The sequence below is a fragment of the Kitasatospora sp. NPDC048298 genome (assembly GCF_043201465.1).
GTDB lineage: Bacteria > Actinomycetota > Actinomycetes > Streptomycetales > Streptomycetaceae > Kitasatospora.
Genome location: NZ_JBICYZ010000020.1, coordinates 56760 through 112345, shown reverse-complemented (window position 1 = coordinate 112345; position 55586 = coordinate 56760). Strand labels below are relative to the sequence as shown.

Below are 55586 nucleotides of genomic sequence, written 5' to 3'. Positions count from 1 at the left end.
CCGACGACGTCGATGGTGTTGCCGCACAGGTTCACCGGGAGGTGCACCGGGACCTGGACCTGGTTGCCAGAGACGACACCGGGGGAACCGGCGGCGACACCCTGCGCGCCGGAGCTGGCCATCGCGGTACCGGCGCCGGTGGCCACGATGCCCACCACGGCCGCGCCGACGGCGGCGGTCTTCTTGATGCTCATACGAGCCTCCTGACTGTTCGACAGATATGCACGGGGAGTGCGACATCAAGAACGAGACCCCACCAGACCGGTTGCGACGGGCCCCGCACTGTCACCCATCCGGCGCAATCGGGTCGCCTGCAGCGGCATTCGGGTGATGGGCGGATCGGACCGTTTCCCCTCGGGCGGCGTCTCGTTCTCCCTCACGGAACCCGGTCTCCACGGCCCCCACGCGGCGGGCCTCCCAAACCCGGCGTCCGGCAACCCGTGCCGGAACGCCCGACCGGAATTCCACCTGGTCGCGCCTTTATCCGAGCTTTTCCCGGCCGTGCGGGAATCGTTTCGGGAGGCAATGCGACCGCGCAGCCGCGGCCGCGCCCCAGCCATGGGCGAAACACGGCGGCGTGCGCCGACCGAGTGACAATCACGGCAATCCCTGAAGCCTTCGGGTGAGTATTCGTGCTCGCCCGGCTCCCGACATTCCCCTTCCGTCGGGCAGAAATCGGAGGAATGACATGCGTAACCTCAAGAAGGCCGCGGCCCTGTCGCTGGCCGTCGGCGGCCTGGTGCTCGGTGGCGCCGGTGGCGCGGTCGCCAGCTCGGGCGCCGAGGGCGTCGCCGCCGGCTCCCCGGGTGTGCTCTCGGGCAACCAGATCCAGGTGCCGATCCACCTGCCGATCAACCTGTGCGGCAACAGCATCGACATCATCGCCCTGCTGAACCCGGCCTTCGGCGCCGAGTGCGCCAACATCGGCTGAACCCGCGGTCGCCGCACCGGCGACAGCTGATTCACCCGAGCCCGTGCCGCGCCCCGCAGCGCCGGGGCGCGGCACGCTCAACCCGTGTGTGATCGAGGAGATCAACCCCCATGCAGAACATGAAGAAGGCCGCCGTCCTCTCCGCCGCCGCCGCCGGCCTGGTGCTGGGCGTGGCCGGATCCGCCGCCGCCAACTCGTCCGCCGAGGGCGTCGCCGCCGGCTCCCCCGGTGTCGTCTCCGGCAACCAGATCCAGGTGCCGCTCGACGTCCCGATCAACCTGTGCGGCAACACCATCGACATCGTCGGCCTGCTGAACCCGGCGTTCGGCGGCAAGTGCGCCAACGTGGAGCTGCCGCCGCACGCCGACGACGACTGCTGATCCCCGATCGGCACGCGTTCCGGCCGTCCTGCCCCCCGACCAGCCGGCCGGGGGGCAGTTCGGCATCCCCGGACAGCCGTCCGGGCTCCCCGATCCACCGAAGGGTGATCACGATGGTTTCGAAGAAGAGCGCGGCCGTCCTGACCGTCGCCGCGGGCGCCGCGGTGCTGTTCGGCGCCGGTTCGGCGCAGGCCGCCACCGCGCCGGGCGAGGCGGCCCCCGGCTCGGCCACGCTGGCCAAGACCGACGTCGGCCAGGCCCTGAACGGAACGACCACCGGCCTCGGCTACGGCATCGCGCCGATCAAGAGTCTGCGGCTGGACCCGTGGGCGAACTCCGCGGCCGACTTCCTCAACAACGGCGCGGCCCTCCAGCCGGACCAGGGCCTGCCCTCGGTCGGCACCGGGACGCTGACCGGCCCGCTGAGCGCCGGCGGCGGCGTCAAGGACCTCCCGCTGGTCGGCGGGCTGACCGGCCTCCTCCCCGGCTGAGCCCCCTCCCGGGCGTACGAGAAGCCCGGCATCCCGCCGCGCGGTCGGGGTGCCGGGCTCCCGTACGCCCGCGGGCTAGGACCGGGTGAGGTCGGTCAGGCCGGTCTGCTCCACCACGCCGCCGGTCATCACGGTGGTGGTCCCGGCCAGGGCGCCCGCCGCGTCGGTGAGGGAGAGCCGGCTGTCCTCGCCGCCCAGGCTGGCCTTGGCCCCGGGGACCACCTGCACCGCGCCGGCGATCAGGCGGGGGTCGATCTCGTCCACCTTCAGCCGGCCGTCGGCGAGCTGTCCGGCGCCGTCCTGGGCGAGGGCGAGCGGCTGGCCGAGGGTGAGCCCGGGGGTCTTGGCGTGCAGCGGCGCGGCCGGGGCGTCCAGCAGCACCTTGCCGAGGTCGGCGCTCTGGTCGACCAGCGGGAGCGGCAGCTCGGCGTCGGCGCTCGGGCCGACCTTGCCGGTGCCCAGCTGGGGGACGATCTGCTCCGGGAGCAGTTGGCCGCCGGTGCTGGTGGTCGGGCCCGGCACCGGCGGCATCAGCAGCGAGGTCGGGATGCCGGCCGTGAGGTGACTGCCCAGCGGGGCGAGCGGGACGTCCGCCGGGACCTGCTGGGTGGCCAGCGCGTCCTCCAGCGCGCCGACCTGGTCGAGAGCGGCGGGGGCGGCGGAAGCCGCTCCCTGGGAGGCGAGCACACCGGCACCGACCGCCAGCAGCATCGCGCCGGCCCGCTTGGAGAACTTCATGCTTTTCACCGTTCTGCTGTCCGTACTGGAGATCACTGGAACGGCTGCGGGGGGCCGCAGCCGGAAAGCGATCTGCTCAACGAGTGAGCGGGAGCACGGATTGCACCGGTTAACCGGTTCGGGTTAATAATCCGACCGGATTCCCGTCGGCGCCGCGCCTCCGGGACTCTTTTCAAGAATCCCCGTAACCTTCCGTGCCGTCGTTCTTTGATCTGGACGTCAGTGACTGCAGACCGGGTCTGAGCGTTCTCAGCGTTGTACGCACGGAATCCAAAGAGCATTTTCAGAGAGGGATCTCGCCATGATCCAGAAGTCCTTCGCCGCCGCCGGCCTGGCCGTCGCCGCGCTGGCCGGTGCCGCCGCGCCCGCCTACGCCATCGGCGACGCGGACGGCGCCGCCGCCTCGATCGAGGGCAACGGCGGCACCAACTTCACCGGCACGGTCGGGAACAACAGCCCGAACTTCCACTTCCTGGACAACCCGAACATCTGCCTGCCGGAGATCCACAACATCGCCGTCGGCGTGCTCGGCGTGGCCGTCCCGGTCGAGGTCCCGGTCGCCAACACCGGTGGCAAGCAGTACTGCACCATCGGCCAGGGCACCCAGAGCCAGGGCGACGGCGGCGTGTCCCACCTGATCGGCTGACGGCTCCCCGCTCTGCTCTCCCTGTACCACCCCACGAATCGCTCCCCGATTCACCCCGAGAGGAAAACCGGAAATGATCAAGAAGACCCTCACCGCGGCCGGCCTGGCCGCCGCCGCGCTCGCGATGTCCGCGGGCTCGGCCTCCGCCATCGTCGACTCGGACGGCGCCGCCACCTCCGTCCAGGGCAACGGCGGCACCAACCACACCGGCACCACGGGCAACGGCAGCCCGAACAGCCACGTTCTGGACAACCCGAACATCTGCCTGCCGGAGATCCACAACATCGCCGTCGCCGTCGTCGGCGTCGCGGTCCCGGTCGAGGTGCCGATCCTGAACAGCACCCCGAAGCAGATCTGCGACGTGGGCCAGAACACCCAGTCCTCGGGCGACGCGGGTGTCTCGCACCTGATCGGCTGATCACGGGGCATGGCACGGACGGAGGGCCCGGGGAGGAACGTCTCCCCGGGCCCTCCGGGCTGTGCGGACGAAGTGTCCGGCCGGCCGCGGCAGCGCGGTCCGGACGGGTGAACGCGTCCCGGCCCGGCGCACGGGGCGCCGGGCCGGGACGCCGGATGTGATCACGTGTCAGAGCGCCCGCGGGGGCGCTCCGAGAGAGAGGGCAGTTCCATGAAGAGCAAGCTGGCCAAGGCCGCCCTGACCGCCGCCGCCGCTCTGGCGCTCGCGGGTGCCGCCACCCCGGCCTTCGCCCACGTCGGCCTGGCCGGTGGCGGCGAGTTCGTCGCCTCCGCCGACCAGCCGTTCGCGGCCGCCGAGGGCTTCGGTGTCGCCCACGCCGGCGACGTCGTGGCCGGCGGCTTCGGTGGTGGCGCGGCCACCGCCACCGACCTGATCGGCGGCGGCGCGGGCTTCGCCCACGCCGGCAACGTCGGCATCTAGCGGGAAACCCGGAAGGCCGGGCCTCCCCCACGGGGGCGGCCCGGCCTTCCGTCGTGCGGAGTCCGCTACTTCAGCATCGCGGCGGCTTCGAGGGCCCAGTAGGTGAGGATCTGCTCGGCGCCCGCGCGGCGGATCGAGGTGAGCGTCTCCATGATCATCCGCTCCCGGTCGATCCAGCCGTTCGCGGCGGCCGCCTCGACCATCGCGTACTCGCCGGACACCTGGTACGCGGAGACCGGCACCGGGGAGGCGTCGGCGATCTGGCGCACGATGTCCAGGTAGGACATGGCCGGCTTGACCATCACCATGTCCGCGCCCTCGGCGATGTCCTGCTCCAGCTCGCGCAGCGACTCGCGGGCGTTGGCCGGGTCCTGCTGGTAGGCCTTGCGGTCGCCCTTGAGCGAGGAGCCGACGGCCTCGCGGAACGGGCCGAAGAAGGCCGAGGCGTACTTGGCGGTGTAGGCGAGGATGCCCACGTCCTGGTGCCCGGCCTCGTCCAGCGCCCGCCGGATCACGCCGATCTGGCCGTCCATCATGCCGGACGGGCCGACCAGGTGGACGCCGGCGTCGGCCTGCACCCGGGCCATCTCGGCGTAGCGCTCCAGGGTGGCGTCGTTGTCGACGCTTCCGTCGGCGGCCAGCACGCCGCAGTGGCCGTGGTCGGTGTACTCGTCCAGGCAGAGGTCCGACATGATCACCAGGGAGTCGCCGACCTCGGAGACCACGTCCCGGATCGCCTGCTGGAGGATGCCGTCCGGGTTGGTGCCCTCGCTGCCGATCGCGTCCTGCACCTCGGGGACGCCGAACAGCATGAGGCCGCCCAGGCCCGCCTCGGCCGCGTCCACCGCGGCCTTGCGCAGGGTGTCGCGGGTGTGCTGGACCACGCCCGGCATCGAGGTCACCGGGACGGGCTCGCTGACGCCCTCGCGGACGAACAGCGGAAGGATCAGCTCCGCCGGGTGCAGCCGGGTCTCGGCCACCAGGCGGCGCATCGCCGGGCTCTGTCGCAGCCGGCGCGGACGTACGTACGGGAATTCAGCGGACACGGCTTCTCTCTCCGAACGGTTGTGCAGTACCGGGGGCGACGGTCGGCCGCCCCCGGCCGTGAGGGATGTCAGCGGGCCTTGCGGCGGGAGCCGGGACGGCGCTCGCTGGGCCGGTAGACCGGCTCACCGGCGGCCGTCGCGGTGTCGCGCCGCTTGGCCCCGAAGTCTGCCAGCGCCTGGGCCAGCGCGGCCGCCGACGGCGCCGGGGCCATCACGTCGACCCGCAGGCCGTGCTCCTCGGCGGTCTTGGCGGTGGCCGGGCCGATGCAGGCGATGACGGTGACGTTGTGCGGCTTGCCCGCGATGCCGACCAGGTTCCGGACGGTCGAGGACGAGGTGAACAGCACCGCGTCGAAGCCGCCGCCCTTGATCGCCTCGCGGGTCTCGGCCGGCGGCGGCGAGGCGCGCACCGTCCGGTACGCCGTCACGTCGTCGACCTCCCAGCCCAGCTCGACCAGGCCGGCCACCAGGGTCTCGGTGGCGATGTCGGCGCGCGGCAGCAGCACCCGGTCGATCGGGTCGAAGACCGGGTCGTACGGCGGCCAGTCCTCCAGCAGGCCGGCCGCGGACTGCTCGCCGGAGGGCACCAGGTCCGGCTTCACGCCGAAGTCCACCAGCGCCTGCGCGGTGGTCTCGCCGACCGCCGCGACCTTGATCCCGGCGAACGCGCGGGCGTCCAGGCCGTACTCCTCGAACTTCTCCCGGACGGCGCGCACCGCGTTCACCGAGGTGAAGGCGATCCACTCGTAGCGGCCGGTGACCAGGCCCTTGATGGCCCGCTCCATCTGCTGCGGGGTGCGCGGCGGCTCGACCGCGATGGTCGGCACCTCCTGCGGCACCGCGCCGTACGAGCGCAGCTGCTCCGACAGGCCGGTGGCCTGCTCCTTGGTGCGCGGCACGAGGACGTTCCAGCCGAACAGCGGCTTGGTCTCGAACCACGAGTGCGAGGCCCGGTGGGCGACCTGCTCGCCCACCACGGCTATCACCGAGGTGGCCGGGTCGACCGGGGCGGAGACCGGCGAGGGCAGCACCCGGGCGGCCTTCAGGTCGGCCGCGATGCCGGACAGCGTGGAGGTGAAGGTCCGCTGGCGGGTGGTGGTGCCGGAGAGCGTGGCGCTCAGCGCCGACTCCGGCTTGCGGCCGCCCGCGACCAGGGCCGCGGCGGTGGCGGGCAGCTGACCCAGGGTGGTGCGGACCACCAGGGTGGTCTCCGGCACCCCCAGGTCCACCGGGCCGCCGGCCAGCAGCGCGGCGCCGTCCACGAAGCGCACGTCGGTGCCGGAGCCGGCCCGCAGCGGGACGCCCGCGTACGCCGGGACGCCGACCGACTGGGCGACGCCCGGGATCACCTCGAACGGGATCCCGTCGCCCGCGCAGCTGAGCATCTCCTCGGCGGCGCAGCCGTCCAGGCCGGGGTCGCCGTCGACGGTGCGGACCACGTGCTTGCCGGAGCGGACGGCCTCGGCGACCAGCTTGGCCAGGTCGAAGTCGGCGCCCTCGGCGACCGGGGCGTGCACCAGCACGCCGGCCGGACAGTGGCTGCGTACGGCGGCGGCGGTCAGCGGGTCCGCGACCAGCACGTCGGCGGTGGACAGCACCTCGACCGCGCGCAGGGTCAGCAGGCCCGGGTCCCCGGGGCCCGCGCCCAGGAAGGTGCACCGTCCGGTGGCGGGCTGTCCCGCCGGGAACAGGGCGTCGGTGGCGGCGGTGGGGCTCATCGGGCTCGCTCCCCCATCAGGGCGGCCGCGCCCGCGGCGAGCAGCCGGTCAGCCAGCGCGCGGCCGAGGGCCGCCGCCTGCTGCTCGGCGTTCTCGTCGAGGACGATCGGACCGTTGGCGGACATCTTCAGCAGGGCGGTTCCGTCGGGGTCGCCGACCACGCCGTCCAGCCGCAGTTCGTTCTCCCGGCCCCAGGTGGCCAGCGCGGCCACCGGTGCCGAGCAGCCGGCCTCCAGGGTGGCCAGCAGGGCGCGCTCGGCGGCCACGGCGACCCGGGTGGGGGCGTGGTCCAGCGCCGCGAGCGCGGCGGTCAGCGCGGTGTCGGCGGCGGTGCACTCGATCGCGAGCGCGCCCTGGCCGGGAGCCGGGATCATCACCTCGGTGTCGAGGTGCTGGGATATCTCGGCGCTGCGGCCGAGCCGGTTCAGGCCGGCCGTGGCCAGCACCACCGCGTCCAGCTCGCCGTTGGTCACGAAGCCGATCCGGGTGTCCACGTTGCCGCGGATCGCGACGGTCTCCAGCTGGACGCCGCGGGCGGCGGCCCAGGCGTTCAGCTGCGCCATCCGGCGGGGCGAGCCGGTGCCGATCCGGGCCGGACGGCCGGCGCCGGCCAGCTTCTCCACCAGCTCGTCCAGGGCCAGGCCCTCGACCGCGACCAGGGCGTCCCGGACGTCCTCCCGCTCGGGGACGGCGGCCAGCGCCAGGCCCTCGGGGGCGGCGGTGGGCAGGTCCTTGAGCGAGTGCACGGCGAAGTCGATCCGGCCCTCCAGCAGCGCGTCGCGCAGCGCGGAGACGAACACCCCGGTGCCGCCGATCTGCGCCAGCGACTCCCGGGAGGTGTCGCCGTAGGTGGTGATCTCGACCAGCTCGACGGGGCGCCCGGTGACCCTGGTCACCTCGCGGGCCACCATGCCCGACTGCGCCATGGCGAGGGCGCTGCGCCGGGTGCCGAGCCGCAGGGCCGCGGTGGCCGAGGGCTGCTCCGTGATCGGTTGACCATTCATGAGGTGATCGTCCCGGTGGTACTCGTGGGATGGCTGACGGTTCATCTGGTGCCCCCGGCCGAGGGCTGGGGCGCGCCGCCGACGGGCGTGCCCGACACGGCGTGCACGGCCGCCGGGTCGAGGTCGAACAGTTCCCGCAGCGCCTCCGCGTAGGAGGCGCCGCCGGGCTCGGCGGCCAGCTGCTTCACCCGGACGGTCGGGGCGTGCAGCAGCTTGTCGACGACGCGGCGGACGGTCTGGGTGATCTCGGCGCGCGAGCGCTCGTCCAGGTCGGGCAGCCGGGAGTCCAGCCGGCCCAGCTCGGCGGCGACCACGTCGGAGGCCATCGAGCGCAGCGCGACCACGGTCGGTGCGATCCGGGCGGCCCGCTGGGCGGCGCCGAAGGCGGTCACCTCGTCGGAGACGATCCGGGTGACCTGGTCGACGTCGCCGGCGCCGGGGCTGGCGGCGTGCGCGTGGGAGAGGCTCTCCAGGTCGACCAGCAGGGCGCCGGGCAGCTCGTGCACGGTGTGGTCGACGTCGCGCGGCATGGCCAGGTCGAGCAGGGCGAGCGGCTCGGGCGACCGGCGGGAGGCGACCGCGGCGGCCACGTCCTCGGCCCTGATCACCACGCCGGCCGCGCCGGTGCAGGAGATCACCAGGTCCACGTCGGCGAGCGCCTCCGGCACCTTGGCGAGGTCCAGCACCCGGGCCACGTCCGGGCCGAGGATCTCGACCAGCCGCTCGGCGCGGGCCGGGGTCCGGTTGGCGATCAGCAGGTCGGTCACGCCGGAGCGGACCAGGGTGGCGGCGGCCAGCGAGCTCATCGAGCCGGCGCCGACCACCAGCGCGCGCTTGCCGGCGATCTCGCCCGCGCCCGCCGCGACCTGCTCCAGGCCGAAGGTGACCAGCGACTGGCCGGCCTTGTCGATGCCGGTCTCGCTGTGCGCCCGCTTGCCGACCCGCAGCGCCTGCTGGAACAGCTCGTTCAGGCCGCGCCCGGCGGTGTGCTCGTCCTGGGCCTTGGCCAGCGCGTCGCGCAGCTGGCCGAGGATCTGGCCCTCGCCGACCACCATCGAGTCCAGGCCGCAGGCCACCGAGAACAGGTGGTGGACGGCGCGGTCCTCGTAGTGGACGTACAGGTGGGAGGTCAGCTCCTCCAGGTCCACCCCGCTGTGGTGGGCCAGCAGCAGCGACAGCTCGGCGACGCCGGCGTGGAACTTGTCCACGTCCGCGTACAGCTCGATCCGGTTGCAGGTGTTCAGCAGCGCGGCCTCGCCCACCGTCGCGGTGGCGGCCGCGTCGTGCAGCAGCCGGGTCGGTACGTCACCCGTCAGCGCGGCGCGCTCCAGCACCCCGACCGGGGCCGTGCGATGGCTCAGCCCTACGACGAGAAGGCTCATGCCCGCCCCCCACAGCTCTCGGTGTTCATGCGGGCATCACCGCGGAGAGATCCCCGTCGCCGCCCTTGGCGGACTTTCCCTCGGCCTGCTCGGCCTGGTCCTTGGCCGTCGGCTCGACGGCGCCCCGGGCCTTGCCGCTGCCGCCGGCCGCGCGGCGCAGCTTGGCGGCGGCCGCCCGGACCGGACCGGGGGCGCGGTCCAGCACCGACTCGGCGCGGTCGTCCGGCTCCTCGCCGGCCTTGCGCTGCTCGTGGAAGGCGAGGATCTGGAGCTCGATGGAGAGGTCCACCTTGCGCACGTCCACGCCGTCCGGGACGGTCAGCACGGTCGGGGCGAAGTTCAGGATGCTGGTGACGCCGGCCTCCACCAGCCGGTCGCACACCTGCTGGGCGGCGCCGGGCGGGGTGGTGATCACGCCGATGGAGACGTGCTGGCTCTCGACGATCGACTCCAGCTCGTCCATGTGCCGCACCGGAAGTCCGGCCGCGGTGGAACCGACCACGTGGGGATCGGCGTCCAACAGGGCGGCCACCCGGAAACCGCGGGAGGCGAACCCGCCGTAGTTGGCGAGCGCGTGGCCGAGGTTCCCGATGCCGACGATGACGACCGGCCAGTCCTGGGTCAGGCCGAGTTCGCGGGAGATCTGGTAGACGAGGTACTCGACGTCGTAGCCGACGCCGCGGGTGCCGTAGGAGCCGAGGTAGGAGAAGTCCTTGCGCAGCTTGGCCGAGTTCACGCCGGCCGCGGCGGCCAGCTCCTCGGAGGAGACGGTCGGCACCGAGCGCTCGGAGAGCGCGGTGAGGGCCCGCAGATAGAGGGGCAGGCGGGCGACCGTCGCCTCCGGGATTCCCCGGGCACGCGAGGGTCGGCGCGCGGCGCCCTGGTCGGGCGTCTGCGAACTGCTCTGTGGTGATCGGCCGATTGCCACGGTGCTCCTGTGGGTGAAGCTGGGCTTTGACAGCCAGGCTATGCGTTTGTGAACGTGTGCACAAAGATGGTGTCCGTTTTGTCCCCGCACAGTGATGCGCATCACGCCATCGAACCCATAGCACCGGAGTGGGTCAGCAGCACCTCCGGGGCCTCGGAATCCGGCAGCCAGGGGCCGTACGGAGCCTCCCGGCGCAGCAGCGGGACAGCGGCCGCGGACGGGCGGGAGCGGGCCCGTCCCAGCCGGGGCCAGGGCACCCGGGCGGCCTCGCGCAGCGGGCCGGTCCAGTCGTCCGGCGGGCAGGACGGCGCGTCCAGGCAGTGCAGCAGCAACTCGGCGGTCACCCGGGCGTCGCCCAGCGCGGTGTGCGCCGGGTACCAGCCGAGGCCGGCCGCCTCCGCGCAGGCCGCCAGGCCGTGGCCGCGGGCCTGAGGCAGGTGGGCGCGGGCCAGCCGCATCGTGCACAGCAGCGGGACGGGCGGCAGCGGCACCCCGATCCGGGCGAACTCGCGATCGAGGAAGGCGTGGTCACAGCTGACGTGGTGGCCGACCAGCACCCGGCCGGCCAGCAGCTCCAGCAGCCGCGGGGCGATCTCGCGGAACCGCGGGGCGCCCTCGACGTCGCACTGCCTTATCCGGTGCACATGGGTCGGGCCGACCGGGCCCAGCGGATCCAGCAGGGTGGCGAACTCCCCCTCGGGGCGCAGCCGCTCGTCGAGCAGCACCACCGCGACCTCGACCACCCGGTGCCGCCACGGGCTGCGGCCGGTCGCCTCCACGTCCACCACGGCGAAGCCCCGGGGACTCCCGGACGGGACTCCGGGCGTGCCTGGGACAGGGCCGGGAAGCATGGCGCACTCCTCGTGTGCTCAGCCCCCCACGGGCGCAAACGCGTTCGATCGTAAGCCGACCGACCCGCCCCGCCCCAGGCCGCAGCGGCGTGTCATCGGCAACGATTCGGCGAACCGACCCCGCCGTCCGGCGGGGGTCGGTGTACGGACGAACGCCGGGTCAGAAGCCGCTCAGCCACCCAGCGCGGTGCGCAGCCGGCGCTCGTCGACCCGCCAGAAGTCGTGCTGGCGGCCGTCGATCAGGGTGACCGGAATCTGCTCCCAGTAGCGGCGGTACAGCTCCTCGTCCTGGGTGATGTCCCGCTCCTCGAAGGACGCGCCCAGCTCCCCCGTCACCCGGAGGATCACCTCGCGCGCCTCGTCGCACAGGTGGCAGCCGGGCTTGCCGACCAGGGTCACGGTCCGGTCCGCGGGCCGGGGGCTCTTACGTCGCAGCAGTGGGCTCACCGTCCCATTCTCCGCCATCGCCCCCACCCGCCCCGGGGGCCGGCACCCGGTGGAGCTGTTCACCTCGCGGGCACGGCTCCGTCACGGTCGCCAGGCGGCCGGCTGGCTATCCTCGATGACATGGCCGTGCTCAGAAGGCTCACCCAGGCAAGGCGTTCCAGCAGCGAGCGGAGCGCCCTGGCCGGCGAAGCCGCGGCCGAGGCGGCCGAGGCCGCGCTGCGGGCCGAGCCCGGGCCGGCACCCGCCCCGGGGCCGGAGGGCGACGCCGGAACGGCCGGCGCCGGGACGGAAGACACCGGGACGGAAGGCGCCGGGACGGAAGCGCCGGCCGCGGGCAAGTCCGGCAAGGCCCCCAAGGCCCCGGCCGGGAACCACACCCCGGACCAGGACGACCCCCGCGCCGCCGCCTTCTTCGACTGCGACAACACCATCCTGCGCGGCGCCGCGATCTTCTACCTCGGCGTCGGCCTCTACCGCCGCGGCTTCCTCACCCACCGCGACATCGCCCGCTTCGCCTGGCAGCAGGCCTGGTTCCGGCTGCACGGCGCCGAGGACCCGGAGCACATCTCGGACGCCAAGCAGTCCGCCCTCGGCATCGTGGCCGGCAAGCCCACCGCCGACCTGGAGGCGATCTGCGAGGAGATCTTCGAGGACGTCGTGGCGGACAAGATCTGGCCGGGCACCCGCGCCCTGGTCCAGATGCACCTGGACGCCGGCCAGCGGGTCTGGCTGGTCACCGCCGCCCCGCTGGAGGTGGCCCGGATCATCGCCCGGCGGCTCGGCATGACCGGCGCGCTGGGCACCGTCGCCGAGGCCACGGACGGCCACTACACCGGCCGGCTGGTCGGCGACCTGCTGCACGGTCCGGCCAAGGCCGCCGCCGTCCGCGCGCTGGCCCGGCGCGAGCGCCTCGACCTCGACCGCTGCGCCGCCTACAGCGACTCGGCCAACGACATCCCGATGCTCTCGCTGGTCGGCCACCCGTACGTGGTGAACCCGGACGGCGCGCTGCGGCGCCACGCCCGCGCCCAGGGGTGGCGGGTGCGGGACTTCCGGACCGGGCGCAAGGCGGCCCGGGTGGGGCTGCCGGCGGCGGCCGCGCTCGGGGTGCTGGCCGGCGCGGCGGCCGCCGGGGTGGCGCTGAACCGACGGCGACGGCGCGGCTGAGACCGCCCGGGAGGCCGCCCGGGGGCCGTCCGAAGGCCGCCCAGGAGCTGTCCGGGCGGCCTCGCCCTGACGAGTGAGCGGGCGTCAACAGGGCCTCTGACCTGGCCCCTCTTACGGGCGAACTCCCCCGCACCGCACGGCAGTCCGGGCCGCCTGCACGAACCTGTCGCCGGGTGACCGGTTCTGATCGTTCGCCAGTCCGGGAAAGTCGGGGATTGCCGAGCCCCAAGGCTGGGAAACCGCCCCCCAGGCCGCCGAATTGGTCACCCTGGGCGCCCGTTCGATCACGTTGAGCCGGATGAACGATGACAGCTCCGGTCGGTATCAGCCGAATATGCACAACAAATGGATCCCAAACGACCACTTCGACCACACGGTGTAGCTGTCATTGCACAAAGCGTTATTCTCTCCTGGATGCACGCCACCACGCGTCCCGCTCGAACGGACGCCGCGGGGGTGCTCTCCGCGCAGGCGGAGGTGATCCGTCCACAGTTCTGCCTCTGGGAGTCCCGTGTACCCACCCGTCCGGAACGACGCGCCTGCACCCTCCCGCCCGTCGTCCGCGCCCCTGCGCCCCCGCACCGGCCTGCGCGGCCGGCCGACCGTCGAGCGGCAGATCTCCACCGGCCTGGACCTGTTGCGCACCCTGCTCCGCACCCAGCTCCCCACCTCGCCCCAACTGGCGCTCGCCGGAGGATCGTTCGGCCAGCCCGCGGCATCCGGCCCGGCGCTGCGCACCACCGCCGCCGGCTCGGCCGGCACCGGCTCACGCGGCCGCACCGGCAGCGCGGGCACCGGCCGGGGCCGCACCCGGACCGCGCCCAGCCCCGGCTACGAGACCGAGCACAACCCGATCATGGAGCTGGTCGAGCGGGCCCAGGCCGGCGAGAGCGAGGCCTTCGGCCGGCTCTACGACCACTACGCGGACACCGTCTACCGGTACATCTACTACCGGGTCGGCAGCCGGGCCACCGCCGAGGACCTCACCAGCGAGACCTTCCTGCGCGCCCTACGCCGGATCGGCACCTTCACCTGGCAGGGCCGGGACTTCGGCGCCTGGTTGGTCACCATCGCCCGCAACCTGGTCGCCGACCACTTCAAGTCCAGCCGCTTCCGGCTGGAGGTCACCACCGGCGAGATGCTCGACTCCAACGAGTGCGAGCGCAGCCCGGAGGAGTCGGTGCTGGAGTCGCTCTCCAACGCCGCCCTGCTGGACGCGGTGCGCCGGCTCAACCCGCAGCAGCAGGAGTGCGTCACCCTGCGCTTCCTGCAGGGGCTCTCGGTGGCCGAGACGGCCCGGATCATGGGCAAGAACGAGGGTGCCATCAAGACCCTCCAGTACCGCGCCGTCCGCACCCTGGCCCGGTTGCTCCCGCCCGACGCGCGATGAGCCGCGCCGAGGACGGCACCGGCGCCATACGCCCTACCGGGCCGTCATCGTTCGCGCCCGGCCGACACGTCAGGGTGAACGGTCGGTCCGATGATCAGCCGTGCGTAACCGACCGCCCGCACCGCTCGTTTTCCAGCGTGCAAGCCCCCACCAGGCGGACGGTCAAGTCGAATTGCGGCCTATCACCCGATGGAGTGGCTTTGGCCAGCCGGGGCAACCGTCCGGCAGGCCGGGGTGTCGACAACGACGAAGGGAGGTGTGGCCCGTGACGGCAAACGTGCTTGAGCACCGGCGGGCGAAGGCCTTCGCCGAGGCGCTGGAGGCCCACCAGGCGGAGCAACGCGCTGCGGCCAACACCGAATCGGACAGCGCCGCTGTCACCGGCGCCGGTCCGGTCGCGATGGCCGAACTGGTCGGTCTGACCGATGCGCTGGGGGCGCTGCCCGGGCCGGTGCTGGACCGGGAGGTCCGCACGGTCCAACGCGCCCAGCTGATGGCCGCGTTCGAGCAGGCCTTCGCCGGCGGGGCGGGCACCGCGGTGCCCCGCCAGCGCCGCCACCGGGCGATCCGGACGGCGCCGCGCGGCCGCTGGAGCCGCCGGTTCGCGATCGGCGGGCTGGTCGCCGGGCTCGCCGTCGGCAGCCTGGCCGGCGCCGCCGCGGCCAGCTCCAACGCCCTCCCCGGGGACACGCTGTACGGCCTCAAACGCGGGCTGGAAGGGCTCCGGCTCGACCTCGCGGGCTCCGACTCCGAACGCGGCGAACTGCTGCTCGACAACGCGGCCACCCGGCTCGGCGAGGCCAAGACGCTGGTCGGCCGCACCGGCCCGGCCGGCGCCCTCAGCCCGGCCACCGTCGAACAGGTCCGCCGCGCCCTGGACGACATGCACGCCGACGCCCTCAAGGGCCGCGAGCTGCTGCGCTCGGTCTACCGCAGCAACGGCTCCCTCGACCCGATGCGGGCCCTGGCCGGCTTCGCCCACGACGAGGACGGCCGGTGGAGCGAGCTGCAGGGCAAGCTGCCCGTCCAGCTCACCCGGCAGGCCGACCTGGTGAACCGGCTCTTCGACGACATAAGCGAGGACGTCGCGCCCCTGCGCCTGGTCCTGCCCCCCGCCCAGGGCGGCGGCGCGACCGGCACCGGAGCGGGCGACGGCTCGGCCCACTCGACCGGTGGCTCCCCGGCCGGCTCCCCGGCGGCCGGCTCCGGCACCGACCAGGCCCCGGGCTCCGGCGCCGCCGGCAACCGCCCCGGCGCCACCGAGCACCCCCCGGCCTACCCCGGCTCCGGAGCCTCCGGCAACGGCGGCAAGGGCGGCGTCCTGCCGGACACCCTGCCCAGCAGTGCCCCGGACGCCGTCAACGGCCTGGTCGGCGGCCTCACCAACGGCCTCACCGGCACCAGGCCCTCACCGAGCGCCGACGCGGCCCCGCCGCAGGCGCCGCAGCAGGCCACGCCCAGCGCCCCGAACGCGGCCCAGCCGCAGGGCGTCGAGGTGCCGCCGCTGCTCCCCGACCTGCTGCCCGGTCTGCGGATCCTGGGCGGCTGACAGCAGGGCGGTGGGGGCCCGGCGGAGTGCGATATCCGCCGGGCCCTCGCCGTGTCCGGGCGACGCCGCTCGGCGGGGTCCGTCAGAAGAACACCGAGCGCCGCTGCACCAGCAGCTGGTAGAGGCTGTGCTGGATGGTCTCGCGCACCTCGTCGGCCAGGTCGAAGACCAGCATCGGGTCGTCCGCCGCCTCCGCCGGGTAGGCGTCGGTGGCGATCGGCTCGCCGAAGCGGATCGTCCACTTGGCCGGCAGCGGCAGCATCCCGAGCGGGCCCAGCCAGGGGAAGGTCGGGGTGATCGGCACGTACGGCAGGCCCAGCAGCCGGGCCAGCGTCTTCACGTTGCCGATCATCGGGTAGGTCTCCTCGGCCCCGACGATCGAGCAGGGCACGATCGGCACCCGCGCCCGCAGCGCGGAGGCGACGAAACCGCCGCGGCCGAACCTCTGGAGCTTGTAGCGCTCGGAGAACGGCTTGCCGATCCCCTTGAAGCCCTCCGGCCAGACCCCGACCACCTCGCCGCGCTCCAGCAGGGCCTGGGCGTCCTCGTTGCAGGCCAGCGTGTGGCCGGCCTTGCGGGCCAGCTCGTTGATGCCGGGCAGTACGAAGACCAGGTCGGCGGCGAGCATCCGCAGGTGCCGCCGGGCGGGGTGGTGGTCGTGGATGACCACCTGGGTCATCAGGGCGTCCAGCGGGATCGTCCCGGAGTGGTTGGCGACGACCAGCGCACCGCCCTCGGCCGGGATGTTCTCCACGCCCTGGACGTCGATCCGGAAGTACTTCTCGGCCAGCGGGCGCAGCAGCGAGAGCAGCACCTCCTCGGTGAGCTCCCGGTCGAAGCCGAACTCGTCCACCTCGTAGTCGCCGGTCACCCGGCGGCGCAGGAAGGCCAGCCCCTCGGCGGCGCGGCCCTCCCAGCCCTTGCCGAACAGCCGGGTGGCGGCCTGGCCGAGCGGCCCGGACAGCGCCCCGCCGACGGCCTCGGCGAGCCGGTCGGCCGGTTTCGGCCCCTCGGGTGAGGTCCAGCTGGGGGCGGACTCGATCGGGATGACCCTGGCCTCGCCCGGCGCGTTCTCGGCTGCGGCACTCATCGCGGGTTCAGCTCCTCGGTCGGCGGGGGCGGTTCTGCAGGGCGTCCGGTCCGGTGGCGGGCCCAGCGGCGCGCTCCGGGCCGAGCAGGGCGGTCAGCCGGTCGGCGACGGCGGCCAGCCGCTCGGGCGGCAGCAGGCCCGGGCCGCGGGCGGCGGCGAAGTCGGCGAAGGCCTCCGGCGTGCTGAACGCCGGACGGTAGCCGAAGGTGTCGCGCAGCCGCGCGGTGTCCACCACCCGGCCGTGGGTGAGCAGCCGCAGCTGCTCGGGCGAGACGTCCACCAGCCGGCTCTGCCGGGCGAGCACGGCCATCCAGCTGACGGCGGGCAGCAGCAGCGGCAGGGTGGGCCGGCCGAGCCGGCGGGCGCACTGGGAGAGCAGCAGGACGCCCTCCCCCGCCACGTTGAAGGTCCCGGTGTTGACGGTGCCCGGCGCGGGCTCGTCGGCGGCCCGGCAGAGCACCGCGACGGCGTCGTCCTCGTGGACGAACTGCAGCCGCGGGTCGTAGCCGAGGACGGTCGGCAGCACGGGCAGGGCGAAGTACTCGCTGAGCGGGGTGTCCGCGTCGGGGCCGACGATGTTGGCGAAGCGCAGCACCGTCACCGCGACGTCCGGGCGGCGGCGGGCGAAGCCGCGCACATAGCCCTCGACCTCCGACGCGTCCTTGGCGAAGCCGCCGCCGGGCGGGTCCTTGGGCTGCATCCGCTCGCTGAACACCGCCGGGTCGCGGGGCGCGGAGCCGTAGACCCCGGTGGTGGACTTCACCACCAGCCGGCGCACCCCGGGGGCCTTCTGGCAGGCGCCGAGCAGCTGCATGGTGCCGATCACGTTGGACTCCTTCACCGCGGAGCGGTTGGTGGAGCCCAGGCCGGTGGCGCTGACGCTGAGGTGCACCACGGTGTCCACCCGGTGCTCGGCGAGCACCCGGGAGAGCGCCGGACGGCGCAGGTCGAGCTGGTGGAAGCGGTACGGGGCGGCCGGACCGACCGGCTCCCCGGGCGGCAGCCGGGGCGGCTGCACGTCCACGCCGACCACCAGGTCGACGCCAGGACGGCGGCGGACCTCGGCAACGAAGCGGGCACCGAGATGGCGTGCCACGCCGGTGACGAGCACGACCACGCCCACGGTGCTGCCCCCATTTCCCGGCCCCGGCGGCCTGCGTGCACCGTACCGCGCCGCCCCACCGGGCCGTGAAACGACACCGCCCGCCCAGGCCGTGACGGCCTGGGCGGGCGGTGGAAGCGCTGGGCGCGCCAGGCGCGGCCGGGGGCGCTTACTTCTTGTTGCGACGCTGAACGCGAGTCCTCTTCAGAAGCTTGCGGTGCTTCTTCTTGGCCATACGCTTGCGACGCTTCTTGATGACAGAGCCCACGGAACAACCCTCGCTCACTGAGACTCTCGCCCGTGAGAGACGGAGTCCATACGACTGACGTGAGGGCCTAGCCTACCTTCCGGTTGCCCGGGGCTGTAAATCGCGCCCCCGGCAGCCGGAGAACTCAGGGGAAATCCCCGGCGAACGGGTGCGGGGCCCACCGGTGTGGACCCCGCTCCCGCGCGCCCGCGCTACGCGCTCTCGAGCCGCACGTAGGACTCCTTGAGGTACTCGTGCACCGCCTGCTGGGGCACCCGGAAGGACCGTCCGACCCGGATGGCCGGCAGCTCTCCGCTGTGCACCAGCCGGTACACCGTCATCTTGGACACCCGCATGACCGCGGCGACCTCCGCCACGGTCAGGAAGACGACTTCCTGAAGGGGGCGCTCGACGGAACTCATGACCATCACCCGACCCTTACCCGTGTGCAAGGCACCGGCTTCCCCTCCGGTGACTCCACCGGCACACGTGTATCCCCAGAGTAGTTATGGGTGGTACCAGTGGGAAGAGGGGAAGTGCAGTCCTCGTACGGTGAGAGATAGGACTGTTGCAGTACGTAGCCGACCGGCGGATGGCACCGCTCGGCGTACGCACGGCCCCGCCGGGACGCGGCCCGGGCGCGGCCGGGAAGGCGGATTCAGGCCAGCAGTCCGTGCAGCGGGAACACCGCTCGCCGGGTGGCGAGGATGGCCTGATCGAGCCGGTCGGCCGGATCGTAACCCGCGTCGAAGTCGCGCCAGACCGGGCGGGCGCCGTCGGTCATCCGCAGCGGGGCCGGGCGGCGGGTGCGGCGGTAGACCTCGGCGCGCCAGGACTCCGGGGTCTCGGTGGCCGGGTCGACGGGCCGGGCGGCGGCGGTGGCGACCAGGTGGGTCCAGGTGCGCGGGACGACGTCCACCACCGCGTAGCCGCCCCCGCCGGTGGCCACCCAGCGGCCGCCGGCGTACTGGTGGGCGAGGTCGTGCAGCGTCTCGGCGATCAGCCGCTGTGCGTCCACGGTGACGGCGAGGTGGGCGAGCGGGTCCTCCAGATGGGTGTCGGCCCCGTGCTGGGTGACCAGGACCTGCGGCCGGAAGGCGTCGAGCAGTTCGGGCACCACCGCGTGGAAGGCGCGCAGCCAGCCGGCGTCGCCGGTGCCGGCTGGCAGCGGGAGGTTGGCGGCGGAGCCGGGGGCGTCCTCGCCGCCGGTCTCGATCGACCAGCCGGTCTGCGGGAAGAGCGTGGCGGGGTGTTCGTGCAGTGAGACGGTGAGCACCCGGGGGTCGTTCCAGAAGGCCGCCTGGACGCCGTCGCCGTGGTGCACGTCCACGTCCACGTAGGCGACCCGCTCGGCGCCGAGTTCCAGCAGCCGGGCGATGGCCAGCGCCGGGTCGTTGTAGACGCAGAAGCCGGAGGCCTTGCCGGGCATCGCGTGGTGCAGCCCGCCGGTGAAGTTGACGGCGTGCGGGGTCTCGCCGCGCCAGACCGCCTCGGCGGCGGCCACGGACTGGCCGGCGATCAGCGCGGAGGCCGAGTGGATCGCCGGGAAGGACCAGTTGTCGTCGGTGCCGAGTCCGTGCAGCGGGTCGGATCGTTCGGGGTGGGCGGCGGCGTTGCGGACCGCCTCGACGTACTCCCGGGTGTGCACCAGCCGGAGGGTGGACTCGCCGGCGGGCGGTGCGGCCCGGACGGTCACCCCGGGCCCGCTGCTCAGCCCGAGGTCCTCGACCAGGCGCATGGTGAGGGCCAGCCGGGTCGGGTCCATCGGGTGGCCGGGGCCGAAGTCGTAGGCGGTGACGGCCTCGTCCCAGAAGAGGTGCAGGCCGCAGGGGGTGTCACGCTCGGCTTCGGGCATGGCCTCCACCGTAGCGGGTGGCGGTGGCCGGACCGCTGCCAGGGCACGCCGGGCCGGTGCCCGAGGGGCGGCCGGGCAGACGGGTGCGCGATGAAACTACGGAAGTTGTGGGGCAGCTGTGGAGGCGGGTGTTGAGGCGGTACAGACAAAAGCCTTGCGACTCCATATCCTCTCCGCCATGAAGCCATTCAGCGTGCAACGCCTTGGGGTAATTCTCGCTGCAATACTGGGATTTGGCGTCTTCTTTGCCGCCCAGCCGGCCTCCGCCGCGGTCAGCGGCGCCACCTTCGCGGTCGACAAGTCGGCGGCCAAGGCGGGAGACCAGCTGACCCTGACGCTGTCGCTCACCAACAGTGAGAACAGCCCCATCTACTTCGCCTACGAGGCCGTCCAGCCGACCTGGCCGGCCAACACACAGGCCGGAGCGTTCACCATCACCGGTTGCACCGGCGACACCTCCGACTGCGTGACCAACGGGAACAGCGCCAACTTCCACTTCAACGCGCCGATCGCGCCCGGGGCGACGAAGAGCGTCACACTCACCGTCAAGATCACCGACACCCCGGCGTGGGGCAGCGCCCCGTACACGCTGAACTGGGCGCCGTACGTCTACTACGAGTTCGGCCAGGTCGGCGGCACCACCACGGCCAAGGACCAGGGCTGGACCTTCGGGGTGCCCGAGCTCCAGACCGTGATCAGCTGACCCCACGTCCCGTCGACCGCCCCCGCCGTCACCCGACGGCGGGGGCCAGGGCGTGTCGGCGACAGTTGAAGACGGTGTGAAGGGGATGCGGACAAGCCCTTCACCGCTCCCTATCCTCTCCGCCATGAAGCCATTCAGCGTGCAACGCCTTGCGGTAATTCTCGCTGCGATACTGGGACTTGGCGTGATCTTCGCCGCCCAGCCGGCCTCCGCCACCTCCCAGATCGGCGGCACCGCGTTCTCCGTCGACAAGAAGACGGCGGCGCCGGGCGATCAGCTGACCTTGACCCTGTCGCTCACCAACACCGAGCCCAACGCCATCTCCTTCGCCTACGTGTACGTCCAGCCGACCTGGCCGACCAACCAGCGGACCGACGTGGTCACCCCCACCGGCTGCGGCGGCGAGAGCGTCGACTGCTCGTACGGCGGCTTCAACAGCGCCGCCGCCTTCCACCTCACGACGCCGATCCCGCCGGGCGCCACCCGCACCGTCACGGTCACCGCGCGGATCACCTCCACACCGGCCTGGACCGGGTCGTACACACTGAACTGGGCCCCGTACGTCTACGCCGAGTACGGCTCGACCGCCCCGGACTTCACCAAGGACGGCCTCTGGGCAGGGGGACTGCCCGAGCTCCAGACCGTGATCAGCTGACCGCACGTCCCGTCGACCACCCCCACCGTCACCCGACGGCGGGGGCCGGGGCCGGAACCGGCGCCGGGGCGAAGCGCTCGGCCAGCGGCAGGACGGCGAGCACCAGCAGCATCGGGGCGAGCAGCGCCCAGCGGTACGAGCTCGCGTCCGCGATCGCCCCGACCAGCGGCGAACCGAGCAGGAAACCCACGTAGTTGAAGAGGTTGAGCCGGGCCACCGCGGCGTCCGAGTCGGCCGGGAAGAGCCGGCCGCCGGCCGCGAACACCTGCGGGATGATCGCGCAGATGCCGAAGCCCAGCACGGTGAAGGCGGCGATGCCCGCCCAGGCGGCGGGCGCGACCGCGGCCAGCCCGAAGCCGAGGGCCGCCAGCGCGGCGCCGGCGCGGACCACCGGGACGGCGCCGAAACGCTGCACCGCGCGGTCGCCCAGGGCCCGGCCGAGCAGCATCGCGACCATGTAGCCCAGGTAGGAGAGCTTGGCGAGGTCCTCCCGGCTGCCCAGCCCGTCGGTCAGGTACTTGACGCTGTAGTTGGAGACCGAGGCGTCCGCGATGTACGCGAAGGCCATCGCCAGGCAGAGCGGCAGCAGCGGACGCCAGGGGACGGACCGGGCGGCGGCCTCGGCGGCCTCCCGGACGGCGTCGCCGAGTTCGGCCGGTCCCGCGAACCGCGTGCCGGTCAGCAGGGCGAGCGGGGCGATCACCGCGGCGGCCGTGCCGAACAGCACCGGCAGCCCCAGGTCGTAGTGCGAGCCGAGGCCCGCCAGGGCCGCGCCGATGATGCCGCCGAGGCTGAACGCGGCATGGAAGCCGATCATGATCGAGCGGCCGTAGCGGTGCTGGAGCCCCACCCCGAGCATGTTCATGCTGGCGTCCAGCGCACCCACCAGCAGCCCGAACGCGCCCAGCGCCAGCGCGAGTTGCCACAGCGTGCCGCCCAGCCCGGCGGCCGCCAGGCTGAGGCAGACGGCGGGCTGGACCACCCGCAGCACGGCCCGCGCGCCGGTGCGCTTCACCAGCTGCTCGGAGGCGATCGACCCGACTCCGGCGAGCACCGGCACCGCGGCCAGGAAGACCGGCAGCAGCCCGTCGCTCAGCCCGTACCGGTGCTGGATCTCCGGGATGCAGGTGACCAGCAGGGCGAAGACGGTGCCCTGGAGCAGGAAGCTGACGGCGAGTGCGGCCCGCCCGGCCCGCAGGCCGGGCGCCACGGCGGACGGGACGGGCCGTGCGGACGGTGCGGCACTCACGCGGACCTCCAGGCGGACTCCACACGGACCTCGCTGACGTCGCCGGCCCCACTACCGACCGGTAGGACGATGTTGGCGAGAGCGTAGGGGGTGCGCCGCGATTACGGGAGGGGTCGCGCAGCGGTCATTTTCCGCCCGAGGCCAGCTCCCGGGAGCGGTCCCTGGCCGCCTCCAGGGCGCCGAGCAGCGCGGCCCGCACCCCGTGGTTCTCCAGCTCGCGGATCGCCGCGATGGTGGTGCCGGCCGGCGAGGTGACCGCCTCGCGCAGCTTCACCGGGTGCTCGCCGGAGTCGCGCAGCATCACCGAGGCCCCGATCGCGGACTGCACGATCAGGTCGTGCGCCACCTGCCGGGGCAGGCCGAGCAGGATGCCGGCGTCGGTCATCGCCTCGACCAGGAAGTAGAAGTAGGCCGGACCGGAGCCGGACAGCGCGGTGGCCGCGTCCTGCTGGGCCTCGGGCAGCCGCAGCGCCTTGCCGACCGAGCTGAAGATCTCCTCGGCGCGCGCGAGGTGCTCCTCGCCCGCGTGCGAGCCGGCCGAGATGACGCTCATCCCCTCGTCCACCAGGACCGGGGTGTTGGGCATCACCCGGACCACCGGGGTGCCGGCCGCCAGCCGCTCCTCGAACCAGGCGGTGGGGACGCCGGCCGCGGCCGAGATCACCAGCCGGTCCGCGCCGACGTGCGGGGCCAGCTCGTCCAGCAGGCTGCCCATGTCCTGCGGCTTGACCGCGAGGATCAGGGTGTCGGCGAGCTTGGCGGCCTCGGCGTTGGAGACGGCCACCACGCCGTAGCGGGCGGCGAGTTCGACCGCGCGCTCGGGGCGGCGGGCGGTCACCAGGACGTCGGCCGGGTCCTTGCCGGCCCGCAGCAGACCGGAGAGCAGGGCCTCGCCGATCTTGCCGGTGCCCAGGAAGGCGATCTTCTGTCCGTGTGCTGCGCTGCTGCCCATGGTCCGCTCCTTGCCTCGGTGCTGCGGCCTTGCCTCGGTGCTGCGGCCATCCTCGCACCGCCCGGCGGCGCACGCGGGGACCGTCCGCTCCGTGGTCGCCACGGACCGCAACGGCCCTGCCCCTAGGGTGAAAACTCCGGGGTTTCCCCTATGGCCTCCGCGCTCCGGCAGGCGCACCGTGGAGCCATGGCACACGACGAAATGTCCCGACGTGAGAACCGGCAACTCGCCGTCGCCTCGGCGACCGTGGGACCGTGGCGGACCGCCGCGGGGGTCGGTGCGGTGGTGGGGGCGACGGCCCTGGGGATCGAGGCGATCTCCGGGAACTGGTCACTGAGCATGCTGGCCTCACCGGCCGGCTGGGGTCTGTTCTTCTTCTTCCTGGTCGGCACCGTCGGCGGCCGGCTGCGGCACGACACCACCGACCGGCGGCTGCGCCGCTGGGCGGACGAGCACCCGTGGCGGTCGGCGCTCCCGGCGGCCGGCGGACTGCTGGCGCTCAACACGCTCGCCCAGCTGTTCCTCGGCGACGAGGGGCTGTTCGGCGCCTTCTTCGTCTCGCTGCTGCCGGCCGGCCTGCTGCTGGCGATCGCCGGGGTGGTCGGCTCGGTCAAGCAGGCCCGCGGCAAGGGCTGAGCGGGACGGACCCGGGCAGCGGACCGGCCCCGAGCGGCGGCGCGGCCCCGAACGGCGGCGCGGTTCCGGACGAACCGGGGTGAACTGTCACCCGATCCGCACGAGTTCACCACGTGGTGTGCCCCCGATCGGCGCACCGTCACCCCCCGTCGTCATACTGGCGCGATGCCGATAGCCGAAGATCCGGAACCGCGCCCCTCCGGGGGCGACGAGCCGGGCGGGTCCGACCCGTCCGGGACGGGCAAGAAGGACCCGTTCGCCGACCTCGTCCTGGACGAGGAGTTCATCAGGGGCGCCGCCGTCCAGGAGCAGAGCGGACGCACCCGCATGCTGTCCGCCCGGTGGAAGCACACCCCGCCGGTCGACCCGGGCGGCCGCCGCTCGGTCAACGACGGCCCGCGGGCGTCCAAGCGCCGGTTCGGCCGCAAGCCGAAGTCCGCCGCGCCCGACCCGTGGGGCAACCCGCGCCCGCGCCGCCGGCTGGAGTGGCGCGCGCCGCTGTTCGTCGCGCTGGCCGTCGCCGTGGTGCTCGCGGCGCTGAACGTCGACGCGCTGCGCGACTGGTACTCGTTCCGCTGGGGTGCGGGCGCCTCGGCCCCGCACTCGCCGGTGCCCACCGTCGCCCCGGAGACCGCCAAGCCGACGACCGCGCCGCCGAAGGCCCCCGAGGAGCAGCCGACCGTGGACCACCCGTGGGCCGGCTCCCCGGCCGAGGGCTGGCCGAACGGCGCGGAGGCCTTCGTGCTCCCCGAGGCCAAGGCCACCGGCGTCTTCTCCGCCGACCAGGTCGCCGCCCAGCTGCAGCTGGTCAAGGACTACCTGACCGCCGCCGACCTGGACCCGAAGACGGTCGGGGGCGGCCGGCCGGACGCCGCGCTCGCGCTGCTGCTGCGGGAGGAGCGCGACGGAGCGGTGGCCGCTCTGGACAACCCGTCCGAGAAGAACGACCCGACCTCCTGGTTCAGCCGCTTCGACCCGCGCGACGCCATTCCGGTGGGCGACGTGGTCAAGGTGCAGGGCCGGATGACGTACGAGGGCGACGGCGACAAGGGCGTCCTCGTCCACACCGACTTCAGCTTCGTGTACGCGCTGCGCCCCGGTCCGGACGCCGCCAAGCGGGCCATGTCGCCCAAGCCGCCGACCGGCGCCCCGCAGCCGACGAAGCCGGCCGCGCCCCAGGACGGCGCGGCCAAGCCGGCGGGCCTGCTCACGCCGAGCGGCGACGTGTCCGGGGACACCTGGACCACCCGCACCATCGTGCGCCGGGTGGAGACGTTCCGTTTCTACGACCCGGGCCGCTACCCCGTCGATCCCAGGAAGATCGCCTTCGGCGGGAGCCAGACGGACCCCGCCAACTCGGCCTGTGGCGTCTACGACGGCTACTTCCACCCGCAGTTCGACCAGTTCGCCGAGCTGCAGTCGGACGCTCCGGGCTCCCGGCCGACCGGCCCCGAGATCGACCCGTACGACCGCAGCAAGGACATCCAGCCGACCGACGAGTGCGGATCCGTCAGCCGGACCTGACGATCAGCCCTTGCGCTTCCCGCCGGGTCGGCCACTGCGGCCGGCCCGGCGCTTCTCGTACTGCTCGACGGCCCGCCGGTGGGCGGCCCGCCGGACCGCCTCGCCCGGGGCCTCGACCAGGCTGCGGGCGAAGTAGGCGAGGAGCGAGCCGGCCCCGCCGATCATCCACACCGCGCCGAGCGACTTGTCCTCGGCCATCCAGCCGGTCAGCTTGTCCTTGCCCTCGGTGAGCACCTTCCAGGTGCGCCGCACGGCCATCATCGAACAGACCACGATGGCGGCGGTCAGCAGCCCGTTGAGGAAGCCGCCGTTGTCGGAGAGCGCGACGCCCTCGACGCCGAAGCGCAGCAGCAGCACCGCGGCGGCGGCCGCGGCCAGGGAACCGACCGACACGGCGACCCGGCGCAGCCAGTAGCCGTTGTCCCGGTTCAGCCAGGTGGTGCCGAACCAGCGGATGGGCTCCGGCTCGGGGGCGCCGGCGGGAGTGGGGGCGGGGGTGGGGGGCTGCTCGCTCACACCGTCGATTATCACCCGACCGCCGCACACGGCGGAGGAGCCGTCCCGGCCGGTGGGACGGCTCCTCCTCGTTGCGTGCTCCTCGTTCCGTACGAGGTGCCCCGTACGGGCCCGTACGGGCTCAGCCCAGCTTGGAGACGTCGCGGACGGCGCCCTTGTCGGCGGAGGTGGCCATCGCGGCGTAGGCGCGCAGGGCCTGGCTGACCTGGCGGTCGCGGTTCTTCGGCCGGTAGCCGCCCGCGGCCTCCAGGGCGCTGCGGCGCTCGGCCAGGACCTCGTCCGGGACCTCCAGGGAGATCCGGCGGCCCGGGATGTCGATGGCGATGGTGTCGCCGTCCTCGACCAGCGCGATGGTGCCGCCGGAGGCCGCCTCCGGGGAGGCGTGGCCGATGGACAGGCCCGAGGTGCCGCCGGAGAAGCGGCCGTCGGTGACCAGCGCGCAGGCCTTGCCCAGGCCCCGGCCCTTCAGGAAGGAGGTCGGGTAGAGCATCTCCTGCATGCCCGGCCCGCCCTTGGGGCCCTCGTAGCGGATGACGACGACGTCGCCCTCCTTGACCCGCTTGGCCAGGATCGCCTCGACCGCGTCCTCCTGGGACTCGACCACGACGGCCGGGCCACTGAAGGTCCAGATCGACTCGTCCACGCCGGCGGTCTTCACGATGCAGCCGTCCTCGGCGAGGTTGCCGTACAGCACGGCCAGGCCGCCCTCGACCGAGTAGGCGTGCTCGACGCTGCGGATGCAGCCCCCGGCGGCGTCGGTGTCCAGCGACTCCCAGCGCTCGGACTGCGAGAAGGCCTCGGCGGAGCGGACGCAGCCGGGGGCGGCGTGCCACAGCTCGACGGCCTCGGCGGAGGACGAACCGCCGCGCACGTCCCAGGTCTTGAGCCACTCGGCGAGCGAGTCGGCGTGCACGGTGTGGACGTCCTCGTTGAGCAGCCCGCCGCGGTACAGCTCGCCGAGGATGGCCGGGATGCCGCCGGCCCGGTGCACGTCCTCCATGTAGTACGAGCCGTTCGGCGCGACCTTGGACAGGCAGGGCACCTTGCGGGAGATGGCGTCGATCGCCCGCATGTCGAAGTCCAGCTCGGCCTCCTGGGCGGCGGCCAGCAGGTGCAGGATGGTGTTGGTCGAGCCGCCCATGGCGATGTCCAGGGCCATGGCGTTCTCGAAGGCGGCGCGGGTGGCGATCGCCCGGGGCAGGACGGAGGCGTCGTCCTGGCCGTAGTGACGGTTCGCGATCTCGACCACCGTCCGCCCGGCCCGCTCGTACAGGTCCTTGCGGGCGGTGTGGGTGGCGAGCACCGAGCCGTTGCCGGGCAGCGAGAGGCCGATCGCCTCGGTCAGGCAGTTCATCGAGTTGGCGGTGAACATGCCGGAGCACGAGCCGCAGGTCGGGCAGGCGTTCTCCTCGATGATCGCGATGTCCTCGTCGGAGACGTTCTCGTTGACCGCCTGGGAGATCGCGTCGACCAGGTCGAGCTTGCGCACGGTGCCGTCGACCAGGGTGGCCTTGCCGGCCTCCATCGGGCCGCCGGAGACGAACACGGTCGGGATGTTCAGGCGCAGCGCGGCCATCAGCATGCCCGGGGTGATCTTGTCGCAGTTGGAGATGCAGATCAGGGCGTCCGCGCAGTGCGCGTTGACCATGTACTCGACCGAGTCGGCGATCAGGTCGCGCGAGGGCAGCGAGTAGAGCATGCCGCCGTGGCCCATCGCGATGCCGTCGTCCACGGCGATGGTGTTGAACTCGCGCGGGATACCACCCGCCTGCTTGATCGCCTCGGAGACGATCCGGCCGACCGGCTGGAGGTGGGTGTGGCCGGGGACGAACTCGGTGAAGGAGTTGGCGACCGCGATGATCGGCTTGCCGAAGTCCTCGCGGGCTACGCCGGCCGCCCGGAGAAGCGCCCGGGCGCCTGCCATGTTGCGACCGTGGGTGACCGTACGGGACCTCAGCTCGGGCACTGTGCTCCACTCCTTCGGGGCTCTCGCGGGCACCCCGCTGCTGGGAGGGTTCGGGGGCCGCTGTGGGTACCGAGCCTACGCCCGCCGTCCGGCCGGCGGACGGTCCGTCCGCGATGCGGGCAGGCGGCGCGGGGCGGGCCGGACAGCGGGAGCGGGCGGGCGTCGGGGCGACGGCTCAGTGCCGCGCGACGGCCACGGTGAGGTCGAGGACGTACGGCTCGACCACCTGTCCGTCCGGGAACTCGGCCAGCAGCGCCGCGCGCTCGGCGGCGAGCAGCGGCTCGCGCCGCTCCGGGGCCAACGAGGCGAAGTAGGAGCGCGAGGTGAGGTTGTCGACCACCTGCTCGACGGACACCCGCCGCTGCCAGCGCAGCTGGGTGCGGCGGACCTCCAGCCCGGCGGCGGCGAAGGGGGCGGTCAGGTCGGCCACCCGGCCGTAGCCGTGGTAGCGGCCGGACAGCTCGGCGGACAGCCGCTCGTCCCGGGCGCGCACCCACGGGACGGTCTCGTCGAAGAGGTTCCACCAGGCGGCGAGGGCCCCGCCGGGCCGCAGCACCCGGACCGCCTCGGGGACGGACCGCCCGGGTTGCGTCCAGTGGAAGGCCTGGGCGTAGGTGATCAGGTCGGCGCAGTGGTCGTGGAAGGGCAGGTCGTCACCGCCGCCGCGAACCAGCGGGAGCTGCGGGGAGACGGCCTGGAACTGCGCGGCCATCCCGGCGGACGGCTCGACGGCGACGACGTCCGCGCCACGGGCGGCCAGCAGGCGGGTGGCGATGCCGGTGCCGGCGCCGACGTCCAGGACCCTGGCCCCCTTGAGCCCCCGGCCCCAGAACCGCTCCAGCTCGTCGAACAGTTCCTCCGGGTAGCCGGGGCGGCCGCGGTCGTACTCGGCGGCCACCGCGCCGAAGCTCCCGGCCAGCTCGCGGAAGTTGCGGAGTCCGCTGAACTCCTGACTCCCCTTGCTCTCTTGGCTGTTCGTCACTTCTCCCCCTCGGTAGGGCGGTTGGCGGTTCGCACCCGCTCCGGCCGGACGGCTCAGCGTACGTGCGACGGGGTGGCCAGGTGCAGGCGGGTGAAGGCGAGGGCCTCGGCCAGGTCGGCCTCGCGTTCGGCGGGGGAGGCCGAGCGGCGGGTGTTGACCTCCAGCACCACGTGGCCGTCGAAGCCGGTGCGGGCGAGGTGCTCCAGCAGCTCGGCGCAGGGCTGCTTGCCGCGGCCGGGGATCAGGTGCTCGTCCTTGCCGGAGCCACTGCCGTCGGCCAGGTGGACGTGGGCGAGCCGGTCGCCCATCCGCTCGACCATGGCGAAGGTGTCGATCCGGGAGGTGGCGGCGTGCGAGAGGTCGATCGTGAAGTGCCGGTACTCCTCGTCGGTGACGTCCCAGCCGGGGGCGTAGGCGAGCATCTCGCGGTCGCGGTAGCGCCACGGGTACATGTTCTCGACGGCGAAGCGGATGTCGGTCTCGCCCGCCATCCGGTTGATGCCCTCGACGAACTCCCGGGCGTACTGGCGCTGCCAGCGGAACGGCGGGTGGACGACCACGGCGCTCGCGCCGAGCTTCTCGGCGGCCGCCCGGGCCCGGACCAGCTTGGTCCACGGGTCGGTGCTCCACACCCGCTGGGTGATCAGCAGGCAGGGCGCGTGCACGGCCAGGATGGGCAGCCGGTGGGCGTCGGAGAGCCGGCGCAGGGCGTCGATGTCCTGGCTGACCGGGTCGTTCCAGACCATCACCTCGACCCCGTCGTAGCCGAGCTTGGCGGCCAGCTCGAAGGCGACGGCGGTGCTCGCCGGGTACACGGAGGCGGTGGACAGCACCACCTTGGTGTCGGGGATGTGCAGGGCCGGGTGCCGGGGCAGCACCAGCCGGTCGGTGGTGCGCAGCAGCGGCGGTCGGGCGGCGTCGCGCTTGGCGGCCTTGACCGAGCGGACGGACTGGACGGCGGCCTTGGCGGCGCCGGTGGCCCGGGCGGTGCGGGTCTTCTTCGGGGCGGACTGCTGCGCGGCGGGGGTCCCGGCGGTGGGCTGGTGCCCGGGGGCCCGCTTCGGCCTCTTCGCGGCCTTCGCCGTCTTGGCCGTCTTCGCCTTGGCTGCGGCGGTCGTGGCGGCGGTCGTCTTCGCCGCTGCGGTCCTCGCGGTGCGCTGGGCGGCCTTGACGGCCTTCGCGGCCTGCTTGGCGGCCTGGGCGGCGGTGGCGCCCGTGACCGCCTTGCCGAGCCGGCGGCGCGGACCGTCCGGCCGCGACTGCCCGTTCCCGGGAGTGCGGCCCTCCTGCGTTCCGTCCTCGCCCGCTGGTTGCACCACGGGAGACAGCGTAAGCGGAGCACGCTGCGAACGGGACGGGATGACCGGCGCAGTGACCATCGGCACGTTGCCCCGGGCCCGGTCGGTCGGCGGCCCTCCGGGGCGCTCCCGGCCCCGGGGCGGGGCGTACGGGGGCCGGGTGGCCGCCCGGCGCGGCCGGGGGCGCGGACTACGGGGCCGCGCGCCCGGCTTACGAGGTGAGCGCCGGGCGGCGGCGGTCGGCCGAGCCGTCCATCGCGTCCAGGCGGCGCAGGATGATGCCCTCGCGCAGCGCCCACGGGCAGACGTCCAGCTCCTCCAGCCCGAACAGGTCCATCGCGGCGTCGGCGACCAACGCGCCGGCCAGCAGCTGCTTGGCCCGGCCCTCGGAGACGCCGGGGATCCGGGCGCGCTCGGCGACGGTCATCGCGGACAGCCGGGGCAGCCAGGAGGCCAGCCCGCTGCGGGTGAGCCGGCGGTCGGCGTACGGCCCGGCGTCGGCGGGGGCGGCGCCGGTCATCCGGGCCAGCTGCTTGAAGGTCTTGGAGGTGGCGACGGCGTGCCGCGGCGGGCCGAGCCGGGTGATCTCGCCGACCACCGTGGCGAGCTCGGCCCGGATGTGGCGTCTCAGCTCGCGCAGCCCGTCCGGGTCGGCGACGTCCCCGGGCAGCCAGCGGGCGGTCAGCCGGCCGGCGCCCAGCGGCAGCGAGCAGGCGACGTCCGGCTGCTCGTCCAGGCCGCAGGCGATCTCCAGCGAGCCGCCGCCGATGTCCAGGTTGAGCAGCCGGCCCGAGGACCAGCCGAACCAGCGGCGGACGGCCAGGAAGGTGAGCCGGGCCTCGTCCTGACCGGAGAGCACGCGCAGCTCGACGCCGGTCTCGGCGGTCACCCGGCGCAACACCTCCTCACCGTTGGCGGCCTCGCGCACGGCGGAGGTGGCGAACGGGAGGATGTCGACGACGCCCTTGTCCTCGGCGACCCGCAGCGAGGAGGCGACGTGGCCCACCAGCCGCTCGATGCCGGCCTCGCTTATCGCGCCGTCCGCGTCCAGCAGCTCGGCCAGGCGCAGCTCGGCCTTGTGCGAGTACGCGGGCAACGGAGCAGCGCCCGGATGGGCGTCCACCACGAGGAAGTGGACCGTGTTGGAACCTACGTCGAGCACACCGAGTCGCATAACTCTCCACGCTACGCGATCCGGGAGCCGCCGAGCGGGGGTGTGACGGTATTCGCGCTGGTCCGGGACCGGTCGGCGGGCGGCGGAGCGGGGGTCCGGCGGCCCCGGGCGTCCCTCACCGCGGGCCGCCCCTCACAGCAGGCCGTCCCACAGCTGCTCCACGATGACGGCCCACCAGTTCTCCGGGTCCGCGAAGACCGTGCCGTCCACCGCCGCCAGCGCCCGCTGCAGGGCGTCCACCGCCCCGCCGGCGGCCACCGGGTCGAGTCCGCGCAGAGCGGGCCACCAGTCGGCGAACACCTCCAGGCAGCGGACGAAGGCGCGCAGGTCGGCGTTGCAGTGGCGGGCGGTCGCGTAGTCCGGTTCCACCGCCCGGACGGCTCCGGCCACCGGGTCGAGGGCCAGCAGCGCCCAGCCGTCCGTCCCCAGCAGCAGCTGCCCGGCGAGCGCCAGGCGCTCCCGCTCGGCCACCCTGGTGCCGCGGCCCAGCTCGGCCAGGTACCCGGCGAGCGGGGGCAGGACGCCGCCCTGGCGGGTGCCGTCGGTGATCGCGTCCGGCCCGGGGTGGTGCAGGGCGAAGAACCCCGGCACGGCCACCGGGACGCCCACCGTCAGCAGCAGCGCGGCCGCGTCCCCGGGCAGCTCGGCGCGGGCGACGTCGGCCGGCTCGAAGCGCTGGACGCCCGCCGGGCCGAACCGCTCCGCGAGCCGGGCGGCGAGCGCCGCGTCGGGCTCGTCGGGTGCGGGGCGCACCGCGCGGGGGAAGGGCACCCGGTTGCGGGCCGGACCGTCCGGCGACACGGGCAGCGCCCGTACGGCGGCGGCCCGGTGGTCGAAGCGCGGGCCGTACGGGAGCTCGAAGTCGATCCGGACGTGCGGCAGTTCGGCGGCCAGCGCGTACGACCAGTAGCCGCCGGGCAGGGCGCTCGGCCGCAGGTCGGTCCGGACGGCCAGCACGTCCCCGGCGGCGACGCCCTGCTCGCGCAGCCACCACCAGCCGCGCAGTGCCGGGTGCGGCAGACCCGCCGCGGAACGCAGCGCCAGCGACCGCTCCTCGCCGGTGCCGTCCCGGTAGGTCAGCTCGGCCCGGGCACCCCGGCCGGTCGCGGGCGGGAGGGTCGGGTCGTAGCCGCCCGCGCCGACGAAGTCCCGGTACAGCCCGACCACTTCGTCCACCGGCACCGAGGGCCACACCGTGAACCGTCCGCTCTCCCGGTCCACCACGGCGCAGGCCGCCCCCACCTCCTCGGGCGCCCGCCGCTCCCCCGTCCGCGGATCCACCACCACCCGGGCGGGCTCGGCCCACACCACCCAGCCGAGCTCGAACTCATGGGTGCACACCCGCCGCACCGCCCCGGCCCCCTGCGGCAGATCCCCGTTGATCCACCGGTGCCCCGCCTCCACCGCCTGCGCCCGCGCAATCACCCGACCACCCCGTCCGTCCACTCCCAGCCCCATCCCGACCTGACCCGCGACCCTACGCCCCCATCACCACCCCCTGCGCGAGAAGTCGGACGGGCCGACTTCCTGTGGGGGCCTCGTGGTTTCCGCCGGGGTGGGTGGCCCGGGGAGTCGGGGGGGGGCGGCTTCCGGTGAGGGCGGGTCAGGGGGTGGGGGTGAGGGGGCGGCCTTCGGGGGTGAGGGCGATGGCCCAGAGGCCGTGGGTGGCGGGGTGGAGGGGGGTGGGGGCCTGGCGGGCGAGTTGGTGGTCGAGGTAGGTGACGGTGTCCTGGTGGTTGACGGCGTTCCAGGCGTGCGGGCGGCCGTAGGCGTCGAGGGTGAGCAGTACGGCCTGGGAGCCGTGGCCGGCGCGGCGGAGGTCGTCGGCGAGGCGGTCGAAGGCCGGGCCGCCGTCGCCCAGGTCCCGGAAGGGGGCGCCGAGTTCGCGTTCCGCGCGGTCGCGGCCGCCGCGTTCGCCGGCGTCGCCCTCGGTGGGGATGCGCGGGGCCGCGCAGGTCGGGCGGCCGGTGTAGCACTCGACCGCCGAGAGGGCGATCTCCAGGCTGTTGTTGGCCCGGCCCGGTTCGCGGTGGCCGCCGTCGTTGACGACCTCCGCCCAGCCGCCGACCGCCGGGTCGGGGTGGCGGACGGGCAGGCCGTCCTCGTCCCGGGGCACGCGGCGTTCGACCTCGGCCTGGTGCTCCGGGTCGACCGGCCCGAGCCCGCCCGGCAGGCCGTACGGTCGGCTGTCGGTGATGCTGCGCGGCCGGACCGTCGGGTCCTCCGGCTGGGCTCCGTGCCGTGCCCGCAGGGCGAGTTGGAGGGCCATCGCGTGGGCGGTCGCGACCGGGACCGCGCCCCAGGCGAGGGTGGGGTCGGCGAGGCCCGCCGCGTTCTCCCGCCGCCGGGCCTCCCCCGGGTGCGGCTCGGGCCGGCCGATCACCGGGGTGGTCCCGACGATCGGGGGTGCGGCCGGAGGCGGCGGGGCGGCGTGGACCGGCGGTCCGACGACCGGGTTCGGCGCGGCGCCGGCCGGGGTCCTGGCCCCCGGAGCGCCGGGCTGCGGCCCGCCGACGGCCGTACCGCCACCCACCACACCACCGGGGCTGCCGGACGCGCCCGCCCCGACGCCGCTGCCGAACGGAGCCGCCACGTTCACGGGCCCGCCGCCGCTGCCCGCCAGCGGCCCGGGCCCGACGGTGCCGACCGGCCCGGGCGCCGGGTACCCGCCGTGCCCGCCATACCCGCCGCCGTACGCCGGGGCCGCGAACTGCCCGGGCACCGCGACCGGCCGGACCGTCGGCGGGGCCTCCGGCGCCGGGCCGTGCGAGGGACCGCCGACGGACGGCGCCGTGACGGGCGCGACCGGCGCACTCACCGAGTCCGTCCGTACGGTCACCGGCCCGCCGCCACCGCCACCGCCCCCGACCGCGCTGCCATGCGAGGAGGCCGCGGGCGCCTGGAGCGGGTAGTCCCCGTCCGACCAGCCCGCCGACCCGCCGCCCTGCCGAACCGGAGCGGCACCGGACGGCACCGACGGCGCCGAGTCACCGCCACCCCCGCCGCCACCGCCACCCGCCGCCCGGTGCTGCCCCGCCGAGCCCCAGAGGCCATCCCCGCCCCCGGCCGCCACCGCACCCGAGCCCGCACCCGCACCCGCCGAAGCGCCCGCCGCCACCGCCACATCCGGGCCGCCGACCACCGCCCCCGGGTCCGCCACCGCGACCGAGGCCACCTTCACGGCCCCCGGCACCTTCGGATCCGCCGGCCCGTCGGGCGTCCCACCCGCCGACGGCCTGTCGGCGCCGGGCTTGTCGTCACCCGGCCCGTCCGCCCCCGGCGTGAGCCCGGCGATCGGCACCCCGCGGACCGCCTTGCCGTCCTCGTCGGTGAGCACCGGCTGCCCGTGCTCGTCCAGCCGGACGGCCAGGTCCGCGACCCCGACCACCGGCTTCCCGTCCGGCCCCGGGACGACCAGCAGCCCGGCGGCGTCGGCCACCGGCGTGCCGTCGGCGCGCAGGATGACGGGCTGCCCGTCCGGGCCGAGGACCGGCTTGCCGTGCTCGTCCACCTTGACCGTCAGCCCGGGCACGCCGACCAGCGGCTTGCCGTCCTTCCCGGCGAGCAGGACCAGCCCGGAACCGTCCGCGCCGAGCACGCCGGGTTCGCCGAGGGCGGCGGGCAGTCCGGCGGCGAGCGGGTCGAACGCGCCGGCGCGGTACGAGGCGGCGGTGATCCCCGTGCCCTGCGCGGTGCCGAGCTTCAGCAGGGCGACGGCGGCGGGCTCCTTGAGCGCGCCGGACAGGCCGTCCTTCATGGCGCGGCCGAGTTCGGCGAGCAGCCCGCCGATCTTCAGCGCGGCGGCCTCGACGGCGACGGCCGCCACCCCCGCCGCGACCTGCTCGGCGGCGGCGTTCTTCAGCTTGGTGGCGAGGCCGCCGACGGCGGTCTCCAGTCCGCCGACCACCCCGCTCTTCGTCGGGTCGCCGTCGGCCGCCGCGGCTGCCCGGCCGGCCGCCTCCTTGGCCTTGGCCGCCTGCTCCTCGGCCTGCTTGAGCTCGGCGGCGAGCTGCCGCAGGGTCGCGATGATCTCGGCCTTGCAGGTGTCCACGGCCCGCGCGGCGGTGTCGAAGGCCCCGGCGACCAGCCCGACCGCGCTGTGCGCGTCGTCCAGGTGGCCCCTGCCGCCGCCGCTGAAGCCCTGCCAGTACGCGCCGAAGGCCTCGACCGCGTGGCCGGAGTTGTCGGCGGTGACCCGCCGGACGGACTCGCCGCAGCGCCGGGTGAGCCGGTCGGCCTCCTTGCCGAACTCGCGCCAGACCCCGGCGGCCTTGCGCAGGCCCTCCTCGTCGGCCTGCGGCCACTGCTGGCCGGTCCTGGCCAGCACCGGGGCCAGTTCCTCGGGCAGTTTCCTGGACACGCGCTTTCCCCCTTCGAGCCGGTCCGCCTTCGAACCGGTCCGTCTCGAACCGCTCCGTCCCGGAGCCGGTCCCCCTTCGAGCCGCTCCGTCCTGGAGCCGGATCGGTCAGACCGACTTGTCCCCGGGGACGACGGGAACGGCCCCCGGGGTTGCCTCGGGCGCCGTCGAGTACACCGCGGACGTCACCGCCGGCACCCCCGAGCCAGCCGTGGCCCCCGAACCAGCCGTGGCCCCGAACCCGCTCGCCGCCGAGCTGTCCGTGTCCGCCGTCCGCGCGGCCATGGTGTGCAGCCCGGCCCCGACCCCGGCCACCCGCCCGGCCAACCCCCGCAGCCCGCCGACGAGTTCGCCGCGCGCCTGCCCGTACACGGTGGCGAAGCCGCTGCCCGGCTGGTCCGCGCCCCAGGGCGCGCCGATCGCGGCGAGACCCTCCTCCAGGGCGGTGACGGCCTTCGCCAGCTCGCCGCCGAGCTTCTCGAACTCCCGTCCCTCGCCGTGCAGTTCCCACGGCCTGAGGACGAACTCCCCACCCGCGCGGCCGGACGCCCCGGTGCTGCCGCCTGCCATCCCCGTACCTCCCCGTAGCGGGCCCGTAGCGGACCGGCCGCCATCCTAGGCACGCCGCCGGGCCCGCCCGCACGCCCCGCCGGACCTCTTCACCCCGCCTTCACCCCGGCGTCCCCGCGGCCGGGAGCCGCCATCCCTCCCGCCCGCGGAACCACCCCCGGAACCACCCCCGGAACCACCCGCGGAACCGCCATCGGCACCGCCATCGGCACCGCCATCGGTCCCGCCACCGCGCCACCACCCCCGAAAGCTCTACCCTTGCCGGGTGGCACCAGCAGAAACGTCCAAGAAGAAGGCCAAGGCGAAGCCCAAGGCCTCCCCCGCCCCCGTCGACCTCGCGATGCCGACCCTGCGCCGCGAGATCCCGCGCGACGAGGTCCCGCTCGACTTCCCCCGCGCCTGGGCCGAGTTCGCCGACCCCGCCGACGAGGAGCAGGTCTTCCGCTGCGACCTCACCTGGCTGACCTCCCGCTGGTCCTGCGTCTTCGGCCAGGGCTGTCATGGCATCCGCGAGGGCCGGGGCGAGTCGGACGGCTGCTGCACGCTGGGCGCGCACTACTCGGACGAGGACGACGAGCAGCGCGTCCTGGGACACGCGGCCCGGCTGACCCCCGAGCTGTGGGAGAACTTCGCCGAGGGCACCGACGCCAAGGGCCGGATCAGGTCCGACGGCGGCATCACCATGCTGGACGAGGACGGCGACCGCCAGACCCGCCGGGTCGGCGGCGCCTGCATCTTCGTGAACAGCCCGGACTTCGCGGGCGGCGCCGGCTGCGCCCTGCACGCGCTCGCGCTCAAGGAGGGCCGCGAGCCGCTGGAGACCAAGCCGGACGTCTGCTGGCAGCTGCCGATCCGCCGCACCTACGACTGGATCGACCGCCCCGACGACACCCGCTACCTCCAGGTGTCGATCGGCGAGTACGACCGCCGCGGCTGGGGCCCGGGCGGCCACGACCTGCACTGGTGGTGCACCGGCGCCCCGGCGGCCCACCAGGGCGCGGAGCCGGTGTACGTCAGCTACCGCCCCGAGCTCACCGAGCTGATGGGCAGGGCCGGCTACGAGGTGCTGGCCCGGCTGTGCGAGGAGCGGATCGCCACCAAGGGCGACCGCAAGGTGGCCCCGCACCCGGCCGACCCGGTCAAGAAGCCCAAGAAGGCCTGACCGGGGCACCAGGACGTCCGGCCCACCGGGCGTCCTGGTGGGCCGGAGCCGGGAAACCCGAGGCCGGGCCCGGGACCCTACTTGTCGATGTCCCCGACCACGAAGAACATCGACCCCAGGATCGCCACCATGTCCGCGACCAGCGTCCCCGGCAGCAGCTCGGTCAGCGCCTGGATGTTGTTGAAGGACGCCGAGCGCAGCTTGAGCCGCCACGGCGTCTTGTCGCCGCGCGAGACCAGGTAGTAGCCGTTGATCCCGAGCGGGTTCTCGGTCCACGCGTAGGTACTGCCCTCGGGTGCCTTGAGCACCTTGGGCAGCCGCTGGTTGACCGGGCCGGGCGGCAGCGCGGCGAGCTTGTCGAGGCAGGCGTCGGCAAGGGCCAGCGAGTTGAGGGTCTGCTCCAGCAGGCACTCGAAGCGGGCCAGGCAGTCGCCCTCCTCGCGGGTGACCACGGTGAGCACCTGCCGCAGTTCCTCGGAGCCGTACGCGAGGTACGGCTCGTCGCGGCGCAGGTCGAGGTCCAGGCCGCTGGCCCGGGCGATCGGGCCGCTGACGCCGTACGCCTCGGCCTGCGCCCGGGTGAGGACGCCGACGCCGGCGGTGCGGGCGCGGAAGATCTCGTTGCCGAGGACGAGGTCCTCGAAGACCGGCAGCTGCGAGCGCACGGTGGCGACGGCGGTGCGGACCCGGCCGAGCCAGCCGGCCGGCAGGTCCTCCTTGAGGCCGCCGACCCGGTTGAACATGTAGTGCATCCGGCCGCCGGAGGCCTCCTCCAGCACGTGCTGGAGGTCCTCGCGGCCGTTGAAGGCGTGGAAGACCGGGGTGATCCCGCCCAGCTCCAGCGGGTACGAGCCGAGGAACATCAGGTGGTTGAGCACCCGGTTGAGTTCGGCGAGCAGGGTGCGGATCCACACCGCCCGCTCGGGGACCTCCATGCCGAGCATCCGCTCGACGGCCATGACGACGCCGAGTTCGTTGGAGAAGGCGGAGAGCCAGTCGTGCCGGTTGGCCAGCATGATGATCTGCCGGTAGTCGCGGGCCTCGAACAGCTTCTCGGCGCCCCGGTGCATGTAGCCGATCACCGGCTCGGCGCTCACGATGCGCTCGCCGTCGAGCAGCATCCGCAGCCGCAGCACGCCGTGGGTGGCCGGGTGCTGCGGGCCGATGTTGAGCACCATGTCGGTGGTGCCCGCCGCGCCGGTGAAGTTCTCGGCTCCCGCCCCGATGCCGACCGTGGTCTCCCTCATGCTCCCAGAGTCTGCCATCCCGGCAGGCCCGCCAAGCTCACCGGTTCCGGCATGCGGACGGCCTGCACCAGCCACCCGAAGGCGCCGAGGCCGCCCGGGTCGGTCAGCTCGGCCCCCTCCCCCGCCCCACCGAGCGCCCGCAGGTAGCCGGCCGGGTCGCTGGAGGCCAGCGCGAGCGCCGGGCGCTCGCCACTCACGCCGAGCGCGCGCAACGCCTCCCGCTGGGTTGTCCACAGGCTGTGGAGACCTGGCACGGCGGCGGAGTCCAGCGCGACGTGCGCGGTGACGTCGCAGGAGCCGTCCGGCACCGGGGCCACCTCCCGGCCGTCCCGGAAGCCCGCGTACGTGCCGAACGGCGGCCGCCGCCCGGCAGTGTGCCCGTAGTCGACGGCGACGGCCAGCCCGCGCTCCAGCCCGGCCACGGCCCGCGCCCAGGCGGCGTCGCGGGGGGCGCCGAACTCCACCACCTCGCCGGGCTCCGCGGCCGGCCACCAGCGGCCGGCCCAGGCCGCGTCGGCCGCCGAGACCGGCTCGCCGAGGCGCTGCTCGCCGGTCGCGGTGTCCACCTCGAGGTAGCGCAGCACCCCGTCCTCGTCCACCTCGCCGACGTCCAGCGGGACGTTGTCCAGCCACTCGTTGGCGAACAGCAGCCCGGTCACCCCGCGCGGCGGCTCGTCCGTCCACAGGGCTGTGGACGGCAGGCCGGCCGGACGCCCGGCGATCTCCACGCCGTACGGGCGCAGCCGCGCCAGCACCGGCGCGGGCAGTTCGGCCAGGACCCCGGTGAGCAGTTCGCCCCGCCCGGCCCCCATGTCGACCAGGGCCAGCTCCTCCGGACGGCCGAGGGCCTCGTCAACCTCCAGCAGCAGCCGGGCCACCGCACGGGCGAACCTCGGTGAGGCGTGCACGGAGGTGCGGAAGTGCCCGGCCGGGCCCTCCGGCCTGCGGTAGAACCCCTGCCCGGGGTCGTACAGGGCCTGTTCCATGGCGGGCGCCCACCGCATCCAAGTCATGGGGCCGGACGCTACCCGGCGGGGGAAGGACCCTCCCAATCGGATCAGGTGCTTCTCCGACCTACGGAGTAGGGCGGATCGCCCTACCGGCGGACCTGGGCACACCGGGCGACTGCCTACGCTGGACACGTGCATCGACTCAACGCCTGGCTCCGCCGTCACCCCATGGTGGTCGACGCCGCCTGGGCGGCGATCGTGCTGTTCTTCGGCCTGATCCCGAACGAGGCCAACGTCGACGAGGGCTGGCGCTTCGACGCCTCGATCGCGCTCGCGGTGCTGCTGCCGCTGCTGATGGTCTTCCGGCGGCGCTTCCCCGACCTCACGGTGGTCGCCGCCACCTGCGTCGGCGTCGGCCAGGTGATCGCGGGCGTCACACCGGGCTTCTCCTCGGTCGCCTACCTGGTCTTCGCCTACACGGGCGCCGCCTTCGGCCACAAGTGGACCTCCCGACTGGCCCTGGCGGCCGGCCTGTCCGCCGGGCCGCTGGTGTTCTGGCAGATGAAGCCGGTGAAGACGGTCTTCGACGGGGCCGGCGACGCCCACACCCGCCCGTACGGCTTCGGCGAGGCGGCGATGATCACGCTGCTGATGAGCACGCCGTTCATCCTCTGCTGGGCCTGGGGCCGGCTGACCAGGGTCCGCCGCGCCTACCTGACCGAGCTGGAGGACCGCGCCGCCCGGCTGGAGCGCGAGCGGGACGCCCAGTCCAAGGTGGCGGTCGCCGCCGAGCGGGCCCGGATCGCCCGCGAGCTGCACGACGTGGTCGCCCACAACGTCTCGGTGATGATCGTCCAGGCCGACGGCGCCGCGTACGTCCTGGACAACTCCCCGCAGCAGGCGAAGGAGGCGCTCGGCACGATCGCCTCCACCGGCCGCCAGGCGCTGGTCGAGATGCGCCGGCTGCTGGGCGTGCTGCGCACCGCCGACACCAAGGCCGAGGAGTACGTGCCGCAGCCGGGCGTCGAGGAGCTGCCGGAGCTGCTGGAGCAGGTCCGCACGGCCGGGCTCGACGTGGACTACGCCACCTCCGGGCAGCCGCGCGAGCTGCCGCGCGGCGTCGAGCTGACCGTCTACCGGATCGTCCAGGAGGCGCTCACCAACGTCCGCAAGCACGGCGGCCCCGACGTGCACGCCCGGGTCGCGGTCGACTTCGGCGAGCGCGAGCTGGCCGTCCTGGTGGAGGACGACGGGCGCGGCAGCACCGACGAGCACCTGACCGCCGGCGGCGCGGACGGCCTCGGCCACGGCCTGATCGGCATGCGCGAACGCGTCGGCATGGTCAGCGGCAGCCTCGACGTGGGCCCCCGCCCCGGCGGCGGCTTCCGGATCCGCGCCGTCCTGCCGCTCAAGGCGGCCCACTAGCCCAGTCCGCCGTCCACCCCTCCAAGGAGTCCCACCTTGACCATCCGCGTGATGCTCGTCGACGACCAGGAACTGCTGCGCACCGGTTTCCGGATGATCCTCCAGTCACAGGGCGACATCGAGATCTCCGCCGAGGCGGGCGACGGCGCGCAGGCCCTGGAGAAGCTGCGTCACACCGAGGTGGACGTGATCCTGATGGACGTCCGGATGCCGCGGCTGGACGGCGTGCAGGCGACCCGCCGGATCTGCCTGGCCGAGGACGGCAGCCCGCTGCCGAACGCCCCGCACGTGCTCATCCTCACCACCTTCGACCTGGACGAGTACGCCTTCGCCGCGCTCAAGGCCGGCGCCAGCGGCTTCCTGCTCAAGGACGTCCCGCCGACCGAGCTGGTGGCCGCGATCCGCGCGGTGCACGGCGGGGACGCGGTGGTCGCCCCGACCACCACCCGCCGGATGATCGACCGCTTCGCCGAGGTGCTGCCCACCCCGCAGAGCGCGCCCGGCTCCGACGCCCTCGGCCCGCTGACCGAGCGCGAGCGGGAGGTGTTCCTGCTGGTCGCCCAGGGGCTGTCGAACGGCGAGATCGCGGCCCGGCTGGTGCTCTCGGAGGCCACCGTGAAGACCCACGTCGGCCGGATCCTGGCCAAGCTGGGCCTGCGCGACCGGGTCCAGGCCGTGGTCCTGGCGTACGAGGCCGGTCTGATCCGGGCCGGGGCCGCGGACTAGCCGCCTCGGGCCCGGACGGGCCGCGGCGGCGCCCGTACACTGGGGCGGTACGTCCGGTACCCGTCGCGGACTGGAACGGTCATTCAGGACAAGGGTGGACATGAGTTCGTCCGACTTCAGCGAGTTCGCCCCGTTCGGCGACCCCGGTGACCCCGGCAACCGGCCCGCCCGGCTGGCCGTCGGCGTGGTCGGCACCGGCCGGGTGGGCCCCGCGCTGGGCGCGGCGCTCCAGCTCGCCGGGCACACCGTGGTCGCCGCCTCCGGGGTGTCCGCCGTCTCCCGCCGCCGCGCCGAGGCGCTGCTGCCGGGCGTGCGGATCGTCACCCCGCCGCAGGTCCTGGCCGCCGCCGACCTGGTGCTGCTGACCGTCCCGGACGACGCGCTGGCCGACCTGGTGGGCGGCCTCGCCGCCACCGGCGCCGTCCGCCCCGGGCAGCTGCTGGTGCACACCTCCGGCGCGCACGGCGTCGGCATCCTGGAGCCCGCCACCCGGGCCGGGGCGCTGCCGCTGGCCCTGCACCCGGCGATGACCTTCACCGGCACCTCGGTGGACCTGGCCAGGCTGGCCGGCTGCCCGTTCGGCGTGACCGCGCCCGAGGAGCTGCGGCCGGTCGCCGAGGCCCTGGTGGTGGAGATGGGCGGCGAGCCCGAGTGGGTGCCCGAGGAGGTCCGCCCGCTCTACCACACCGCCCTCGCCCACGGCTCGAACCACCTGGTCACCCTGGTCGCCCAGGCGATGGACCTGCTGCGCACGGCCGGCGTCGCCGAGCCGGGCCGGATGCTCGGCCCGCTGCTGGGCGCCGCCCTGGACAACAGCCTGCGCTCCGGCGACGCGGCCCTCACCGGTCCGGTCGCCCGGGGCGACTCGGGCACCGTACGGCGCCACCTGGCGCAGCTCAGTACGGTGTCCCCGGACATCCCGGCGGCCTACCGTGCGATGGCCCGCGCCACCGCACAGCGGGCGCTCGCCAACGGGACGATCGACGAAACGTCGGCGGCGGCGCTGCTGGACGTACTGAACGAGGAGAAGCCCTAGATGGCACGCGGTAAGCAGTCGAACAAGCCCCAGCGGACGCCGAAGGTCCACCGGGCCGTCGTCACCCGCACCGTGGACGAATTCGAGGCCGCGTTCTGGCCGGACGAGCAGCCGGTGGACAACGCCGTCGTGATGACCATGGGCGCGCTGCACGAGGGCCACGCCGCGCTGGTCCGGGCCGCCCGCAAGCAGGTCGGCCGGGACGGCCGGGTCGCGGTGACGGTCTTCGTCAACCCGCTCCAGTTCGGCGCGGGTGAGGACCTGGAGCGCTACCCGCGCAGCCTCGACGAGGACGTGCGGCTGGCCGAGGAGAACGGCGCCGACGTGGTCTTCGCGCCGTCCGTCGAGGAGGTCTACCCGAACGGCGAGCCGCAGGTGCGCCTGGTGGCCGGCCCGATGGGCGAGCGCTACGAGGGCGCCACCCGGCCCGGCCACTTCGACGGCGTGCTGACCGTGGTCGCCAAGCTGCTGCACATCAGCGACCCGGACTTCGCGTTCTTCGGCGAGAAGGACGCCCAGCAGCTGGCGATCATCCAGCGGATGGTCGCCGACCTGGACTTCGACGTCGAGATCGTCGGCGTGCCGACCGTCCGCGAGGAGGACGGCCTGGCGCTGTCCTCGCGCAACCGCTACCTCTCGGCGGAGGAGCGCGCCCACGCGCTCGCCCTGTCCAAGGCCCTGTTCGCCGGCCGGGACGCCGCCGCGCAGGGCCCGAAGGCCGTCCGCGAGGCCGCCTCCGCCGCCCTGGACGGCGCCGAGGGCGTCACCCTGGACTACCTCGCCCTGATCGACCCGCACGACTTCTCGGAGGCGGCGGAGGACTTCCAGGGCGAGGCGGTGCTGGCCGTCGCCGCGAAGGTGGGCCCGACCCGCCTGATCGACAACGTCCGCATCATCGTTCGCTGAGACACCGGCGGCGACACCGGCAGCGACACCCACAGCAACACCCCCCTTCAGGCATGCACTCACAGGAGGCGTGACCCGCAATGCTCCGCACCATGCTCAAGTCCAAGATCCACCGGGCCACCGTGACCCAGGCCGACCTGCACTACGTGGGATCCGTCACGGTGGACGAGGACCTGCTCGACGCCGCCGACCTGCTCCCCGGCGAGCTGGTCCACATCGTCGACATCAACAACGGCGCCCGGCTGGAGACGTACACCATCGCCGGCCCGCGCGGCTCCGGCGTGATCGGCATCAACGGCGCCGCCGCCCGCCTCGTCCACCCGGGCGACCTCGTCATACTCATCGCCTACGGGCAGATGGACACGGCCGAGGCCAAGGGCTACGAACCGAGGATCGTCTTCGTGGACGAGCGGAACCGGATCACCGGCCTGGGCGGGGACGCCGCCGAGGCCCAGGAGGGCACCGGGCTGCTCCGGGGGGACAGGGCGTACGGTGACGGCAACGGCGCGGCCGACGCCGCCTCGCGCTGAAGGAGCCACCCAACCCATGTCCACGCACCGCCTCACCGCCCCGGCCCCCGGCTGGACCGCCACCACCGACGTGGTCGTGGTCGGCTCCGGGGTCGCCGGCCTCACCGTCGCGCTCAACGTCCGCAAGGCCGGCCTGCGGGCCATGGTGGTCACCAAGGCGATGCTGGACGACGGCTCCACCCGCTGGGCCCAGGGCGGCATCGCGGCCGCCCTGGGCGAGGGGGACACCCCCGAACAGCACCTGGACGACACCCTGGTGGCCGGCGCCGGACTCTGCGACGAGGAGGCCGTGCGCACCCTGGTCACCGAGGGCCCGGACGCCGTCCGCCGGCTGATCGCGGTCGGCGCCGCCTTCGACCGCGGCGCGGCCGGCGAGATCCTGCTGACCCGCGAGGGCGGCCACCACCGCAACCGGATCGCGCACGCGGGCGGGGACGCGACCGGCGCCGAGATATCGCGCGCCCTGGTCGCCGCCGTCCGCACCGACCCGGCCATCGAGCTGATCGAGCACGCGCTGGTGCTCGACCTGCTGACCGACGCCGAGGGCCACGCCGCCGGGCTCACCCTGCACGTGATGGGCGAGGGCGCGCGCGACGGCGTCGGCGCCGTCCGGGCCCGCGCGGTGGTGCTCGCCACCGGCGGCATGGGCCAGGTCTTCTCGGCCACCACCAACCCGGCGGTCTCCACCGGCGACGGCGTGGCGCTCGCGCTGCGGGCCGGCGCCGCCGTCACCGACCTGGAGTTCGTCCAGTTCCACCCGACCGTGCTCTGGCTCGGTCCGGAGGCCGAGGGCCAGCAGCCGCTGGTCTCCGAGGCCGTGCGCGGCGAGGGCGCCCACCTGGTGGACGCGGACGGCGTCCGGTTCATGCTCGGGCAGCACGAGCTGGCCGAACTGGCCCCGCGCGACATCGTCGCCAAGGCGATCACCCGGCGCATGCAGGAGCAGGGCGCCGAGCACATGTTCCTGGACGGGCGGCACTTCGGCGCCGAGATGTGGGAGCGGCGCTTCCCGACCATCCTCGCCTCCTGCCGCGCCCACGGCATCGACCCGGTCACCGAGCCGATCCCGGTCGCCCCGGCCGCCCACTACGCCTCCGGCGGCGTGCGCACCGACCCGCACGGCCGCACCAGCGTCCCCGGCCTGTACGCCTGCGGCGAGGTCGCCTGCACCGGGGTGCACGGCGCCAACCGGCTGGCCTCCAACTCGCTGCTGGAGGGCCTGGTCTTCGCCGAGCGGATCGCCGCCGACCTGGCCGCGCGGCACGGGGCCGGCGAACTGCCCGAGCGCACCGTGGACGTCGAGGCCGCCCGGTCGGCGCACGCCGTCCCGCTGCCCGCCTCCGAGGCGCGCGCCGAGATCCAGCGGCTGATGTCGCGCGGCGCGGGCGTGCTGCGCTCGGCCGCCTCGATGGCCGGCGCCGCGGCCGGCCTCGCCCTGATCGCCGAGCAGGCCCACGCGCACGTCTCGGAGGAGAAGCCGGCCGACCCCCGGGTGGAGACCTGGGAGGCCGCCAACCTGCTGCTGGTCGCCACCGCCCTGGTCGCGGCCGCCGCGCAGCGCGCGGAGACCCGCGGCTGCCACTGGCGCGAGGACTTCCCCGAGCGCGACGACGCCCACTGGCGGCGCCACCTGATCACCACCCTCGCCGCCGCCGGCGGCCCGGTCAGCACCCCTGAGGAGCAGTAGAACCATGACCCACTCCCACGAGGAACTCCCGATGGCCGGCGGCTGCGGCGACGGCTGCGCCTGCGGGGACGGCGAGGGCTACGAGACCGGCCTGGACCCGCAGCTGGCCGAGCTGCTGGAGCAGGCCGGGCTGGACCCGGTCGAGGTCGAGGACATCGCCACCCTGGCGCTGGCCGAGGACCTGGCCGGCGGCGAGGACGTCACCTCGGTGGCGACCGTGCCCGCCGAGTCCGTCGCGACCGCCGACTTCACCGCCCGCCAGGCCGGCGTGGTGGCCGGCCTGCGGGTCGCCGAGGCGGTCGTCTCGCTGATCTGCGAGGAGGAGTTCGAGGTCGAGCGGCACGTCGAGGACGGCGACCGGGTGGAGGCCGGCCAGGTGCTGCTCTCCGTCCGCTCGCGCACCCGCGACCTGCTGACCGCCGAGCGCAGCGCGCTCAACCTGCTCTGCCACCTGTCCGGCATCGCCACCGCGACCCGCGCCTGGGCGGACGCCCTGGAGGGCACCGGCGCGGTGGTCCGGGACACCCGCAAGACCACCCCGGGCCTGCGCGCGCTGGAGAAGTTCGCGGTGCGCTGCGGCGGCGGCGCCAACCACCGGATGGCGCTCTCGGACGCGGCGCTGGTGAAGGACAACCACGTGGTCGCGGCCGGCGGCGTGGCCGAGGCCTTCCGGGCCGTCCGGGCCGCGTACCCGGAGCTGCCGGTCGAGGTCGAGGTGGACACCCTGGAGCAGATCCCGCCGGTGCTCGAGGCCGGGGCGGACCTGATCCTGCTGGACAACTTCACCGTCGGGCAGCTGAAGGAGGCCGTGGCGCTGGTGGCCGGCCGGGCGAAGCTGGAGGCCTCCGGCGGACTGACCCTGGCCAGCGCGCGCGAGGTCGCCCAGACTGGTGTCGACTACCTGGCCGTGGGCGCGCTCACCCACTCCTCGCCGATCCTGGACATCGGCCTGGACCTGCGCGCCTGACCGTCAGCGGTCGAGCACAGACCCGTCCCGACTCGCAGAAAGCGCCCCATGCTCCTCACCATCGACGTCGGCAACACCCAGACCACGCTCGGCCTGTTCGACGGCGAGGACGTGGTGGAACACTGGCGGATCTCCACCGATCCGCGCCGCACGGCCGATGAACTGGCGGTGCTGCTGCAGGGGTTGATGGGCAACCACACCGCGGTCCGGGAGGCCGCGGTGGAGGGCCTGGCGATCTGCTCGTCCGTCCCCGCCGTGCTCCACGAGCTCCGCGAGGTGACCCGCCGCTACTACGGCGACGTCCCCGCGGTGATCGTGGAGCCCGGCGTGAAGACCGGGGTGCACGTCCTGATGGACAACCCCAAGGAGGTCGGCGCCGACCGGATCGTCAACGCACTGGCCGCCAACCACCTGTACGGCGGTCCGTGCATCGTGGTCGACTTCGGCACCGCGACCACCTTCGACGCCGTCAACGCGCGCGGCGACTACGTCGGCGGGGCGATCGCCCCGGGCATCGAGATCTCGGTCGAGGCGCTCGGCGTCCGCGGCGCCCAGCTGCGCAAGATCGAACTGGCCCGTCCGCGCAACGTGATCGGCAAGAACACCGTCGAGGGGATGCAGTCCGGCATCCTCTACGGCTTCGCCGGCCAGGTCGACGGCCTGGTCGAGCGGATGGCCCGGGAGCTCGCCAAGGACCCGGACGACGTCCAGGTGATCGCCACCGGCGGTCTCGCCTCGCTCGTCCTCGGCGAGGCCACCACCATCGACGTGCACGAGCCCTGGCTGACCCTGATCGGGCTGCGCCTGGTGTACGAGCGCAACCGACCCGCCGCCTGAGCCCCTCGGTCGCGGGGCTGCCGAGCGGCGCTCAGCTGCCGGGCTTCGGGAAGGCCGGCAGGGTTTGCGGGCCGGTCGTCACCCCATCCCAGGGATACAAGGTGACTCCCGGGGCCGGAGTGATCGGGAGGGTCCCCGGTGCGGGGGGCGTGGGCGTGGGCGCCGGCCCAGTGGGCGTGGGCGCCGGACCGGTGGGCTTCCCCGCCCGCGGGTCCGGCAGCGCGGCCACCACCTGCTGCCAGCGCGGGGCCTTCACCACCGCGGCGAGCTGGTCCGGTGTCAGTGGCGGGTCGGTGCGGGTGATCGGCGCGCCCTGCTCCAGCGGCTTGCGGTTCCACTCCTGGATCGACACCTGGTAGCCGCTCCCGGACAGCTTGGCGGACCACATCTTGGAGCCGGCCGGCTCGCCGTCGCGCGTCCCGGCCTGGTAGACCCGCAGGTGCTCGCCGCCCGGGAGGTCCGACTCGGTGCAGGTGTCGCCCGGGGTCGTCGTGGCCGGGCAGCCGGTGTCGCCGACGCGGCCCATGATCCAGAACAGGTACTGGACCGCGCCGTTCCCGTCGTCCAGGACCAGCCGCAGCTGCGGGATGTCGCTCTCGGTCCCTCGGGCCTCCCCCACCGTCACCGCCCCCTGCGGCAGCAGTTCGGTGAGCATCTGCTGGAACTCCGGTCCCGAGACCGGGGCCGCGGACGCGCTCGGCGCCCCGCCCGACGCCGGGCCGGCCACCGCCGGGGCGACCTGCCCGGGCAGCAGGCCGCCGAGCGCGGCTCCGCCCACCCCGACCAGGGCCAGGGCGGCGGCGCCCGCCGCGGTGCCGACCCGCCGCCTGCGGCGCAGCCGGCGCCCGTGCGACCAGCCGGTGTCGACCAGCCGGCCGGCCTCGGTCTCGAAGGCCCCGCCGGCCGCGCCGATGGCCTCGGCGAAGGCCCGCTCGAACCGCTCGTCGGGCCCGTCGTGTTCTGCAGACATGCTGAACCAACCTCTCTACCTGGTGAGTTGACGTGATCAGTGGGGGTCGTGAGAGCCGGCTCAGCGTTCGGCCGGCATGTCGAGGCTGTCGCCGAGCACGGTGCGGATCCGGCCGAGCGCCCGGAAGGACTGGGTACGGACGGCGCCCGGGGTGCTCTGCAGGATCGCGGCGGTCTCCTCGACGCTGCGGTCCTCCCAGTAGCGCAGCACCAGCACCGCCCGGTCCCGCGGCGTGAGCCGGCCGAGCGCGTCCACCAGGGTCAGCCGCAGCTCCGGGTCGCCCTGCGGGGCCGCGCCGTCCGGCACCGCGTCGACCGGCCGCTCGCCGCTGGAGCGGCGGCCGCGGTGCGAGAGGAAGGCCCGCACCAGCACGGTGTGGGCGTACCCGGCCGGATTGTCGATCCGCCGCTTGGCCCCGAACCACGAGGTGCGGTGCCACTGGACGTAGATCCGCCCGAGCGCCTCCTGCACCAGGTCCTCGGCGAGGTGGGTGTCCCCGCCGGTGAGCAGGCAGGCCGACCGGTAGAGCGGTCTGGCGCGGCCGGCCGCGAAGGCCTGGAAGTCCTCGTCCCGGCCCCGGCCGCGGGCCGCCTGTTCCTGATCGTCCGGTCGCATCCTGCCCGGCCCCTCCCTCGTTCGTCCCTGACACCTGGATGACCAGGCGGGCCCCGGGCGGCGTTACAGATGGCGGCGAAACGCTTTTTCACCGGGCCGGACGCCGGTGGTTCGGCGCGACGTTACCGACAAATCGGATATTCCTCACGTAGTGTCAGTCCATGCCTACGCCACACGGATCGCGCGGCGGCATGGCCTTCAGCGCCGACGAAGTCCGCGTGCTGCGCCGCGCCCTCGCCCAAGCCCTGCACCCCGCCGTCCCCTTCCACCTCCAGGGGCCCGACCGGCCGGCGTTCGCCGGACCGGGCGCCGAACTGTGGGCGGAGGACGTCCAGGACGCCCTGCGCCTGACCGAGGCGATCGACGAGGCCGTCCAGGAGGGCGGGCGGCTGCGCGCCTTCCTGCTCGCCGACCTCGGACGCTACCGCTCCGCCCTGCCCGGCAGCGCCCCCGGCTACCTGCAGCGGCTGGAGGAGGCGGTGACCGACGGATACCTGCCCGGCCCCGAGGACCTCACCGCGCTGCGCGGGCTGACCCGCCAGCCCTGCGGCCAGGGCGAGCGGGCCCGCCGCTCCCGGCTCGCCGGGCGCTGCCACGCGCTGGCCGAGGCCGCCGTCCGCGAGCGGCTCGCCCTCCACACCGGGGCGCCCCGCCACCTGGTGGCCGTACCGAGCCCCGCCGCACCGCCGAACAGTCACCCCACCCCTGTAGGAGGACGGACCCCCATGAGCAGCACCGACTCCCGCCCCGAGCAGCCCGCCGCCGCGACGAACCCGCCGCCCCGTCCGCACCGGATGCCCACCCCCGCCGAACTGTTCGGCCGCCGCCCCAAGCCCCCCACCCGACCGGCCCCGCCGGCCGACCGGACCCCCGAGGACGTGGAGGACGTCGAACTCGCCACCGGCACCGGCTGAGCCGGCCGCACCACCACCCGGAGGGGAGACCGCCCGTCGCGGTCTCCCCTCCGTCCGCATGCCGGTCCATGTGTCGACAATGCCGTCGTCCCGCCGGCCGTCGCCGGTCACGTCTTGATAACTTCCCCCCGCCGGCCAGGCCGTTCGGTCCCGACCTGGGCGAATTGATGACGGATCAACCGGGTTGACGGCCGTTCGACAATCCCTAGGGTGCGGATCCTCACCACTCCATTCACGGGGGATTCACATGCACTCCACTCGCACGCGCCGGTTCCTCGGCGCGGGCACGGCCACGGTCGTGGCCGCCCTGGCCGCCGGCACCGCGGCCCTCCCGGCACACGCCGCCGGCACCCAGCTCAGGATCTTCCCGACCGGCACGATCCAGATCTCGACCCAGCCGGCCGCCCAGCCCCAGTTCGGCGAGAACATCCACCTGCGGATCGGCCGGACCGGCACCGGCGTCGTGAACGGCGCCAAGCTCGCGTTCGACACCACCGGCATCGACGGGCTGGCCACGCTCAGCGTCCCGGGCTGCGCCACCGCGGGCAAGGTGGTCACCTGCGACATCTGGCGCCTCGACCTGGAGAACATCAACATCACCAGCCACCCGTGGCTGAGTGCCGTCGCGGGAGTCCGCCCCGGCTCCACCGGGACCGTCCACGCCACCCTCAGCGCACCCGACGCCGAGACCGCCGAGGCCGACATCCGGGTGGAGATCGGCGGTGCCGGCTTCCGCACCAAGGCACCCTCGGAGCAGCTCGGCGTCAAGGTCGGCAGCACGCTCCCGTCGACCCTCGAGTTCGCCAACCGCGGCGAGTCCGCGGCCCAGCGGGCGGTCGTCGAGGTCTATCTGACCCCCGGCCTCGACGTGGCCACCTGGCCCTCCAACTGCGAGTACGCCAAGGACAAGGGCGACTGGGCGGGCCGCGGCTTCGGCTACCCGATGCCCACCGTGCACGGCATCTGCACCATCGACGGCGAGATCGCCCCCGGCCAGGCGGTCAAGCTCTCCGGTCTCGAGCTCACCGTGGGCACGGACGCCTACTCCACCTTCGCCGGCTACGAGGTCTACCCCGCCGAGGGCGTGTACGGCGGCAGCGCCGCGGACCTGCGCCGACGGCTGTCGTTCCAGCGCGGCACCGGCGCGCCCGCCACCCTGGTCAAGACCTCCGGTGACGGGATCCCGGACGGACTCGACGTCAACCACTCCACCGAGCAGCAGGTCCTCGCCGACAACTCGGCCGACTTCGCGGTGAACGGCTCCTGGGCACCGGACGCCTCCGGCACCACCGGCACCTTCACCCTCGGCGCCGTCAACAACGGCCCGGGCTCGATCATCGACCGCAGCCTCGGCGAGGGCGCGCCCTCCCTCCACGTGCAGTTCCCGGAAGGGGTCACCGTCACCGGCCTGCCGTCGACCTGCCAGCCGTACGACTACGTCCTGGGCCAGAAGTCCGACAAGCCGCTCAACAAGTTCTCCTGCGAGGGACTGGGCGGGTTCTTCATGCCGGTCGGCGCCACCAACTCCCACAAGCTGACCCTCTCCGTCCCCGAGGGCACCGGCGAGCTGACCGCGACGGTCTCCCTGCAGAACATGACGAGCGAGTACGAGCCGGGCCACCCCAGCGCCGTCATGAGCTGGGACCACAACCCCGCCAACGACCTGCTGACGGTGGACCTGCGAGCCACCCCGGGCGGCACCCCCGGCAGCGGCGGCACGCCCGCCCCGACCCCCACCGGGACGCCCACCGAGGCGCCGGTGCCCGAGCCCTCCCCCGCGCCGACCGGCGCGGTCGTCCCGGCCGGCCTCACCGGCAAGGACTCCGCCGGCCCCGACGCGGCGGCCGACCCGGGCACCGGCGGCACGCGCGCCGGCTCCACCACGCGCACCGGCTCCGGCACCGACCGGGCCACCGGCGACAGCCTGGCCAGCACCGGCAGCTCCGGCGCCCTCCCGCTGGCCGCGACGAGCGCCGCCGCCGTGCTGCTCGGCACCGCCGGTCTGGTCACCGCCCGCCGGCTCCGGGCCCGCCGCGACGGCTGACCCCGCCGCACCGCCGCCGCGAGGGGGGAGCGCCGTCGCGCTCTCCCCTCACGGCAATCCCGGCGCGGAGCACCACGTGTGGCTGGCTACCCTTGTGGGGTGAGCGATCAGAGCCTTGTTCCCGCGACCGACGACCTCCCCGAGCAGATGCGCGTCCGGCGCGAGAAGCTGGACCGGCTCCGGGCGGCCGGTGTCGACCCGTACCCGGTCGGATTCCCCCGCACCACCACCATCGCGGACCTGCGTACCAAGCACCCCGACCTGGAGCCGGACACCGCCACCGGCGAGCGGGCCGGCGTCACCGGCCGCGTGATCCTCTCGCGCACCGGCGGCAAGCTCTGCTTCGCCACCCTGCGCGACGGCACCGGCGACCTCCAGGTGATGTTCTCCCTGGACAAGCTGGGCGCGGAGCGGCTGGCGGCCTGGAAGGCCGACATCGACCTCGGCGACCAGGTCGGCGTCGAGGGCGAGGTGATCACCTCCAAGCGCGGCGAGCTGTCCGTGATGGTGGACCGCTGGGAGCTCACCGCCAAGTGCCTGCGCCCGCTGCCGGACAAGCACAAGGGCCTGACCGACCCGGAGGCCCGGGTCCGCCAGCGCTACGTGGACCTGATCGTCAACCCCGAGGCCCGGGAGATCCTGCACCTGCGCAGCAAGGTCGTCCGCTCGATCCGCCGCACCTACGAGGACCGCGGCTACATCGAGGTCGAGACCCCGATGCTCCAGCCGGTGCACGGCGGCGCCAACGCGCGTCCGTTCAAGACGCACATCAACGCGTACGACATCGACCTCTACATGCGCATCGCCCCCGAGCTGTACCTCAAGCGGCTGGTGGTCGGCGGCGCCGAGAAGGTCTTCGAGATCAACCGCAACTTCCGCAACGAGGGCGCGGACTCCACCCACAACCCGGAGTTCACCTCGCTGGAGTCGTACGAGGCGTACGGCGACTACGACACCCAGGCCGAGCTGATCCGCGAGACGATCGTCAACGCGGCCCGGGACGCGCTGGGCACCACGGTGATCAGGGGCGTGGACGCGCACGGCGTCGAGCACGAGATCGACCTGGCCGAGCCGTGGGAGGAGGTCAGCGTCTACCCGGGCATCTCCGCCCGCCTGGGCGCCGAGGTCACCCCGGAGACCGGTGTCGAGGAGCTGCGCAAGCTGGCCACCGAGCACGGCATCCCGTTCGAGAAGGACTGGGGCCACGGTCAGATCGTCCTGGAGATGGTCGAGCGCCTGCTGGAGGAGAACGCCGTCCGGCCGACCTTCATCAAGGACTACCCGACCGAGGTCTCCCCGCTGACCCGCCAGCACCGCTCGCAGCCCGGCGTGGCCGAGAAGTGGGACCTGGTGATCTTCGGGACCGAGATCGGCACCGCCTACTCCGAGCTGGTCGACCCGGTCGAGCAGCGCGCCCGCCTCACCGCCCAGTCGCTGCTGGCGGCCGGCGGCGACGTCGAGGCCATGCAGGTGGACGAGGACTTCCTGCGCGCCCTGGAGTACGCGATGCCCCCGACCGGTGGCCTCGGCCTCGGCGTGGACCGCCTGATCATGCTGCTGACCGGCAAGAACATCCGGGAGACGGTGCTCTTCCCGCTGGTGAAGCCGGAGCCGAAGGCTTCCGCCGCGACGGCGGAGAAGACCGAGGAGGAGTGACCTGATGGACTACGTCAGCGCGATCGTGCCGCCGCTGGTCATGGCGATCGGCTTCGGATTCCTGGTGCGGGCCATCATCCGCAGCCAGGGCGGGGCCCAGCGGGCCAAGGAAGACCTCGACTGACACCGTCAGCCGCCCGAACGACCGGCGCGCCGCCATTCCCGATTCCCGGGGGTGGCGGCGCGCCGGTTTGGCGCACTTCACAAGATTTGCCCCATTCACTCCCTATCCTGGCCGCACTATGGTCCGGCAACTCGGCGAACTTGAGAACGCCATCATGACCCGGGTGTGGCAGTGGAACCGACCGGTCACGGTTCGCGAGGTTCTCCTGGATCTGCGGTCGGAACGCGAAATCGCGTACACCACGGTGATGACCGTCCTGGACAAGCTCCACAGAAAGGGCTGGCTGCGCCGCGAGCGGGTCGGCCGGGCCTATCGATATGAACCGGTCTCCTCGCGTGAGGCGTACACGGCGGCCCTGATGAACGACGCCTGGGCCACCAGTGACAATCCGGCGGCGGCCCTGGTGCACTTCTTCGGCCTGATGTCCCCCGAGCAACGCGAAGCGCTCCGGGACGCCTTGCGGGTGGCCGCACTGTTCCCGTCCGATCCGACCGGCGCGGATTCCGCGGACGACGGACCGGATACCGGTGGGACGGAACCGGGAGCGGCGCGATAACGTCCCGACCATGGAGGTCACCATCCGCCGGGCGCGGACCACGGACGTGCGGGCAGTGCGCGGGCTCATCGACGCCTACTCCCGCGACGGCATTCTGCTGGACAAGCCCACAGTCACACTGTTCGAATCCGTCCAGGAGTTCTGGGTCGCGGAACGCGACGACAACGGCGCGGTGGTGGCCTGCGGTGCGCTGCACGTGATGTGGGAGGACCTCGCCGAGGTCCGCACGCTCGCCGTGGATCCGGTCGTCCGGGGCCACGGGATCGGGCACCTGCTGCTGGAGAAGCTGGTGCAGACGGCACGCTGGCTGGGCGTCCGTCGGATTTTCTGCTTGACGTTCGAGGTCGCGTTCTTCGCGAAACACGGTTTCGTCGAGATCGGCGAGCTCCAGGAAACCGATGATGGTACGACAGACCCGGCGGCGATCGCTACGGATGTCTATGAAGAACTCCTCCGCTCGTACGATGAAGGCGTCGCCGAGTTCCTCGACCTGGAGCGGGTGAAGCCCAACACACTGGGCAACTCGCGCATGCTGCTGCACCTCTGAGCCGCTCCACCCGGGTCAAGGGTTTGTGTTTTCCGGAGAAAGGCGCTTTCCTTTCCTTAGGCAATGGGTCGTTTAGCGGAAAGGGAAGCCCGTGGCACAGAGGGTGCAGGTCATTCTTGAAGACGATCTCGACGGCGGTTCGGCGGACGAGACGGTGACGTTCGCGCTCGACGGCGTTGCCTACGAGATCGACCTGAAGAGCGCGAACGCGGACAAGCTCCGCGGTCTGCTGGCGCCGTACGTC

General features: G+C 74.0%; 55 protein-coding genes and 1 pseudogene (2 of these 56 cut by a window edge). 28 read left to right on the top strand and 28 right to left on the bottom strand.

Features of this window, described 5'->3' with window-relative positions; translation table 11 throughout:
• On the bottom strand, positions 1-194 hold the 5' portion of the coding sequence (locus ACGF0D_RS17665) for a chaplin (RefSeq protein ID WP_392917079.1). Its footprint begins 46 nt before the window's first position; the window shows 194 of its 240 coding nt (coding positions 1-194); its start codon is at positions 192-194; the stop codon falls past the left edge of the window.
• Positions 195-688: 494 nt separating this feature from the next.
• On the opposite strand from ACGF0D_RS17665, the gene ACGF0D_RS17660 reads away from it, so the two are divergent.
• From ACGF0D_RS17660 to ACGF0D_RS17650, 3 genes are all read left to right on the top strand, one after another.
• Complete coding sequence (locus ACGF0D_RS17660; protein ID WP_392917076.1) at positions 689-931, top strand: chaplin; 243 nt, start codon at positions 689-691, stop codon at positions 929-931.
• Positions 932-1041: 110 nt separating this feature from the next.
• Positions 1042-1311 carry a chaplin gene (locus tag ACGF0D_RS17655; protein WP_392867676.1) on the top strand — a complete coding sequence of 90 codons (270 nt, stop codon included), beginning with the start codon at positions 1042-1044 and terminating at the stop codon, positions 1309-1311.
• Between the two features lie 113 nt (positions 1312-1424).
• A complete protein-coding gene (locus ACGF0D_RS17650) occupies positions 1425-1802 on the top strand; it encodes a hypothetical protein (protein WP_392917073.1) in 378 nt (125 codons plus the stop codon).
• A gap of 75 nt (positions 1803-1877) precedes the next feature.
• Here ACGF0D_RS17650 and ACGF0D_RS17645 read toward each other — a convergent pair whose 3' ends face one another.
• The gene (locus tag ACGF0D_RS17645) at positions 1878-2540 is read right to left on the bottom strand and encodes a hypothetical protein (protein ID WP_392917070.1); all 663 of its coding nucleotides are present in this window, start codon (positions 2538-2540) and stop codon (positions 1878-1880) included.
• Between the two features lie 301 nt (positions 2541-2841).
• On the opposite strand from ACGF0D_RS17645, the gene ACGF0D_RS17640 reads away from it, so the two are divergent.
• The 3 genes from ACGF0D_RS17640 to ACGF0D_RS17630 all read left to right on the top strand — a co-directional run bounded on the left by ACGF0D_RS17640 (position 2842) and on the right by ACGF0D_RS17630 (position 4084).
• Positions 2842-3186, top strand: a complete 345-nt coding sequence (locus ACGF0D_RS17640) for a rodlet layer protein (RefSeq protein WP_392867685.1) — start codon at positions 2842-2844, stop codon at positions 3184-3186.
• Positions 3187-3259: 73 nt separating this feature from the next.
• Complete coding sequence (locus tag ACGF0D_RS17635) at positions 3260-3604, top strand: rodlet layer protein (protein WP_392867688.1); 345 nt, start codon at positions 3260-3262, stop codon at positions 3602-3604.
• A gap of 210 nt (positions 3605-3814) precedes the next feature.
• Positions 3815-4084 (top strand): hypothetical protein, encoded by a 270-nt coding sequence (locus tag ACGF0D_RS17630; RefSeq protein WP_392917067.1) that lies wholly within the window; start codon positions 3815-3817, stop codon positions 4082-4084.
• Between the two features lie 65 nt (positions 4085-4149).
• Here the strand turns inward: ACGF0D_RS17630 and hemB are convergent, their stop codons facing one another.
• From hemB to ACGF0D_RS17595, 7 genes are all read right to left on the bottom strand, one after another.
• Entirely contained in the window at positions 4150-5130 is a 981-nt protein-coding gene (gene hemB, locus ACGF0D_RS17625; protein ID WP_392917064.1) for a porphobilinogen synthase, read from the bottom strand.
• Between the two features lie 68 nt (positions 5131-5198).
• Entirely contained in the window at positions 5199-6848 is a 1650-nt protein-coding gene (locus ACGF0D_RS17620) for a uroporphyrinogen-III synthase (RefSeq protein WP_392867697.1), read from the bottom strand.
• Positions 6845-7852: a hydroxymethylbilane synthase gene (hemC, locus tag ACGF0D_RS17615; protein WP_392867700.1), complete on the bottom strand. Its 1008-nt coding sequence runs from the start codon at positions 7850-7852 to the stop codon at positions 6845-6847. Before hemC ends, ACGF0D_RS17620 begins: the two co-directional genes overlap by 4 nt.
• A gap of 41 nt (positions 7853-7893) precedes the next feature.
• Complete coding sequence (locus ACGF0D_RS17610) at positions 7894-9234, bottom strand: glutamyl-tRNA reductase (RefSeq protein ID WP_392867703.1); 1341 nt, start codon at positions 9232-9234, stop codon at positions 7894-7896.
• Positions 9235-9259: 25 nt separating this feature from the next.
• Positions 9260-10156 (bottom strand): redox-sensing transcriptional repressor Rex, encoded by an 897-nt coding sequence (locus ACGF0D_RS17605; protein WP_392917096.1) that lies wholly within the window; start codon positions 10154-10156, stop codon positions 9260-9262.
• A 107-nt stretch (positions 10157-10263) separates the two neighbouring features.
• A complete protein-coding gene (locus ACGF0D_RS17600; RefSeq protein ID WP_392867706.1) occupies positions 10264-11013 on the bottom strand; it encodes an exonuclease domain-containing protein in 750 nt (249 codons plus the stop codon).
• Positions 11014-11184: 171 nt separating this feature from the next.
• Complete coding sequence (locus tag ACGF0D_RS17595; RefSeq protein ID WP_392867709.1) at positions 11185-11478, bottom strand: glutaredoxin family protein; 294 nt, start codon at positions 11476-11478, stop codon at positions 11185-11187.
• A gap of 102 nt (positions 11479-11580) precedes the next feature.
• On the opposite strand from ACGF0D_RS17595, the gene ACGF0D_RS17590 reads away from it, so the two are divergent.
• The 3 genes from ACGF0D_RS17590 (at position 11581) to ACGF0D_RS17580 (ending at position 15566) form a co-directional block, all read left to right on the top strand.
• A complete protein-coding gene (locus tag ACGF0D_RS17590) occupies positions 11581-12627 on the top strand; it encodes an HAD family hydrolase (RefSeq protein ID WP_392917061.1) in 1047 nt (348 codons plus the stop codon).
• A gap of 616 nt (positions 12628-13243) precedes the next feature.
• Positions 13244-14017, top strand: coding sequence for an ECF subfamily RNA polymerase sigma factor, BldN family (locus ACGF0D_RS17585; protein WP_392868757.1), 774 nt, complete (start codon positions 13244-13246; stop codon positions 14015-14017).
• Positions 14018-14282: 265 nt separating this feature from the next.
• Complete coding sequence (locus tag ACGF0D_RS17580; RefSeq protein WP_392917058.1) at positions 14283-15566, top strand: DUF5667 domain-containing protein; 1284 nt, start codon at positions 14283-14285, stop codon at positions 15564-15566.
• Between the two features lie 82 nt (positions 15567-15648).
• Here the strand turns inward: ACGF0D_RS17580 and ACGF0D_RS17575 are convergent, their stop codons facing one another.
• From ACGF0D_RS17575 to ACGF0D_RS17555, 5 genes are all read right to left on the bottom strand, one after another.
• Positions 15649-16656, bottom strand: coding sequence for a lysophospholipid acyltransferase family protein (locus ACGF0D_RS17575; RefSeq protein ID WP_392867718.1), 1008 nt, complete (start codon positions 16654-16656; stop codon positions 15649-15651).
• A gap of 7 nt (positions 16657-16663) precedes the next feature.
• The gene (locus ACGF0D_RS17570) at positions 16664-17779 is read right to left on the bottom strand and encodes an NAD-dependent epimerase/dehydratase family protein (RefSeq protein ID WP_392917056.1); all 1116 of its coding nucleotides are present in this window, start codon (positions 17777-17779) and stop codon (positions 16664-16666) included.
• Positions 17780-17927: 148 nt separating this feature from the next.
• Positions 17928-18026, bottom strand: a complete 99-nt coding sequence (locus ACGF0D_RS17565) for a 30S ribosomal protein bS22 (protein WP_003948845.1) — start codon at positions 18024-18026, stop codon at positions 17928-17930.
• A gap of 191 nt (positions 18027-18217) precedes the next feature.
• On the bottom strand, positions 18218-18427 hold the full coding sequence (locus tag ACGF0D_RS17560) for a helix-turn-helix domain-containing protein (RefSeq protein ID WP_045699258.1): 210 nt from the start codon (positions 18425-18427) through the stop codon (positions 18218-18220).
• 236 nt (positions 18428-18663) lie between these two features.
• Positions 18664-19860, bottom strand: a complete 1197-nt coding sequence (locus tag ACGF0D_RS17555) for an acetoin utilization protein AcuC (protein ID WP_392867725.1) — start codon at positions 19858-19860, stop codon at positions 18664-18666.
• A 178-nt stretch (positions 19861-20038) separates the two neighbouring features.
• Here ACGF0D_RS17555 and ACGF0D_RS17550 point away from each other — a divergent pair, with 178 nt between their 5' ends.
• Positions 20039-20563, top strand: coding sequence for a hypothetical protein (locus tag ACGF0D_RS17550; protein ID WP_392867728.1), 525 nt, complete (start codon positions 20039-20041; stop codon positions 20561-20563).
• Between the two features lie 184 nt (positions 20564-20747).
• Positions 20748-21218, top strand: coding sequence for a hypothetical protein (locus ACGF0D_RS17545; protein WP_392917053.1), 471 nt, complete (start codon positions 20748-20750; stop codon positions 21216-21218).
• Positions 21219-21246: 28 nt separating this feature from the next.
• Here the strand turns inward: ACGF0D_RS17545 and ACGF0D_RS17540 are convergent, their stop codons facing one another.
• Complete coding sequence (locus tag ACGF0D_RS17540) at positions 21247-22467, bottom strand: MFS transporter (RefSeq protein WP_392917050.1); 1221 nt, start codon at positions 22465-22467, stop codon at positions 21247-21249.
• Between the two features lie 124 nt (positions 22468-22591).
• Positions 22592-23419: a pyrroline-5-carboxylate reductase gene (proC, locus tag ACGF0D_RS17535; RefSeq protein ID WP_392917047.1), complete on the bottom strand. Its 828-nt coding sequence runs from the start codon at positions 23417-23419 to the stop codon at positions 22592-22594.
• A gap of 186 nt (positions 23420-23605) precedes the next feature.
• On the opposite strand from proC, the gene ACGF0D_RS17530 reads away from it, so the two are divergent.
• Complete coding sequence (locus ACGF0D_RS17530; protein WP_392867740.1) at positions 23606-24055, top strand: hypothetical protein; 450 nt, start codon at positions 23606-23608, stop codon at positions 24053-24055.
• 165 nt (positions 24056-24220) lie between these two features.
• The gene (locus ACGF0D_RS17525) at positions 24221-25579 is read left to right on the top strand and encodes a hypothetical protein (protein ID WP_392917044.1); all 1359 of its coding nucleotides are present in this window, start codon (positions 24221-24223) and stop codon (positions 25577-25579) included.
• A 3-nt stretch (positions 25580-25582) separates the two neighbouring features.
• Here ACGF0D_RS17525 and ACGF0D_RS17520 read toward each other — a convergent pair whose 3' ends face one another.
• The 8 genes from ACGF0D_RS17520 to ACGF0D_RS17485 form a co-directional block, all read right to left on the bottom strand.
• On the bottom strand, positions 25583-26095 hold the full coding sequence (locus ACGF0D_RS17520) for a hypothetical protein (RefSeq protein ID WP_392917041.1): 513 nt from the start codon (positions 26093-26095) through the stop codon (positions 25583-25585).
• Positions 26096-26216: 121 nt separating this feature from the next.
• Positions 26217-28061: a dihydroxy-acid dehydratase gene (ilvD, locus tag ACGF0D_RS17515; RefSeq protein ID WP_392867748.1), complete on the bottom strand. Its 1845-nt coding sequence runs from the start codon at positions 28059-28061 to the stop codon at positions 26217-26219.
• Between the two features lie 175 nt (positions 28062-28236).
• Positions 28237-29043, bottom strand: a complete 807-nt coding sequence (locus tag ACGF0D_RS17510) for a class I SAM-dependent methyltransferase (protein WP_392917038.1) — start codon at positions 29041-29043, stop codon at positions 28237-28239.
• Between the two features lie 53 nt (positions 29044-29096).
• On the bottom strand, positions 29097-29900 hold the full coding sequence (locus ACGF0D_RS17505) for a sugar phosphate isomerase/epimerase family protein (RefSeq protein WP_392868758.1): 804 nt from the start codon (positions 29898-29900) through the stop codon (positions 29097-29099).
• Positions 29901-30552: 652 nt separating this feature from the next.
• Positions 30553-31515 (bottom strand): Ppx/GppA family phosphatase, encoded by a 963-nt coding sequence (locus ACGF0D_RS17500; RefSeq protein ID WP_392867753.1) that lies wholly within the window; start codon positions 31513-31515, stop codon positions 30553-30555.
• Between the two features lie 132 nt (positions 31516-31647).
• Complete coding sequence (locus tag ACGF0D_RS17495) at positions 31648-32856, bottom strand: SUKH-4 family immunity protein (RefSeq protein ID WP_392917035.1); 1209 nt, start codon at positions 32854-32856, stop codon at positions 31648-31650.
• Between the two features lie 262 nt (positions 32857-33118).
• Positions 33119-35875 (bottom strand): toxin glutamine deamidase domain-containing protein, encoded by a 2757-nt coding sequence (locus ACGF0D_RS17490; RefSeq protein ID WP_392917032.1) that lies wholly within the window; start codon positions 35873-35875, stop codon positions 33119-33121.
• 106 nt (positions 35876-35981) lie between these two features.
• Complete coding sequence (locus ACGF0D_RS17485; protein ID WP_392917029.1) at positions 35982-36443, bottom strand: hypothetical protein; 462 nt, start codon at positions 36441-36443, stop codon at positions 35982-35984.
• Positions 36444-36708: 265 nt separating this feature from the next.
• On the opposite strand from ACGF0D_RS17485, the gene ACGF0D_RS17480 reads away from it, so the two are divergent.
• Positions 36709-37605, top strand: a complete 897-nt coding sequence (locus ACGF0D_RS17480; protein ID WP_392917026.1) for a hypothetical protein — start codon at positions 36709-36711, stop codon at positions 37603-37605.
• A 77-nt stretch (positions 37606-37682) separates the two neighbouring features.
• Here ACGF0D_RS17480 and ACGF0D_RS17475 read toward each other — a convergent pair whose 3' ends face one another.
• Both ACGF0D_RS17475 and ACGF0D_RS17470 read right to left on the bottom strand, forming a co-directional pair.
• Entirely contained in the window at positions 37683-38852 is a 1170-nt protein-coding gene (locus ACGF0D_RS17475) for an NADH-quinone oxidoreductase subunit D (protein ID WP_392917024.1), read from the bottom strand.
• The gene (locus ACGF0D_RS17470; protein WP_392917021.1) at positions 38849-39865 is read right to left on the bottom strand and encodes an SAM-dependent methyltransferase; all 1017 of its coding nucleotides are present in this window, start codon (positions 39863-39865) and stop codon (positions 38849-38851) included. The genes ACGF0D_RS17475 and ACGF0D_RS17470 overlap by 4 nt, the downstream gene beginning before the upstream one ends.
• 165 nt (positions 39866-40030) lie before the next feature.
• Here ACGF0D_RS17470 and ACGF0D_RS17465 point away from each other — a divergent pair, with 165 nt between their 5' ends.
• The 8 genes from ACGF0D_RS17465 (at position 40031) to ACGF0D_RS17430 (ending at position 47916) form a co-directional block, all read left to right on the top strand.
• On the top strand, positions 40031-41227 hold the full coding sequence (locus ACGF0D_RS17465) for a sensor histidine kinase (protein ID WP_392868760.1): 1197 nt from the start codon (positions 40031-40033) through the stop codon (positions 41225-41227).
• Between the two features lie 36 nt (positions 41228-41263).
• Positions 41264-41953, top strand: a complete 690-nt coding sequence (locus ACGF0D_RS17460) for a response regulator (protein ID WP_392867770.1) — start codon at positions 41264-41266, stop codon at positions 41951-41953.
• A gap of 100 nt (positions 41954-42053) precedes the next feature.
• Complete coding sequence (locus ACGF0D_RS17455; RefSeq protein ID WP_392867772.1) at positions 42054-42989, top strand: Rossmann-like and DUF2520 domain-containing protein; 936 nt, start codon at positions 42054-42056, stop codon at positions 42987-42989.
• Positions 42990-43895, top strand: a complete 906-nt coding sequence (gene panC / locus ACGF0D_RS17450; RefSeq protein WP_392867774.1) for a pantoate--beta-alanine ligase — start codon at positions 42990-42992, stop codon at positions 43893-43895. It begins immediately after the preceding gene.
• Positions 43896-43975: 80 nt separating this feature from the next.
• Positions 43976-44425: an aspartate 1-decarboxylase gene (panD, locus tag ACGF0D_RS17445; protein ID WP_392867777.1), complete on the top strand. Its 450-nt coding sequence runs from the start codon at positions 43976-43978 to the stop codon at positions 44423-44425.
• Positions 44426-44441: 16 nt separating this feature from the next.
• Entirely contained in the window at positions 44442-46112 is a 1671-nt protein-coding gene (locus tag ACGF0D_RS17440) for an L-aspartate oxidase (protein WP_392917019.1), read from the top strand.
• Between the two features lie 4 nt (positions 46113-46116).
• Positions 46117-47079, top strand: a complete 963-nt coding sequence (gene nadC, locus ACGF0D_RS17435; protein WP_392867782.1) for a carboxylating nicotinate-nucleotide diphosphorylase — start codon at positions 46117-46119, stop codon at positions 47077-47079.
• 48 nt (positions 47080-47127) lie between these two features.
• The gene (locus ACGF0D_RS17430) at positions 47128-47916 is read left to right on the top strand and encodes a type III pantothenate kinase (protein ID WP_392867785.1); all 789 of its coding nucleotides are present in this window, start codon (positions 47128-47130) and stop codon (positions 47914-47916) included.
• 31 nt (positions 47917-47947) lie between these two features.
• Here ACGF0D_RS17430 and ACGF0D_RS17425 read toward each other — a convergent pair whose 3' ends face one another.
• Both ACGF0D_RS17425 and ACGF0D_RS17420 read right to left on the bottom strand, forming a co-directional pair.
• Positions 47948-48886: a hypothetical protein gene (locus ACGF0D_RS17425; RefSeq protein ID WP_392917016.1), complete on the bottom strand. Its 939-nt coding sequence runs from the start codon at positions 48884-48886 to the stop codon at positions 47948-47950.
• A gap of 60 nt (positions 48887-48946) precedes the next feature.
• Positions 48947-49501, bottom strand: a complete 555-nt coding sequence (locus tag ACGF0D_RS17420) for a SigE family RNA polymerase sigma factor (protein WP_188297597.1) — start codon at positions 49499-49501, stop codon at positions 48947-48949.
• Positions 49502-49662: 161 nt separating this feature from the next.
• Here ACGF0D_RS17420 and ACGF0D_RS17415 point away from each other — a divergent pair, with 161 nt between their 5' ends.
• The 6 genes and pseudogenes from ACGF0D_RS17415 to ACGF0D_RS17390 all read left to right on the top strand — a co-directional run.
• Entirely contained in the window at positions 49663-50415 is a 753-nt protein-coding gene (locus ACGF0D_RS17415) for a hypothetical protein (protein ID WP_392917013.1), read from the top strand.
• A gap of 247 nt (positions 50416-50662) precedes the next feature.
• Positions 50663-52459: a hypothetical protein gene (locus ACGF0D_RS17410; protein WP_392917010.1), complete on the top strand. Its 1797-nt coding sequence runs from the start codon at positions 50663-50665 to the stop codon at positions 52457-52459.
• A 51-nt stretch (positions 52460-52510) separates the two neighbouring features.
• A pseudogene (lysX, locus tag ACGF0D_RS17405) lies at positions 52511-54115 on the top strand (bifunctional lysylphosphatidylglycerol synthetase/lysine--tRNA ligase LysX); the annotation flags it as partial.
• A gap of 242 nt (positions 54116-54357) precedes the next feature.
• Complete coding sequence (locus ACGF0D_RS17400; protein ID WP_363380547.1) at positions 54358-54795, top strand: BlaI/MecI/CopY family transcriptional regulator; 438 nt, start codon at positions 54358-54360, stop codon at positions 54793-54795.
• A gap of 10 nt (positions 54796-54805) precedes the next feature.
• The gene (locus ACGF0D_RS17395) at positions 54806-55342 is read left to right on the top strand and encodes an amino-acid N-acetyltransferase (RefSeq protein ID WP_392867798.1); all 537 of its coding nucleotides are present in this window, start codon (positions 54806-54808) and stop codon (positions 55340-55342) included.
• A 91-nt stretch (positions 55343-55433) separates the two neighbouring features.
• Positions 55434-55586: the 5' end (the start) of an Lsr2 family protein gene (locus tag ACGF0D_RS17390; RefSeq protein ID WP_363380541.1), read on the top strand. 201 nt of this gene lie beyond the right edge of the window; only the first 153 of its 354 coding nucleotides appear in the window; its start codon is at positions 55434-55436; its stop codon lies off the right edge, out of view.

What these genes read in the sequence shown, in the direction of transcription:
- ACGF0D_RS17610 (WP_392867703.1), bottom strand. Translation starts at nt 9,234, where the DNA reads ATGAGCCTTCTCGTCGTAGGGCTGAGCCATCGCACGGCCCCGGTCGGG.
- ACGF0D_RS17415 (WP_392917013.1), top strand. Translation starts at nt 49,663, where the DNA reads ATGCCTACGCCACACGGATCGCGCGGCGGCATGGCCTTCAGCGCCGAC.
- ACGF0D_RS17595 (WP_392867709.1), bottom strand. Translation starts at nt 11,478, where the DNA reads ATGGCGGAGAATGGGACGGTGAGCCCACTGCTGCGACGTAAGAGCCCC.
- ACGF0D_RS17470 (WP_392917021.1), bottom strand. Translation starts at nt 39,865, where the DNA reads ATGACTTGGATGCGGTGGGCGCCCGCCATGGAACAGGCCCTGTACGAC.
- ACGF0D_RS17425 (WP_392917016.1), bottom strand. Translation starts at nt 48,886, where the DNA reads ATGTCTGCAGAACACGACGGGCCCGACGAGCGGTTCGAGCGGGCCTTC.
- ACGF0D_RS17640 (WP_392867685.1), top strand. Translation starts at nt 2,842, where the DNA reads ATGATCCAGAAGTCCTTCGCCGCCGCCGGCCTGGCCGTCGCCGCGCTG.
- ACGF0D_RS17475 (WP_392917024.1), bottom strand. Translation starts at nt 38,852, where the DNA reads ATGAGGGAGACCACGGTCGGCATCGGGGCGGGAGCCGAGAACTTCACC.
- ACGF0D_RS17645 (WP_392917070.1), bottom strand. Translation starts at nt 2,540, where the DNA reads ATGAAGTTCTCCAAGCGGGCCGGCGCGATGCTGCTGGCGGTCGGTGCC.
- ACGF0D_RS17590 (WP_392917061.1), top strand. Translation starts at nt 11,581, where the DNA reads ATGGCCGTGCTCAGAAGGCTCACCCAGGCAAGGCGTTCCAGCAGCGAG.
- ACGF0D_RS17575 (WP_392867718.1), bottom strand. Translation starts at nt 16,656, where the DNA reads ATGAGTGCCGCAGCCGAGAACGCGCCGGGCGAGGCCAGGGTCATCCCG.
- ACGF0D_RS17465 (WP_392868760.1), top strand. Translation starts at nt 40,031, where the DNA reads ATGGTGGTCGACGCCGCCTGGGCGGCGATCGTGCTGTTCTTCGGCCTG.
- ACGF0D_RS17635 (WP_392867688.1), top strand. Translation starts at nt 3,260, where the DNA reads ATGATCAAGAAGACCCTCACCGCGGCCGGCCTGGCCGCCGCCGCGCTC.
- ACGF0D_RS17420 (WP_188297597.1), bottom strand. Translation starts at nt 49,501, where the DNA reads ATGCGACCGGACGATCAGGAACAGGCGGCCCGCGGCCGGGGCCGGGAC.
- ACGF0D_RS17600 (WP_392867706.1), bottom strand. Translation starts at nt 11,013, where the DNA reads ATGCTTCCCGGCCCTGTCCCAGGCACGCCCGGAGTCCCGTCCGGGAGT.
- ACGF0D_RS17555 (WP_392867725.1), bottom strand. Translation starts at nt 19,860, where the DNA reads ATGCCCGAAGCCGAGCGTGACACCCCCTGCGGCCTGCACCTCTTCTGG.
- ACGF0D_RS17400 (WP_363380547.1), top strand. Translation starts at nt 54,358, where the DNA reads ATGGTCCGGCAACTCGGCGAACTTGAGAACGCCATCATGACCCGGGTG.
- ACGF0D_RS17440 (WP_392917019.1), top strand. Translation starts at nt 44,442, where the DNA reads ATGTCCACGCACCGCCTCACCGCCCCGGCCCCCGGCTGGACCGCCACC.
- ACGF0D_RS17630 (WP_392917067.1), top strand. Translation starts at nt 3,815, where the DNA reads ATGAAGAGCAAGCTGGCCAAGGCCGCCCTGACCGCCGCCGCCGCTCTG.
- ACGF0D_RS17620 (WP_392867697.1), bottom strand. Translation starts at nt 6,848, where the DNA reads ATGAGCCCCACCGCCGCCACCGACGCCCTGTTCCCGGCGGGACAGCCC.
- panD (WP_392867777.1), top strand. Translation starts at nt 43,976, where the DNA reads ATGCTCCGCACCATGCTCAAGTCCAAGATCCACCGGGCCACCGTGACC.
- panC (WP_392867774.1), top strand. Translation starts at nt 42,990, where the DNA reads ATGGCACGCGGTAAGCAGTCGAACAAGCCCCAGCGGACGCCGAAGGTC.
- hemC (WP_392867700.1), bottom strand. Translation starts at nt 7,852, where the DNA reads ATGAATGGTCAACCGATCACGGAGCAGCCCTCGGCCACCGCGGCCCTG.
- ACGF0D_RS17560 (WP_045699258.1), bottom strand. Translation starts at nt 18,427, where the DNA reads ATGAGTTCCGTCGAGCGCCCCCTTCAGGAAGTCGTCTTCCTGACCGTG.
- nadC (WP_392867782.1), top strand. Translation starts at nt 46,117, where the DNA reads ATGACCCACTCCCACGAGGAACTCCCGATGGCCGGCGGCTGCGGCGAC.
- ACGF0D_RS17660 (WP_392917076.1), top strand. Translation starts at nt 689, where the DNA reads ATGCGTAACCTCAAGAAGGCCGCGGCCCTGTCGCTGGCCGTCGGCGGC.
- ACGF0D_RS17410 (WP_392917010.1), top strand. Translation starts at nt 50,663, where the DNA reads ATGCACTCCACTCGCACGCGCCGGTTCCTCGGCGCGGGCACGGCCACG.
- proC (WP_392917047.1), bottom strand. Translation starts at nt 23,419, where the DNA reads ATGGGCAGCAGCGCAGCACACGGACAGAAGATCGCCTTCCTGGGCACC.
- ACGF0D_RS17650 (WP_392917073.1), top strand. Translation starts at nt 1,425, where the DNA reads ATGGTTTCGAAGAAGAGCGCGGCCGTCCTGACCGTCGCCGCGGGCGCC.
- ACGF0D_RS17550 (WP_392867728.1), top strand. Translation starts at nt 20,039, where the DNA reads ATGAAGCCATTCAGCGTGCAACGCCTTGGGGTAATTCTCGCTGCAATA.
- ACGF0D_RS17430 (WP_392867785.1), top strand. Translation starts at nt 47,128, where the DNA reads ATGCTCCTCACCATCGACGTCGGCAACACCCAGACCACGCTCGGCCTG.
- ACGF0D_RS17530 (WP_392867740.1), top strand. Translation starts at nt 23,606, where the DNA reads ATGGCACACGACGAAATGTCCCGACGTGAGAACCGGCAACTCGCCGTC.
- ACGF0D_RS17500 (WP_392867753.1), bottom strand. Translation starts at nt 31,515, where the DNA reads ATGCGACTCGGTGTGCTCGACGTAGGTTCCAACACGGTCCACTTCCTC.
- ACGF0D_RS17395 (WP_392867798.1), top strand. Translation starts at nt 54,806, where the DNA reads ATGGAGGTCACCATCCGCCGGGCGCGGACCACGGACGTGCGGGCAGTG.
- ACGF0D_RS17485 (WP_392917029.1), bottom strand. Translation starts at nt 36,443, where the DNA reads ATGGCAGGCGGCAGCACCGGGGCGTCCGGCCGCGCGGGTGGGGAGTTC.
- ACGF0D_RS17655 (WP_392867676.1), top strand. Translation starts at nt 1,042, where the DNA reads ATGCAGAACATGAAGAAGGCCGCCGTCCTCTCCGCCGCCGCCGCCGGC.
- ACGF0D_RS17525 (WP_392917044.1), top strand. Translation starts at nt 24,221, where the DNA reads ATGCCGATAGCCGAAGATCCGGAACCGCGCCCCTCCGGGGGCGACGAG.
- ACGF0D_RS17455 (WP_392867772.1), top strand. Translation starts at nt 42,054, where the DNA reads ATGAGTTCGTCCGACTTCAGCGAGTTCGCCCCGTTCGGCGACCCCGGT.